Genomic DNA, 56,109 nt, shown 5'->3' with positions numbered 1-56,109 from the left:
GGGCGTGGCGTCGCCGCTGACCATCGCGGCCGCGGGCATCGCGGTCGCGCTCCTCGGCAACACGCTGGCGGAGTTCTCCAGGGCGCACCCGTCGGCGGGCAGCTTCATCACGTTCGTCGGCAGGACGTTCGGTCCGGTCAGCGCGGTGACCACGGCGCTGTTGGCGGCGGTGGGCTACATCATCGCGATGGCCGGCGTCGTCTCGATCTCCGGCGGGTTCGTGCAGATCACCCTGCACCACTACACCGGCGTGGACCTGCCGTGGATCATCTGGACGCTGCTGCTCACCGGGCTGGCGGTGCTGCTGATGCTGCGCGGCGTGGTGGTCTCCACGAAGTGGGCCGGCTATTTCTTCGGCGCCGAGATGCTGGTGCTGGTCGTGGTCTCGGTGGCGGCGCTCGTGGAGCACCGGGGCGCGCTCTCCTTCGACCCGTTCCTGCCCAGCCACATCAGCGACGGTTTCAAGGGGCTGGCGGCGGGCTTCCCCCTGGCGGTGTACCTGTTCATCGGCTGGGAGAACTCGGCGGCGCTCGCCGAGGAGACGGAGAACCCGCGGCGCAACGTCGGCCGTGCGGTGTTCTCCTCCGTCGCCATCATGACGGTGAGCTACATCCTCTTCGCCTACGCCACGGTGACCGGCTTCGGCTACGACGTGACCGCGCTCGGCGACTCCCGGATCCCCTTCATCGAGGTGGCCCACGACACCCTCGGCGCGCTGGCGTTCCTCGCCTACCTCGGCGGTCTGACCTCCACCCTCGGCGTGCTGATCGCGGGCATCAACTCCCAGGCCCGCCTCGTCTTCAACGCCGGACGGGAGGGGCTGCTGCCGTCCTTCTTCGGCTATGTGCACCCCACCAGGCGCACCCCGAACAACGCGATCGTCACCTTCACCGCCATCGCACTGCTGATCATCGGCGGCTGGGGCCTCGGCCATCTGCTGGGCCCGGGCGGCGGCCCCATGAACCCGGTGGTCTTCTTCACCGAGTCCTCGACGCTCGGCGCCATCCTGATCCTGCTGGTGTACCTGGCGTCCAACATCGCGCTGCCGCTGTACTACCGCAGATACCGCCCGCAGGAGTTCCGGGTGGTACGGCACCTCCTCCTGCCCGCGGTCGGCACGGTGGCCATCCTGGTCCCGCTGTACTACCTCGCCAAGCCCGGCCAGCCCGCGCCGTACAACTGGTTCCCGTACGCGGCGATCGCCACGCTGCTCGCCGCCGTCGGCTACGCGACCCTCCTGGTCCGCCGCGACCCGACCCTCGCGGAACGCGTCGGCTCGATCGTCGCCGACGCGGACTGAAAGGCCCTCGTTTCGAACCAGATCGAATGGTGTCGCCCTTGGCGTCGAGTCGAGCGCACGCTGAACCGCATCAAGCCCGCATGAGACCAGGGGGAACATATGCGCGTCTTCCAGCGTGCGCTGGCGGTGTCGGCCGCCGCGGCGGCACTGATCACCGGATCGCTCACCTCGGCGACGGCGGCACCGGTCCGGTCCGGCACCGCCGATGCGGCGTTGCTCGGCGATGTCTACCATCTCGTCAATCGCGGCACCGGGCGCTGTCTCGACGCCTTCTACTCCGGCGGCGGTGAGAACGGCAACGCCGTCGGGCTGTGGGACTGCAACGGCGGCATCAGCGAGCAGTGGCGGCTCATCTCCTCGCACGACCTCCTCTACCCGTACGCCCTCGTGAACGAGCGCAAGGGACGCTGCCTGGACTATCCCGCCGAGTCGGACGGCCGCATCGGCTGGCAGTTCAAGCTGTGGGACTGCAACCAGTCGGCGTCGCAGAACCTCAAGCTGGTGCCCTTCGGCAACTACTACAAGATCTACATGCAGCGCAACGGGACCGCGCCGATGGACGCCTACGCCAGCAGCGGTGGCCTCAACGGCAACCCTGTCGGCATCTGGAGCGAGACGGGCAGTCCCCTTCAGCACTGGACGTTGCAGCCGTACTGAGCTTCGAGAAGCCTCGGTCTCACACCACCCCCACCGGTGTGCGCAGGAGTGCGCGGGTCGCCTCGTGGGTGGGGGCGGTGAAGACCGTCGCCGTGGGGCCGGATTCCACGCTGCGGCCCGCGTCGAGGACGGTGACCGTGTCGGTGCGGTCGGCGATCAGCGGGAGATCGTGGCTGATGAGGACGAGGGCCGTGCCGCGCTCCTCCCGCAGCCGGACCAGCAGGTCCATGATCGACTCGGCGGTTGCGGTGTCCAGGGCCGAGGTCACCTCGTCGCAGATCAGCACGTCCGGGTCGGCCGCCAGGGCCCGTGCGATGGCCACGCGCTGACGCTGTCCGCCGGAGAGTTCGTGCGGGTAGCGGGAGGCGGACTCGGCGGGCAGGCCGACCTGTTCGAGCAGTTCCGCCACCCGGGCCGGCGCCACGCCGGACGCGCACCGCCGGTGCAGCCGCAGCGGTCTGCCGAGCGCGGCGCCGACCGTACGGCTGGGGTTCAGCGCACCGAGCGGGTTCTGCGTGACCAACTGGACGCGGCGCCGCTGTTCGCGGCTGCGCCCGCGCAGGCCCGTGCTCAGCGGCGCCCCGTCGAGACGGATCGTGCCGGCGGTGATCGGCTGGAGCCCGACCACGGCGCGGACGAGTGTGGTCTTGCCGGAGCCCGAGGCGCCGACGATGCCGGTCGCCGCCCCGGGAGCGACGGCCAGCGAGACACCGTCCAGCGCGGGGACGTCCGAACGCCGGCCGAACGCCACGCACAGACCCCGCACGTCCAGCACGGGGACGCCCACCGATCCGGTCCCGGCCCCCCGGTGCCGTATCCGGCCCTCGACCGGGCCCTGCTCCACGTCCCCGGCCCGGACCTCCCTCCGGTCCGTCGGCGAACGCCCGGCCGAGGACCCGGTCGAGCCCCCCGCCCGGCCCTTCGCCAGGTCCCCTGCGCGGTTCCCCGCCCGGTCCTCGCCCCGCCCCTCCGGCGGTCCCCCCGACACGCCGGACCGACCGGGCGCGGGCGCCCCCGCCCGTAGTTCCACCACCTCGTCCGCGATGCGCGCGACGAGTTCGGGGTCGTGGCAGGAGAGCGCCACCGCCAGGTCGTGCTCGCGGGCGAGGTGGCGCAGCAGGTCGCCGATGTCGTCGCGGAGTTCCGGGTGGAGGCCGGCCGTCGGCTCGTCGAGGAGGAGGAGCCGGGGGCGGCGGGCCAGGGCGCGGGCGAGGGCCACCCGGCGTTGCTGTCCGCCGGACAGGGCTGCCGGGCGCCGGGTGACGAGGGTGCCGTCGTCGGGGAGCCGTACCTCTTCGAGGAGGGCCCGCACCGCCTGCGGGGTCCGGTCGTGCTTGAGTTCGCGCAGGAGGGAGCCGACCCGCATCCGGGGGTTGAGGCCCGAGCCGGGGTCCTGGCCGACGAAGGCGAGCCGTTCACGGCGCAGGGTGCGCAGGTCCCGTTCGGAGAGGGCGAACACGTCGTGGCCGAGGACCTCGACGTGTCCGGAGGTGCGCTCGGTGCCGGGGGGCAGGAGCCCGGTGAGGGCGCGCAGGAGCGTGGTCTTGCCCGAGCCCGAGGGGCCGGTCAGCGCCGTCAGCCGGCCCGGGTGCAGGGTGAGCCGGGCGTCCCGGAGGAGGATCCGCCCGTCGTGGGCGGCGACGGTGAGGTCGGTGATCCGGGCCGCGGGGGTCGCGTCGGGGGCGGCGGGCGCGGGAGGGCCGTCCTCCCGGTACCGGTCGGGTGCGTGGCTCACAGGACGGTCACCGCCTTCCGGCCGGACTGGGGTGCGAGCGCCGCCGCGGCGAGGTTGACGCAGAGGGCGAGCAGGCCGATGGCGAGGCTGGGGGCGACCACGGACCAGGGATTGAGGAGGATGCCGGAGGAGTTCTCCCGGATCATCAACGCCCAGTCGGCGGCGGGTGGTTGGGGCCCGACCTGAAGGAACCCGGCGGTGGCGACCAGGTAGACGGCGGCGACGAAGCGCAGGCCGAAGAGGGCGAGCAGGGTGGCGCGCAGGTTGGGCAGGACCTCGCGCAGTACGAGGTGCCACAGCCGTTCACCGCCCGCCGCGGCGGCCTCGACGTAGCCGGAGGCGGCCACCGGGGCGGCGGCTCCGGCGGCGAGCCGTACCGCGTACGGCACGCCGAGGACGACGGCGGCGGCGATCACGGCGAACCGTCCGCCGTCGGGCCAGGAGAGGGTGACGAGGAGGATGCCGAGCACCGCCGGCAGCAGCATCAGCACGTCGGCGATCCGTTCCACCAGGCGTCCGACGCGCGGGCGCAGCGCGCCGATCGCGCCGAGGACCGCGGCGCCGCCGGTGACCAGCGCGGCGACGAGCAGGGAGGAGAGCACCAGGTCGCGGCCGCCGGCGAGCAGTCGGCTCAGCACGTCCCGGCCCAGCTGGTCGCCGCCGAGCAGGGCGTCGCCGCCGGGTTCCGCGTACGGGGCGGCGACGGGGGCGTCGATGGGATGGGGGGCGAGCCAGGGCCCGGCGAGGGCGAGGACGAGCAGCAGCAGGGCGGGCAGCACGCGCAGGGCGACGGCGCGGGTACGGGGGCTCATCGGCGGCCTCCCGCCGTCATGTCCCGGACGAGGTCGGCGAGCAGCAGGACGCCGGTGATGACCGCGCCCGACAGGGCCGTCACACCGGCGATGACGGGGCTGTCGCGGTCGGTCACGGCGGAGGCCAGGACCGACCCGATACCGGGGTAGTTGAAGATGGTCTCGACCACGACCGCGCCGCCGAGGAGCATGCCGGTGGAGGTGGCGAGGCCGGCGGTGATGGTGGGCAGGGCGCCGGGCAGGACGTGGTGGGTGAGGACGCGGTGCGGGGGCAGGCCGTCGAGGACGGCGGTCTCCACGTGGGGGGCGCGGGCCTCGTCGGCGAGGGCGGCGCGCACGATGCGGATGTTCCAGCCGGCCTGCGGGACGGTCAGGGCGAGCACGGGCAGGATCAGCATGGTCCAGTCGGCGGGGGTTCCGTCGGCGTCGGTGAGGGTGACGGCGGGCAGCCAGCCCGTCCACAGCGAGAGCAGCAGGACGAGGGCGACGGCGACCACGAACTCGGGCAGGGCGAGGACGGCGGTGGCGGTGCCGCAGACGGCGCGGTCGACGCGTCCGCCTGGTCGGAGCGCTGCCCAGCAGCCGAGGGCGAGGGAGAGGACGGCGGTCAGCAGCAGGGCGAGGCCGCCGAGGAGCAGGGTGTTGGGGAACGCCGAGGACAGCAGGTCGCTCACCTTCTCGCCGCGTGCCGACACCCCGAGGTCGCCGGTGGGCAGGCCGCTCATCCAGTCCCAGAAGCGTTCGAGGACGGGCCGGTCGAGGCCGAGGAGTCTGCGTCGGGCCTCGGTGTCGGTGGCGCTCTCCCCGCGCTCGGAGGTGGCGTCGGCGGCGTCGCCCGGCAGCAGTTCGACGGTGACGAAGACCAGCGCGAGGAGCACCGCGAGGAGCGTCGCCCGTTTCAGGACGACGAGACCGACCCGGGTGGCGAGCAGGGCGAGGGGAGCACGCGGTCGCCGGGCCCTCTCCCCTTGGGGAGAGGGCCCGGCGGGTGCGGCCGTGTCAGCGGTCAACGGGCCAGCCATGCCCGCTCGAGCTGGACCCGGCCGTAACCGGGCAGTGTGGGCAGCCCGTTGACCTTGGATCCGGCGAGGTCGATGCCGTCGGCCATGCCCCACAGGAGGTAGCCGGAGCTGTCGTGCTCGATCTGCTGGAGCTGCTTCAGCAGTGCGGTGCGCTCGCTCGCGTCGGCGGTGCCGATGGCCTTCTGGTAGGCCGTGTCGAACTCCTTGTCCTTCCAGCCGGCCTCGTTCTGGCCGCTGTCGGAGACCATGGTCTTGCTGGCGAAGAAGACCACCGAGTCGTTGGTGCCCCAGTAGGTGGTGTAGAGGTCGGCCTTGAGCCAGGTCTTGTCCCAGAAGGTGGCGGACTCCTGCTTGACGACCTTCACCTTCACACCGGCCTCGCGGACCTGGGTGGCGAAGAGGGTGGCCGACTCGGCGAGGCCGGCGATGTCCTCGGTGGTGTACAGCTCGTACGTCTTCGACGTGTCGAACTTGGCCTCCTTCAGCAGCTGCTTGGCCTTGGCGAGGTCGCGGGTGCGCTGCGGGATGCTCTTGTCGTAGGCGGGGTCGCCGGTGCCGAGGATGTCGTTGGCGACGGTGCCGTAGCCGGACAGGACCTGCTTGACCATGGCCTCGCGGTCGACGGCCAGGCGCAGCGCCTCGCGGACCTTCGCGTCGGCGAAGGGGCCGTCGGCGGTGCGCAGGACGATGGGCATCGCCATGTCGTTGGGGCGCCGGACGGTCTTGATGTCCCCCCGGCTCTCGGCCGTGCGGGCGGCGACGGCGCCGACGTTGGAGGCGAGGTCGATCTGGCCGGCGAGCAGGGCGCTCGCCATCGCCTGGGGGCTCTCGAAGATCTTGACCTCGATGGCGTCGAGGTGCACGTCACCGCCGTACCAGTCGTCGTTGCGGACGAGGCGGGCGTTGCCGCCGCGGAACCAGTCGAGCTTGAAGGGGCCGGTGCCGGGGGCCTTGGCGATGTTCTTGTCGGTGGTGCCCTTGGGGACGACGAAGGTGGTGAGGCGCACCAGCAGGGGCAGTTCGGCGTTGGCGTAGTCGGAGACGATCACGACGGTGTCGGTGCCGTCGGCGGAGATGTTCTTCGCCTGGATGCCGGGCAGCCGGGAGGCGCCGGCGGGGGTGGCGCGCAGTCGCTTGAGCGAGAAGGCGACGTCGTCGGCGGTGACGGGGGACCCGTCGTGGAACTTCGCGCCCTTGGCGATCGTGAACCGCCAGGTCTTCAGGTCGTCCGAGGCCTTCCAGCTCGCGGCGAGGCGGGGCTCGGTGTTGGGCTTGGCGCCGGGGACGGTCAGGGTGTCGTAGATCAGGCTGAGGATGAGGTAGTCGCTCTCGTTGGCCTGGCTGCCGTGCGGGTCCCGGGTGATGGCGCCGGCCCTGCCCAGGGCGCCGACCCGCAGGGTGCCGCCCTTGACGGGTTCGGCAGAGCCGCCGCCGGCGGCCGCGTTCGGCTCCTCGTCGCCGCCCCCACCGCAAGCGGTGAGCAGGGCGCCCGCGCCGATGGCGCCGCCGAGCCAGAGCATGTGACGTCGCGTCAGCTCCACGTGTTCCTCATTTTCCCGCAGTGACCGAGATTTGCTTAGCCTTACCTACCTTGTGCAACTCCTGTGTGACAAGACCGACTTCACGTGACCTAGATCCTACTTAGGTAAGCCTTGCCTGTCACCGCGGGCCTGGCTATGTTTCAGCAGGGCTTCCCGGCGCCGCACCGACCACGCGGCCCGCTCCGGAGGGCCTTCTTCTCCGTGCCCGTAGACCAGCAACGCGCTGCCCCGTACCCCCCGCACTGGAACGGACAGTCACCCATGCCCACGGGAACCGCACCCGTACGCCTGCTCGACCCCGACTCGGTGGCCGAACTGACCGCCGCCGCCCACACCCTCCTGGCCAGGTACGACGGGTCCTCGGCCCACCCCGGCCTGTTGGCCGAAGTCCCCGCCGTAGCCGTCTCGTTGAGCGACGCGATACGCCACGCCTGCCGCCCCGTCGACACCGCCGACGGCCTGTTCGTACTGCGCGGCCTGCCCGTCGACGACACCGAGATCGGCCCCACACCCGACCACTGGTCGACCGCCGGTGACGCCGGAGCCGTATACGACGTGGCCCTGCTGCTGCTCTCGACGGTGATGGGCACCCCCATCGCCTGGGAGGGCCAGCAGGAAGGCCGTTTCGTCCACAACATCGTGCCGTCCTCCGGACACGAGGAGGAACAGACCGGCGCCAGCAGCAGTGTGCTGCTCAGCCCGCACACCGAGGACGCGTTCCACCCCGGCCGGGCCCATCTGCTGGTCCTCGGCTGCATGCGCAACCACGACTCCGTCGCCACCACCGCCGCCAGCATCCGCCAGGTCGAACTCGACGACCACGAGGTCGAGTTGCTCAGCCGTCCGGTGCTGCCGATCCTGCCCGACGACGCCTACGAGGAGGCCCAGGGCTACGCCGGCGAGCCACCGGCCGTGCCCACGCTCTGGGCGTCCGAGGACGGCCTGACCCTGCGCTTCGACCCCGCCTACACCCCGCTGGACCAGGCACCCGAGGATCACCGCGCGGCCTACGCCCGGCTGGAGGACGAACTCGCCCGCGTGAGCGTCGCGGTGAGCCTGAACCCCGGCGAGGTCCTGGTCGTCGACAACGACCTCGTCGTCCACGGCCGGGTCCCCTTCCAGGCCCGCTACGACGGCACGGACCGCTGGCTGAAACGTTCCTCTGTGCGGGTCGGGGGCCGGAGCACCAGGCCGCCGGCCGAGAAGTCGGAGCACGGCTACGGCCAGGCCGCCGTGGAGGCCTACGCATGACCCGCATCGACACCCCGGAAGGGACCGCCGTGGCGCCCGACGACAAGACCCTGCGGATTCTCAGCACCAGCGACGTGGCCGGCATCGACATCTCGCTGACCGATGTGGTCTCCGTGGTGGAGCAGGCGTACCGCACCCTGGCGGACGGCCGCTCCGACAACCCGCGCAAGCTCACCGTCAAGCCCGAGGACGGCCACTCCGTCGCCTACGCGATGCTCGGCCGGGACGGGGTGCGCGGAGTCGTCGCGATCAAGACCTCCTACAAGTACGGCCTCCACGAGGACCGCGACAAGCAGCACTACTACACGACGCTCACCCTCTACGACGACGAGACCGGCCTGCCGGTCGCCATGCTGGACTGCGGCCGCGTCGGCGCCCTGCGCACCCCGGCGGTCTCCGCCCTGCTGGCCCGGGAGCTCGCCGCGCCGGACAGCCGCAGCGCCCTGGTCATCGGCACCGGTACCCAGGGCCGGCTGGCGCTGCCGTTCCTGCTGACCACCCTGCCGGACCTGGAGCGGCTGATGCTCTTCGGCACCCACCCGGACGGCATCCGGGCCGTGCGCGAGCAGCTCCACGCGTACTTCCCCGACCGGGAGCTGGAGATCGTGACGGATCTGCGGGCCGCCGCCGCGGACGCGGACGTCGTCCTCGCCACCGCCGGACCGGGCACCCCCGCGGCCGTGGAGGCCGAGTGGCTGGGGCCGTCCGCCCTGTCGGTGCTGATCGGGTACGGCATCGCGCCCTCCACCCTGCACACCGCCGACCGCGTCATCGCCACCAGCGAGGCCCAGATGCGGGTCACCGGCACCGACATGGCCGACGCCGACGGCGAACTCCGGGCCGTCCACGCCGAGTTCCCCGAGGTGCTCGCGGGCCGCGCCGAGGGCCGCACGGACCCGGGGCAGCGGATCTTCGCGTACAACAGCGGGCTGGTCGTCACCGACATCGCCCTCGGCCACCGGTTCGCCCAGCTCGCGCTCGCCCAGGGCCTGGGCACGGCGGTGCCGCTGTGGACGTGACGACCGCCCTCCCCTCCCACACCACCGACGAGGTGCGCGCCCTCCTCGAACCGCCCGGCCGCTCCCTCCTGCACGAGCTGGGCCACGGCCTCGGCGGCCCCTACCACGCGCTGTTCCCGCGGCGGTTCGACGCGAACGCCGCCGCGTTCCGGGAGGCGTTCGCGTCGGCGGGCGTGGACGGCCGCGTGTACTACGCCAAGAAGGCCAACAAGGCGTCCGTGTTCGTGGAGCGGGCCGCCGTGGCGGGCCTGGGCGTGGACGTGGCGAGCCACGGGGAGCTGCGCGAGGCGCTCGCGGCCGGGGTGCGCGGCACCGACCTGGTGATCACCGGCCCGGCCAAGGACGCCCATCTGCTGCGGGTCTCCGTGCTGCACGGGGCGCTGATCGCCGTGGACGCCCTCGACGAACTCGACCACGTCCTCGCCCTGGCCCGCGAACTGGACCGGACCGCCCAGGTGTTGCTGCGCCTGCTCCCGCCGGGGCAACCGCACAGCCGCTTCGGCCTGGACGACACCGAGACGGCGACGGCCCTCGGCCGCTGCCGCACCGGGCACGTGGACCTGGCGGGGTTCAGCTTCCATCTCTCCGGCTACGACATCCAGGAACGGGCCGACCTGGCCGCCCGGGCGGTACGGCTGTGCGCGCACGCCCGCACCCTGGGGCTGCGCGCCGACCGGGTCAGCGTGGGCGGCGGCTTCGCGGTGGACTACGTGGGCGCGGACGACTGGCGCCGCTTCCACGAGAGCACCCGGCCCGAGCACTTCCACCGGAACAAGACCTTCTCCGGCTACTACCCGTACCACTCCCCCGTCGCCGGCGCGGACGCCCTCGCCGCCCTGCTCGCCTCGACCCCGGCGGACGAGACGTCGAGCCTGGCCGACCTGGTGCGTCAGGCGGGGGTGACGCTGCTCGTCGAGCCGGGCAGGGCGCTGCTGGACCAGGCGGGGTGCAGCGTCTTCCGGGTCCAGGGCGTCAAGGAACGCGACGGCTACGACATCCTCACCGTGGACGGCAGCAGCCTCAGCCTGTCCGAGCAGTGGTTCGAGAGCGAGTTCCTGCCCGACCCGGTCGTCGTCCCCGCCGACCGGGCGGACCTCGCCGACGCGGGCCCGTACCCGGCCTGTGTGGGCGCCGCCACCTGCCTGGAGTCGGACCTGCTGACCTGGCGGAAGATCCCCTTCCCCGTCCGCCCGGCCACCGGCGACCTGCTGGTGTACCTGAACACGGCGGGCTACCAGATGGACTCCAACGAGTCCCCGTTCCACGAGCTGCCGCTGCCGCCCAAGGTCGTCGTCGAACCGCCGGCCCACGACTCCCCCTCCGTCCGCCCCCGCTGGCGTCTCGACCGCCACCCGTAGGGAGTTCCCCGCCATGAGCCACCCCCACCCCCTGCACCGTCCGCCCGTCGTCCGCCAGGTCTCCGAACTCATCGGCGCCACGCCGCTGTTCGAGCTGTGCCGCACGGAGAGCGACGCCCGGCTGCTGCTGAAGCTGGAGCAGTTCAACCCGACCGGGACGGCGAAGATACGCATGGCCCGGCAGATGGTCGTCGACGCCGAGGAGCGCGGGCTGCTGCGTCCCGGCGGGCGGATCATCGAGTCCACCTCGGGCAACACCGGGCTCGGGCTCGCCGTGGTCGCCGCCGAGCGCGGCTACACCTTCACCGCGGTCGTCGACCACCACGCGTCCAAGGACAAGCTGCGCGCCATGAAAGCCATGGGCGCCGAACTGGTCTACGTGGCCGCCGAGGGCGACGAGGACCTCGCCACGGCCGCGCGCGAGGAGCTGGCGGAGCGGATGGCCGCCGAGTCGGACAACGCGTACTTCACCGAGCAGCACAACAACATGGCCAACGGTGTCGGCTACCACCCGGTGGCCCGGGAGCTGGACGCCGCGCTGGACGGCCGTGTCGACATCCTGATCGGCGCGGTCGGCACCGGCGGCGGACTGTTCGGCACCGGGGGCGCGCTGCGCGCGACCGTGCCGGACGTGCGGATCGTGGGGGTCGAGCCCAAGGGGTCCATCGCCTTCGGGCCGCCCGCGCACGACTACCACCAGTCGGGCACCGGCACACCGGAGGGCGCGACGATCGGCGCCATGGTCGACTACAGCCTGCTCGACGAGGGCGCGAAGGTCGGTGACGTCGAGGCGTTCGCCACCGCCCGCGCCGTGGCCCGCCGCACCGGGCTCATGCTCGGCGGCTCGGCCGGCGGAGTGGTGTACGAGGCGCTGACCCGGATGACGTCCCTCGCGCCGGGGACGACTATGGTCGCCCTGATCAACGACGGCGGGGAGAAGTACCTGGACACGGTCTTCGACGACGACTGGATGGGCGCCCGGGACCTGCTCTCCCCCGACACCGAACGCGAGGTGGACGAGCTGCTCGCCAAGCTCCGCAGTGTCGCGCCGGACGTCCAGGGGTAGTTCGTCCCGTCGTCAGCGTCCCCCCACCTCAGGAACGGAAGTCGATGCCGCCCGCCCTCGCCCGCCTCCTCGGCGACAGCCGCGCCCTCGCCACACTGGCCGTGCCGCTGGCGCTCACCCAGCTCGCGCAGGTCGCCCTCACCACCACCGACACCATCATGATGGGCCTGCTCGGCACCGAGGCCCTCGCGGCGGGCGGCCTCGCCATGGTGATCTTCAACCAGTTGCGCACCATGGGCGTCGGCATGGTCACCGCCGTCGGCAACCAGGTCGCGGCGGCCGACGCGCGGGCGGAGTCGGCCGACGCGCCGGGCGCCGCCGAGGACGAGGTCCGCGACCTGGTCCGGGCGAGCCTGCTCCTCTCGACCCTCGTGGGGGTCGTCGGCGCCGTGCTGATGGTGCTCATCGGGCTCGCGGTGATCTGGCTGGGCCAGGACCCGGAGGTCGTCGACGCCGCGAAGCCCATCCTGTACACGATGGCGCCCGGTCTGGTCCCCTGTCTGTGGTTCCAGGCGATACGCCAGTTCACCGTCGGCATGCGCCGCCCGCAGGCCCTGCTGCGCATCACCCTCGTCTCGATCGCCGTCAACGCCGGCCTCAACTGGGTCCTCATCCACGGCACCTGGATCTTCCCGGAGCTGGGCCTGCCCGGCATCGGCCTGGCCACCAGCCTGGTGTACGCGTTGTCCTGCCTGGCCCTGTACCTGTCCGCCCGGCGCGACCCCCGGCTGGCGCCCGTCCTGTCGCTCAGCGTCTGGAAGACCCGCCCCGCGACCCTGCGCCGGCTGACCGGGCTCGGTACGCCGATCGCCGCCACCTACGGCTCCGAGGCGGGCTTCTTCTTCGTCGTCGCCCTGTTCGCGGGCAGCTTCGGCACGGCGGCGCTGGCCGCGCACACCGCCGTCAACCAGCTCGTCTACATCGTCTTCCAGATCGCCGTCGGCCTCTCCCACGCCGCGTCCATCGGCGTCAGCCGGGAGCTGGCCCTGCACAACCTGGCCGCGGCCCAGCGGCTGAAGGCCACCGCCGTGGCCTGCGCGGCGGCGGTGATGGCGGTGGTCGGCCTGGTGTACGTGACCGCGCCCGACCTGGTGCTCGCGCCGTTCTTCGACACCGGTGACGCCAGGGCGGTCGACATCGCCACCCAACTGCTGCTGGTCGCGGCGGTGCTGCAGTTCTTCGACTGCGCGCAGAACATCGGCGTCGGCCTGCTGCGTGGCCTCGACGACACCAAGGGCGGCTTCCGCGTCACCCTCGTCGGCTACTGGCTGGTGGGCCTGCCCGCCGCCGCTCTCCTCGGCCTCGCCCTGGGCCTGGACACCCTCGGCATCTGGCTCGGCCTCCTCACCGGTCTCGCCACCACCGCCGTGCTCCTCCTGCGCCGCTTCGACCGCGGCCTCGACCGGCTGCCCCGGCCCACGCAGGCGGAGCCCTCCCAGGCCTGACCGCCGCCGGCACGGCGCACCGCCCGTTTCTCACGAACTCCGGCGCACGCGGAGGACAGGAGCGACCGGGGCACGTCAGGACCGACCGCGGAATCGGTGGTGTGAGCGTGGCCCGAGTAGTCGTGGTGGACGACGAGCCCATGGTGTGTGTCTTCCTGCGCACCATTCTCGGCTCGGCCGAGGACCTGGAGGTCGTCGACGTGGCCCATGACGGCGCGGCCGGCATCGAGGCCGTCCGGCGCAGCCGCCCGGACGTCGTGCTGATGGACCTGCGTATGCCGGGCATGGACGGCCTGACCGCGATCGAACGCATCAACGAGGGGTGCCGTGGTCCGTGGGCCCCGGTCAGCCTGTGGTCGTGCCCCGTTCGGCGACGAACACCGGCTTGAGGTGCCGCTCGGGCAGGGCCTCGGGGAGCTGTTCCCAGTCGAGGACGTGGGAGACGACTCGGGCCGGGTCGACCGTGCCGGAGGCGGCGAGCGCGAGGGCGTCGGGCAGGTGGGCGCGGACGTTGTCGCGGGCGATCCGCAGGGTGACCCCGGTGAGGTACATGTCGAGCAGCGGCAGCCCACCGGGGCGGAAGTGGTTGCCCGCCGACTCGCATACGCCCTCGGGGGCGAGGGAGTTGACGGCCAGTGCGAGCTGGTCGACGCGGCCGGTCGCCTCCACGGCGAGGTCGAAGCCGTGGCGCACCGGTTCCATCGTCTCGACGGTGCGGGCGCCGAAGCCCGCGGCGAGCCGGCGGTGCTCGGCGTCGGGGTCGACGTAGAGGACGTCGGAGGCGCCGAGGGCGCGGGCGATGTCGCACACGTAGAGGCCGATGCTGCCCCGGGCGACGACCAGCACCCGCGCGCCGGGGCGGGCCGTGAGGTGGGGCGCGACCAGGCGCCACGACAACGACCAGTTGTCGCTCGCCGAGGCCATGGCGATCGGGTCGAGGCCCGCCGGCAGCGGGACGAGCATGGCGTCCGCGTACGGCACCCGGACCAGGTCGGAGAAGAGGCCGCCCCAACTGCCGCCGATCGGTGCGCCGTACATCGCCATGTGCGGTACGGAGGCGCAGTGGGCGGTGAGCCCGTCGCGGCAGTGGCCGCAGGTGCCGCAGCTGATGGACCAGGGCACGACGACCAGGTCGCCGGGGGCGACGGCGGTCACGGCGTCACCGATGTCGACGACACGGGCGACGCACTCGTGGCCGAGGGCGAACGGCGGTTCGATGAAGCCGTGGCCCGCCAGGATCGCCGAGTCCACGTCGCAGGAGGTCGCGGCGACCGGCGCCACGACGGCCTCACCGGCCGACCCGACCCGGGGGTCGGGGGCCTCGCGCCACTCGACGGTGCGGCGGGCGACGTACGTCAGCTCACGCACCGGCCTGCTCCGCGTTCCCCGCGCCAGGGTGAGGGTAACTCCACGCCTGGGCGCGGAAGAACGCGGTGTCGGGCGCTCCCTCCCAGCGCGGCAGGACGGCCCCGAGGTCGCGCCGGACGGTGGCGCGGCCCTCCTTGGTGAGGGCTCCCGTGGGCACGGTCAACCGGATCATGGGCATGACGGCTCCTATGACGATCGTTATGGACCTGGGTCACGCTAGACTATGACGGACGTTATAACCAGGGGCGGCCGCGACCGTGACGGACGCCAGGGGACCGGAGGGAGTGGCGCGGTGACCAGGAGCGGCAAGCCGTCGCGTGAGCGGATCGTGGCCGGGGCCGCGGACATGATCAGCCGGCGCGGACTGAGCGCCACGAGCATCCGGGAGATGGCCAAGCACGCCGAGGCGCCGCTCGGCTCGACGTACCACTACTTCCCCGAGGGCAAGCAGCAACTGGCCACGGAGGCGGTCCGGTTCACCGGCGAGTGGGTCGCGCGGAGCCTGCGCAAGGAGTTGGAGGCGGGGCCGGCGGCGGGTCTGAGCGCCTTCCTGGACCTGTGGCGCGGGATCGTGGTCGGGAGCGACTTCCACGCGGGCTGCCCGGTCCTGGCGGTGGCCATCGAGGAACCCCCGGCGGACGGGGTGCCGCCCGCGCTGGTCGCGGCGGCCGAGGTCTTCGAGCAGTGGCAGGCCCTGCTCGCCGCCTCCCTGCGGGAGCACGGCGCCGAGAGCGAGCAGGCCGCGCAGTTGGCGACACTCGTGGTGGCGGCCGTCGAGGGCACGGTGGCCATGTGCCGCGCCAAGCGCAGCACCCAGCCGCTGGATCACACCGCCGCACAGCTCCAGGCCCTCATCGCCGCCGCCACGCGGAGGTGACGCGGGGTCACGCGCCGAGCGCGGCGCGGACGGCCTTGGCCTTCTCCTCGGTGAACACACCGCTGTCGAGGAGGGAGAGGATGGACAGCACGCCGCCGCCGGAGCCCCAGCTGCCCTCGTCGACGACCCGGAAGTTCACCCACCAGGTCGGCGAGGGCCGCGCGAGCCCGCAGGCGTCGGCCAGTGCGGCGAGGACGCGTTCGATGACGGCGGCTCTGACCTCCTGCCGCCAGTCCCCGTCCATCACGGCCACGTCGACCACCATGACATCGGCGTCCGGACCGAGGTCGGACAGCAACCGCCCGCCGATCGCCACCATGTCCGCCTGACGCTCCACGAAGTGCACCTGGAACCCGCTCCGCGCGAGCGGGGCGAACTGCCCCACCTCCGGCACGAGGACCGCGTCCGTCAGCGTCTCGGCGAGCGTGCGACGCCGCTCCGGGCTCAGCCGTCCGGCCGGGGTGGTGACGGTGATGATCGTCATGCCCTGCTCCTATGACAGTCGTTATGGACGAGGGTCAGCGTACACGCTTCTATAACGACCGTCATAGCCGCTCGGCGGCGGGTGATCGGCGCCGTCCACCTCAGTTCGTGGGGGTCAGGAGTTGGGTGGCCGCCAGGTGTGCGTACAGCTCGTCCTCGGCCACCAGTTCCTCGTGGGTGCCGACGGCACGGACCCGTCCGGCGTCCATCACGACGATCCGCTCGGCGCCCGTCACCGTCGACAGACGGTGGGCCACCACCAGCACGGTGGTCTGCCGCGCCACCTCGGTGAGGACGTCCCGCAGTGCCAGCTCGTTGACGGCGTCGAGTTGCGAGGTCGCCTCGTCCAGCAGGAGCAGGCGGGGCTTGCGCAGCAGGGCGCGGGCGATGGCGACGCGCTGCCGCTCGCCGCCGGACAGCTTGGAGCCGCGGTGTCCGACCGGGGTGTCGAGGCCATGGGGCAGGCGCTCGACGAGGGTGTCGAGCTTGGTCCGGGCCAGGACGTCGCGGATGTCGTCGTCGCTCGCGCCGGGCGCCGCGAAGACCAGGTTCTCGCGGAGCGTGCCGGCCAGCACCGGGGCGTCCTGTTCGACGTAGCCGATCGCGGCCCGCAGCCGGGGCAGCGACCAGTGCCGTACGTCCTGTCCGTCGACGAGGACCCTGCCGCCGGTGACCTCGTGGAACCGCTCGATGAGCGCGAACACCGTCGACTTGCCCGCACCGGAGGGCCCCACGAAGGCCGTCGTCCCGCCGCCCGGAACCTCGAAGCTCACCTGGTGGTGGACGTGGGGCAGACCGGCGCGGTAGCGGAAGGACACGTCCTCGAAGCGGACCGACGCCGGGCCCGGCACCGCCGCCACCTGCCGGGGCGGGGTGTCCTGCCGCCCGATGACCGGCTCCGTCGCCAGACGTTCCACGGCCGCGATCCGGGAGATGGCCGCCGACCCCTCCTGGTAGGAGGACGCGGCGTCGACCAGCCGGGACACCGGCTCCATCAGATAGAAGAGGTACAGCAGGAAGGCGATGAGGGTGGAGACGGGGATCGCCCCGGACGCCACGCGCGCGCCACCGACGGCGAGCACCGCGAGGAAGGCCAGCTGGACGGCGAGTTCGTCGGCCGAGCCCGCCGCGGCCTCCCACCTCGCGCCCTTCACGCCGTGCCGCCAGGCCCGCCGTGCCGCCGCCTCCACGCGGGCGGTCTCCCGGCCCTCGGCGCCGGACGCCTTCACCGTACGGAACGCCCCGAAGGCCCGCTCCAGCGCGACGGAGATCTCCCCGACGGCCTGCTGCGACCGTTCGGTGGCCCGGGCGATCCGCGGCATCACCAGCGCGACGGCCCCGCCGACCAGCACGACCACGCCGAGCGTCACCCCCAGCAGCACGGCGTCGAGGAACGCCATCATCACGATCGCCGCGACGAACGCGACCGCGCCGGTGGCCGCGGAGACGACCGCCTGTGTGCTGACCGCCCGCAGCAGCGTCGTGTCCGAGGTGACACGGGACATCAGATCGCCCGGCGGGATCCGCTCGAACTCCGCGATCCGCAGCCGCAACAGCCTCCCCACCACGGTGCGTCGAGCGGCCAGCACCACCGACTCCGCCGTCCGCTCCAGCACATACGCGCCGTACGCCTCGACCGCCGTGCCCACCACCACCAGCGCGGTGAGCCCGATCAGGATCCCCGTGATCGTCCCGCCGGAGGCCATCCGGTCCACCAGCGCCTTCGTGGCCAGCGGCTGCGACAGCGCCCCTGCGGCCCCCACCAGGGCACACAACAGACCGAGCGCCACGGCCCACCGGTGGGGCCGGACATACGCGTACAGCGCCCTGACCGTCTCCCGGGCGGACAGGGACGTCTCGGGGGACTCCTCCGTCGTCGGAGCGGATGCGGTGTTCACCGGGTTCCCTTCCTCGGCGGTCCATGGCGGACCGGGCGTGCTCATGTGCCGGCTCAGCGGACGAGTCCGGCCGTTCCCGTGGCGAGGGCGCGTACCAGCGCTCCGGGGACCTCGGGGTGGACGACGACCAGGACGAGGGCGCCGGCCGCCAGCATCAGGCCGAGGAACTCCAGGAAGTCGCCCCGGCGGGGGACGACATCACGGCCGGGTACGTCGGCCGCTGACGCGAGGGCGGTGTCGGGCGCCTCGTGCCGCGCACGGTGTGTCATGCCTCCAGCCTGGAAGCCCCGCACCCGCACGCCCATCCGGCACCCGTCGGGTCCACCCCCGCCGAGTGGCGGAAGGAGGTCATCATCGGGTCGCACACAAGGCCGGGGCCGACGGAAAACGCGGCTGCCGGGGTCCGCTCGGGTCGGGTAGCGTGCGGGGCATGGCGAGTCCTGAGTCGGATGACGCGGGGGCTTTCGGTCACGCCGTCAGCCCCCTGAACCACTGAACGCGTAGCGCTGTCGTCGTACCGCCCTGAGCGGTGGGACAAGGCTGCGCGCGGGGCCGGCCGCGGTGACGAGACGACCTTCTCGTGCTTCTCCTCACCTCGGAGCCACTCGATGCCTCTCCCCCTGTATCTGCTCGCCGTGGCGGTCTTCGCCATGGGCACCTCGGAGTTCATGCTCGCCGGCCTCCTGCCGGGCATCGCCTCGGATCTCGGCGTCACGGTCGGGGCGGCGGGCACGCTCACGTCGGCGTTCGCGGTCGGCATGGTCGTCGGCGCTCCCCTGGTGGCCGCGCTCGCCCGCGAACGGCCCCCGCGCTCCGGCCTCCTCGGGTTCGTCCTCACCTTCGCGGCGGCTCATGTCGTGGGCGCCCTCACCACGAGCTTCGCCGTCCTGTTCGCCACGCGGGTCGTCGCCGCGGTCGCGAACGCCGGGTTCCTCGCCGTCGCCCTGACGGCCGCCGCTGCGCTGGTCCCGCCCGACCGGAAGGGACGCGCGCTGGCCGTGCTGCTGTCGGGCACGACGGTGGCCACGGTCGCCGGTGTCCCCGGCGGGTCGGTGCTGGGCACCTCGCTCGGCTGGCGGTTCACGTTCTGGGCCGTCGCCGCGCTCTGCCTGCCCGCCGCGCTCGGCATCCTGAAGGGGATCCCGGCAGGACACGGGAACGACGAGGCGACCGACCGGCCGTCCCTCACCGTCGAACTCGCCCAACTCGCCCGGCCACGGCTGCTCCTGGTGATGCTGCTGGGCGCACTGGTGAACGCGGCGACGTTCGGCGGCCTCACCTTCCTCGCCCCCGTGGTGACCGGCACCGCCGGGCTGGGCGAGTGGTGGGTCTCCGTCGCCCTGATGCTCTTCGGCGCCGGCGGCTTCGTGGGCGTGAGCGTCGCCGGCCGGCTCTCGGACCGGCGCCCGGCCGAAGTCCTCGCGGTCGGCGGACCGTTGCTGCTCCTCGGCTGGCCGGCCCTGGCACTGCTGGCGGACCAGCCGGTCGCGCTGTTGGTCCTCGTGTGCGTGCAGGGCGCCCTGTCGTTCGCGCTGGGCGGCACCCTGATCACACGCGTCCTCCACGAGGCGGCAGGGGCCCCCACCATGGCCGGCTCGTACGCGACGGCAGCGCTCAACATCGGCGCCGCCGTCGGCCCCGTCCTTGCCGCGACCACCCTCGGCACCCGGGCCGGGGTCCTCGGGCCGCTGTGGGCGAGCGGGCTCCTGGTCGCGGTCGCGCTGCTCGTCGCGCTCCCCCTCCGTACCGCCGTCGCGGCCCGCCGGGGCACGGAGGAGCGGGCGTGATCCCTCCCGGACGGGGGTGGTGGCTTCCCTAAGGGAGCGTGATGCCGAGGCGCTCCGCCAGTTCTCCGGCGGGGACGCCGTACGTCTGCCGGATCCGTACGCCGGCGGGGCCGACGTCGAAGACGCCGCAGTCCGTGTAGACGCGGCTGACGCAGCCGACGCCGGTGAGCGGATAGGTGCAGCGGGGCACGAGCTTCGGCTCACCGGAGCGGGTGAAGAGCGTCATCATCACGTAGACGTCCTTGGCTCCGATGGCGAGGTCCATGGCACCGCCGACGGCGGGGATGGCGTCGGGCTCACCGGTGTGCCAGTTGGCGAGGTCGCCGTCGAACGCCACCTGGTACGCCCCGAGGACGCACACGTCGAGGTGGCCGCCGCGCATCATCGCGAAGGAGTCGGCGTGGTGGAAGTACGCCGCGCCCGGCAGCTCGGTCACCGGGACCTTGCCGGCGTTGGTCAGGTCGGGGTCGACCGCGTCGCCCTCGGCCTTCGGCCCCATGTTGAGCATGCCGTTCTCGGTGTGCAGCACCACCCCGGAGTCGTCCGGCAGATGGTCGGCGATCTTGGTGGGCTGGCCGATGCCGAGGTTGACGAAGGCGCCCGCCGGGATGTCGCGTGCGATGACGGCGGCCAGCTCGTCCATCGAGAGCCGGTGGTCGGCGGTCATCGGCGGCACGGCATCCGCCCGACCGCTCGCCGGGGTCGCCCCCGCGGTCGTCGGTGTGGTGGTCATCGCGCCCCCTGCACGGTGTAGTGACGGGCCTCGACCTGGACGATCCGGTCGACGTAGATGGACGGGGTGGCCACGGCCTCGGGGTCGAGCTGCCCCGTCTCGACGACCTGGTCGACCTGGACGATGGTCGTCGTCGCGGCCGTGGCCATGACCGGTCCGAAGTTGCGGGCGGTCTTCCGGTAGACGAGGTTGCCCATCGTGTCCGCGCGGTGGGCGCTGATCAGCGCGTAGTCGCCCTTGATCGGGTACTCCAGCAGATACTTCCGGCCGTCGATCTCCCGCTCCTCCTTGCCCTCGGCGAGCGGGGTGCCGACCGCGGTCGGGCAGTAGAACGCGCCGATGCCGGCACCGGCCGCGCGCATCCGCTCGGCGAGATTGCCCTGCGGCACGACCTCCAGTTCGACCTTCCCGGCACGGTAGAGGTCGTCGAAGACCCAGGAGTCGACCTGGCGCGGGAAGGAGCAGAGCACCTTGCGCACCCGGCCGGCGGCGAGCAGCGCGGCGAGCCCGACATCGCCGTTGCCTGCGTTGTTGGACACGATGGTGAGGTCCTTCGCCCCCTGCCGGATGAGCGCGTCGATCAGGTCGAACGGCATGCCCGCCAGGCCGAAGCCGCCCACGAGCACGGTGGACCCGTCCTCGATGCCGGCGACCGCCTCGTCGGCGCTCCGCAGGATCTCCGCCCTGCTCATGCGTCCACCCCCGTCACATCGCAGTTCTCCAGGACGACGGCCAGACCCTGGCCGACCCCGATGCAGATCGCGGCGACGCCGTAGCGCTGCCTCGTCTCCCGCAGCACCTTGGCCAGCGTGCCGAGGATCCGGCCGCCCGAGGCGCCCAGGGGGTGGCCGATCGCGATGGCGCCGCCCTTCTGGTTGACGAGGGCGGGGTCGACCTTCCACGCGTCGAGGCAGGCGAGGGACTGCACGGCGAACGCCTCGTTGATCTCGACCGCGCCCACCTGGTCCCAGCCGATCCCGGCCCGGGCCAGCGCGCGGTTCGCCGCCTCGACCGGCGCGTAGCCGAAGTCCTGCGGCTCCAGCGCCATCACCCCGCGCCCGGCGATCCGGGCGACCGGGTCGGCCCCGATCGCCGCCGCGGCCCCCTCGCTGCCCAACAGCACCGCGGAGGCGCCGTCGTTGAGGGGGCTCGCGTTGCCCGCGGTGATGGTGCCGCCCTGCTCCGGGGTGCGGAACACCGGCTTGAGCCCGGCGAGCACCTCCGGTGTGGAGCCCGCGCGGATGCCCTCGTCACGGGTGAGGTCGACGCCCTCGACCGGCGCCACCAGATCGTCGTAGAAGCCCGACTCCCAGGCCGCGTGGGCGAGTCGGTGGGAGCGGGCGGCGAACTCGTCCTGCCGTTCACGGGTGATGCCGAAGCGCTCCCGGAGCCGCTCGTTGGACTCGCCGAGGCTGACCGTCCACTCCTTCGGCATACGCGGGTTGACCAGCCGCCAGCCGAGCGTCGTGGAGACCGCGGTGACGTCGCCGGCCGGGAACCCCTTCGCCGGCTTGGGCAGCACCCACGGGGCACGCGTCATCGACTCCACGCCGCCGGTCAGCACCACCTCGGCGTCGCCGGACTCGATCTGCCGGCTGGCCGTCATCGCCGCGTCGAGGCTGGACCCGCACAGCCGGTTGACCGTGCTGCCGGGCACGCTCACCGGGAGCCCGGCGAGCAGCGCGGCCATCCGGCCGACGTTGCGGTTCTCCTCGCCGGCGCCGTTGGCGTTGCCCCACACCACGTCGTCGATCGCGGCCGGGTCGAGCCCGGGCACCGTCGCGAGCGTCGAGGTGATCGCGGCGGCGGCGAGGTCGTCGGGGCGGACACCGGCCAGCGCGCCGTTGAAGCGGCCGAACGGCGTCCGCGTCGCGGCGTAGATGAAAGCACTCATGGAAGGGACGCTAATCCAGGGCCGCGATATTCTGAAGTACGCATATTCGACCCGATTGATATGGACGACATATGGATGGCGTATGGATCTGCGGCACCTGAGGTACTTCGTGGCGGTGGCCGAGGAGCGGCACTTCGGGCGGGCCGCCGAGCGGCTCCACATGGCCCAGCCGCCGCTGTCCCAGCAGATCCGGCAGCTGGAGGCCGAACTCGGTGTGCAGCTGCTCCGCCGCACCACGCGCCGTGTCGACCTCACCGAGGCCGGCCGCGCCTATCTCGCGCGGGCCCGCGCGATCCTCGCCGACGTCGACGAGGCCGGCCATCACGCCCGGCGCGTCGCCGCCGGCACGGTGGGGCACCTCGCGATCGGGTGCGTGGGCTCGGCGACGTACAGCCTTCTGCCCGCGCTCTCGCGGCGGCTGTCGGAGGCGCTGCCCGGTGTCGACTTCTCCTTCCGCGGCGAGATGCTCGCACCCGACCAGGTGGAGGCGCTGCGCACCGGCGCGATCGATGTCGCGCTGCTGCGCCCGCCGTCGGCCGATCCCTCGCTCACCGTGCACGCCCTGCGCCGGGACCGGCTCGTCGTCGCCGTCCCGGTCGACCATCCGCTCGCCCGCCGGAAGCGGCTGCGGGTGGCGGACCTGGCCGGGACCGACCTGATCGTGCACTCCGCCGACCGCCGGTCGGTGATGTACGACGTCGTGATGGCCCTCCTGCGCGGCGCCGGGGTCGAGCCGCGTGTCCGGCACGAGGTCGGCGAGACGTCGACGCTGGTCACGCTGGTGGCCGGGGGCCTCGGCGTGGCGGTGGTGCCCGAGCCGGTGACCGCGCTGGCGCTCGACGGTGTCGCGTACCTTCCGCTGGCGGGGGCCGACGCGCGCGTGGAGCTGGCCGTCGCCCACCGCGCCGACCGCGCGGAGCCGCACCTGGAACGCACGGTGGGGATCATCCGGGCGGCGTTCTGAGGGGACCTTCGCGGGGCGCGGCGCCCGTGCCGCACCGGCGGCGAGCGGCGGCGGCCCGGTCGGAGCTGCGGCGTGGACGAGATGCCCGCACGCTGGAGTCGGGGGCGCGCTGTCCACTGGGGCGGGGGAAGGAGGCCGACATGGCGAATGACCGGGGCAAGGGCAAGAGGCTGAAGAAGGGCGACAAGGTCGCCTGGAGCAGTCACGGCGGCCGGGCCGAGGGCGAGGTGGAGAAGGAGATCACCGAGCGGACGGAAGCCGCGGGCAGGACGGTGGACGCGTCGCCCGAGGACCCGCAGTACCAGGTCCGCAGCGAGAAGTCCGGCCGCTCCGCGGTGCACAAGCCGTCCGCGCTGAAGAAGAAGTGACGCCGCGTGGAGGGCACCGAGCGGAAAGAGACCTGGGACGAGTTCCGCGAGCTGGTCAACATGAGGCCGGCCGAGCTGGAGGAGTGGCTGGCTTCGGAGGAGTCGCGCGGCGCCGGGCAGCACAAGGACGGCGGCGAGTCCACGGGCCACGCCTCGGGGCGCCGGATCGTCGGCATCCTGCGCACGGCGAGGGGCGACCTCTCGGACGACGACTACCGGCACATGCGGAAGGTCGTCGGCTACATCCGGCGGCACCTCGCCCAACGACCCTCGGGAGACCCGAGGGACACCCGGTGGAGGTACTCGCTCATGAACTGGGGCCACGACCCACTGGCCTGACGGCCCCCGCGCGGCCGGGGCGGGACGCCAACCGGTGGCAGCCGACGCGGGGCGCTATCCGGCGCCCGGCGGCGGGGCGGGATCCTCGCCGCGCCCCCGGACCCCGTTGCGGAACTCGATCGGGGACTGGCCCGTGCGGTGTGTGAAGTACTTGCTGAACTGGGAGGGGTTGACGAAGCCGAGCTGCTCCGAGATCTGGGCCGCGGTCCGGTCCCCGTGCGCCAGCAGGCGTTTGGCCTCCAGTACGACCCTGCGGTCGACGAACTCCTTGGCGCTGGTTCCCGCGTTGGCCAGCGTCGCCCGGGAGAGGGTGCGCCCGGAGTAGCCGAGCGCGCGGGCGTAGTCCTCCACGCGCCGGGTGCGGGTGAAGTCCCGTTCGACCGCGTCACGGAACCGCAGGTACGTCTCGTCGGGGTCCGGTGCGGGAACGCCGACCGGGACCGTGAGGTGGGCGAGCCGCAGCAGGAGGACCGCCAGCAGATGCCGCAGGGCCGCCCTGTGCACCTCCAGCGGGAGATGGCCGAGCGCCTGGAACTCCTGGCTCAGGTGCTCCGCGGCCATGGCCACCGCCTGGACGTCGTCGGCGACGGGCGTGACGACGGCGGGGGTGTGCGGGTCGTCGACCCGGGCGGCGGTCGCGGTGGCCGCGTCGAGCACGTCCTGCTGGAACAGGACCAGCGTGCCCTCGACCCGGCCGAGGTCTCCCCACTGGTGCACCTGCCCGGGGCGCACCCACAGCCAGGAGCCGGGCCGCAGCACGTACTCGTCGAAGTCGACGGTGTTCCGCAGGTCGCCCGTCGTGAGCGTGAGCAGGTGGTGGAACTCCGGGCGCTGCGGGCGCGCCAGGGACCGCGCGGAGACCCGTCCGCGCAGCGCGGCCAGTGACATGACCTCGATCCCGGTGGGTGTGCCGGCGGGAGCGACGAAGGGGATCTTGACGATCTCCTGAGAGGAACCGTGTCGGTTTTTGGCCATCATCAGTCGGAAGTTTATCCGGGTTTTCTCGGGTTTCCTCATACGTTGGTCGTGCCGCCCGAGAAACCGGGGCTTCCCCGTGGCGGAAACCGGAAAGGACGTACGCGTCGTCACACCGAGGAGCACATCCGGGCGAGCGACATGGCGTACACGTTCCTGCGGGACAACCTCTACGCCGGGTTCGTCCCCGACCTCGTCGGCGAGGACGGCGTGATCCGGGGGCCGGCCGGCCGGGGGCGCGCCGCGTTCGTCGGCCAGGACGACATCGCCGAGGCGGCCGCCGCGGCGCTGAGCGACTCTGACGACCACGCGGGCCTCCTACGGCGCCCCGCCGTGGCAGCTCGACGCCTGGGTGTCCACGTACACGGCCATCGCGGCCGGCGAACTCGACGGTGTCAGCGATGCCGTGCCCCGCCTCACCGGCCACCCTGCCACGCCCCTCGCGGAGATCGTCCGCGGCCTCGTGGGCTGACCCCGGGGCAGACGCCCGCAGCCCTGTTCATTGCGCGCCTCCACCTGAGCCGACTGTCAGATTTTGAACACAAGAAGTCGCGATCTGAGCCGGTCGAGCCGCTGCTCGCGGCCTAATTTGAACACATCATCGTTCAACCGGCGTGGGTGGCCCGCCAGGCCCGTCCCGCGCAGGTCCGCACCCGAGGAAACAGTCATGAGCAACGCGAAGAACACCGTTCTCCAGGCCGCCGCAGAACTGTTCGGCGACAAGGATCCCTCCGCCGTGGACCGCTGGGTCGCCGCGAACTACACGCAGCACAGCGCGCTCGCCGCCGACGGCCCCGAGGCCCTGCGCGGGCTCGTCGCCTCCCTCGGCGAGGACTTCCGCTACGAAGGCGCCCGCGTCATCGCCGACGGTGACCTGGTCGCCCTGCACGGCACGTATCACGGCTTCGGGCCCGACCCGCTCGTCGCCTTCGACATCTTCCGCGTCGACGCCGACGGCAAGCTCGCCGAGCACTGGGACGCCCTGACGCCGCTGGTCGAGAAGACCGTCTCGGGCCGCTCCCAGACCGACGGCCCCGCCGAGGTCACGCGGGCCGACCTGACAGAGGCCAGCCGCGCCCTGGTCACCGAGTTCGCGAGGAAGGTCCTCGTGGGCGCCGACTACTCGGTGCTCACCGACTACATCTCCACCGAGACCTACCACCAGCACAACACCGAGGCGGCCGACGGCCTCGACGGTTTCGGCGCGGCCGCGGCCGCGTGGGCCGAGCAGGGCAAGAACCTCGTCTACAAGAAGGTCCACCGCGTCATCGCCGAGGGCGAGTTCGTGCTGACGCAGTCCGAGGGCGAGTTCGGTCCGGCGGTCGCCTACTACGACCTGTTCCGCGTGGCGGACGGCAGGATCGTCGAGCACTGGGACGTCATCGTCCCCGTACCGGCCGAACTCCCGCACGGCAACGGCCTGTTCTGACCGGTCGCTGGACGACCTCCCGGACGCCACGACGTTCCCGGCGGACCGGCCGGCCCCGTCGCCGTGCCGGGCGAGGCTCTAGCCTAGGCGTATGTCGCCGATCCCCGCTGACGCCGGCCGTGCCGCCCCCGTCGGAGCCCGTCGTGCCCTGATGACGGGATTCAGCGGTGGTGGGGCCGGCGAGGTGAGGCGGTCGGGCGCGCGGTTGCGGGTGACGGTGGACGCTCTGCGCGCGGCCAAGGCCCAGAGCCCGGAACTCTTCTCGTATCTGCTCGGCGGGACCGTCGACGAGGAGACGGCGCGGGCCGCGGCGGCGGACGGGGTGCCCGCGGCGTTCCTGGACTTCTGTCGGGTGCTGGACGGGGCGAGCTGCAGCCCGTCGGTGCAGCTCTTCGGCCTGGAGGAGGCCCTCGGGCACCAGTTCTACTGCGATCCGGTCGTCGACTGCGTCCTGCCGCTCTCCCCGGAGAGGCTGTTCTGCGTCGGCCTGATCCATGAGACGCCGGTCTACGTCGACCGGGCGGACGGCGGTGTCCTCGGCATCCCCGACGAGCACCGCGAATGGCCGGACGCCGAGCGCTTCGAGCATCTGGCGGCCAGCCTGGAGGAGTTCTTCGTGGAGCGGCTGGCGACCGCCGCGTACATACGGATCGGGCTGGTCGACGACGAGTCGGCGGAGCACGACGAGTGGTTGACCCTGCTACGGCGGGCGGGGCTCGCGACCTGACCCCGCGTCGGCGCGCCTCACAGGGCGATCAGCCCCGCCGCCGTCTCCCTGAAGCCGCACGCGTCGAAGTAGAACGGCCGCAGACGCTCCTCGAAGTCGACGTGCAGCCAGGCGCAGCCCGCGTCGCGGCTCCCTTCCGCCGCCGCCCTGATCAGCTCCGCCCCCACCCCGTTCGAGCGGGCGGCGCGGGCCACGACCGTGTCCAGGACGAACGCGTGGGCGCCCCCGTCCCAGGCGACGTTGACGAAGCCGACCAGCCGGCCCCGCTCGTCCCGGGCGCAGACCCAGCCGAGGCTGTGGCGCCGCAGCCTCGCCGCCCAGTCCGTCCGGCCGACGGGGTGGCCGAACCCCTCCGCGTGCAGCTCGTTGAGAGCGGGGTTGTCGACGTCGCCCCGCCACTCGTACGTGATCGTCATGGCGCAACCGTAGTGAACGGTGATCGTCCGGGGCGGGGGCCGGAGCGTTCGAGGATCGTCGCGCAGGCGGGGGTGGCGGTGCAGGTCGGGGCGGGGTGGGTGCGGGGCAGGAGGGTGTTGGCCCGGAACTCCAGGTCGTGGGGGTCGCCGCAGTCGGGGGCGGGCGGCCAGCCGCCGGGGTAGGGCCGGCGGGGCAGCCAGTCGGGGACGGCGTCGTCCCAGAAGTTGCCGTGGTAACGGACGTGCCGCACCGGGCGGTTGCCCCACTCCTCGCTGCACCCGCCGATGGAGGCCCGGTAGTGGTAGACGGCGTTGTGGCGCACGGTCATCCAGTTGCTGCTGTCGTCGGTGTAGATGCCGACGTTCCACACGCCGTACCGGCTGTCGGTGACCGCGTTGTCGCTGACCACGAGGCCGTCGGCGTACGAGGTGCCCTGTTCGCCGCGGAGGTAGATGCCGCCGCCGTCGGCCAGCAGCCGGTTCGTGGCGAAGACCCGGTTGCCGACGATGCGGCCGCCCCGCATCAGGCCCCGCAGGTCCTCGCTGGGGCCGGAGAGGATGCCCGTGTACGGCACATGGTCGACCTGGTTGTGCGCGATGGTCGTCTCCCGGCCGCCGGTGTCCCAGATACCGGACGCGGCGTGGTACTCGGCCGCGATGTGGTGGATCCAGTTGTCGGTGATCCGGTTGCCGCGGTTCGTCCCCTTGGTGTCGGGCGGCAGGACTCCCAGGACGACACCGCCGTCCGAGATGTCGGTGAAGACGTTGCCGACGACGCTGTTGTGGGAGCTGTTCGTGGACAACTCCAGCCCTTGCGCGCCGAGTCGGACGAACCGGTTGCCCTGGAAGGTGATGCGCTCGGCGGTCCTGAAGGCGATGTTCCCCGGCACCGTACGGGCCTCCATCGCGCCACCCGCCCCACGGCCGGGCCTCATGTACATGCTCCACGCGGCGACGAAGCCGGCCCGCTCGTTCGGCGCCAGCCAGGTCGCGTCGGCGAACGTCAGTCCCCGGAAGGTCATGTCGTGCACCGGGCGTCCGGGGCGTCCGGTGCCGCTGAGCAGGGTCTCCAGAACGGGCGCCACCACCGGTGTGCGGCGCATGTCCTGGCCGGGCGCCGGCCGGTAGAGGAGCCGGTGGCGGCCGGGCCGGGAGCGGTCGAGGTACCAACTGCCGGGCCGGTGCAGGAAGTCGGGCGCGTTCTCGACGAAGGACGGCTCGCCGAGGGACTCCTTTCCGTACAGGTCGCGGGCCAGTTTCCAGCAGGTCCGCTCCATGGTGACCGTGGTCCGCCTCCCCGGCCCCCGGGAGATGTCCGCGACGCCGCAGCGGCCCTCCACGTAGTCGAAGCGGTACACCAGTTCCAGGTCCTCCGGGTGGCGCCAGGACCGGGGGATCGCGCTGGTGGTGGTGTAGCCGGTGTCGGTGGTCCGCAGCTCGCCCGGCAGACCCGAGCCGAGACCCGCCCGGGTCGCCCGCCGGCCGTCGACGTACAGCTGGCGGGTCTCCAGGCCGCCGACGTCCGCCCGCCACACCCCCTCCCGCTCCGGGTCCGGCCGCCATCCCGTGACGGGCCGGCCCCCGCTGAGCGTCACCTTCTCCTGGCCCGGCGTCCCGAAGCCGTACGCCTGGTAGACCACACGGTGCCCGCCCCGGCCGGAGTCGTCGCCGGTCATCCGCAGCGGGGCGGGGAGGCGGTACGTGCCGCCCCGCAGGTTCACCACGATGTCCGAGGTCATCCCTTCCGCGCGGGCCCTCACCGCCCGCTGGGCGCGGGCCGGGGTGGCGAACGGGCGGTCGATCGTGCCGGGCCAGTCGTCGTCGCCCCAGGTCGCCACGTACAGCTGGACCGCGGGGCGGTCGCCGCCGGTCGCGGCGGCCGTGGGGGCCGCCGTCCACGGGACGCAGACCGCCGCCACCCCCGCCCACACGGTGACGCCGAGGCGGTGACGCCGTCGTCGCCCCCGTTCCGCGTGTGCCCGTACATCCGTCATGGGCCTGCTCCTCCGCTCGTCGGGGCCTCCATCGTCGAGGCGGAGCGGCGGCGGGCGGATCGGCCGATCGTCGCTGCCGGGCCGACTTCGGTAGCCGTTCCCGCCCGCACCGGCCAACCCTCGTCGCGCCCGGCGCGCCCTACGCCGGGGACGGGCCCATGCGAAGGTGACCGGCGGAGACGCGCGGGACCTGTCGGACGGGTGGGACGGGTGGGACGTGTTGGCCGGGCCGGACCGGTGGGATGGGTGGGAAAAGTCGGAGGGGTGAAGGGGTCACAGGGCGAGGCTCATCAGGATGGCGTCCCGGTCGTCGCCGGGCGCGATGCGGAGCGCGCCCGGCCAGCGGCCGACCTCCTCCCAGCCCACCTTGCGGTAGAAGTCCTCCAGCCCCACCCCGCCGCGGGTCGAGAGTTGCAGGCGCTCCAGGCCCATCTCGTCCCGTGCGATGTCATGGACGCGGTGCATCAGCCCGGCGCCGATGCCGAGGCCCCGGAAGCGCGGATGGGTCTGGACGTGGTTGACCGTGCCGCAGTGCGCGCCGAGCGGGTGCGGTTCGCGGCGGAGGACCAGCCAGCCGGCGAGCGAGCCACCGACGGTGGCCACGAGGAGCCTGCCGCGCCCCGGATGCAGGGTGCCGACGAGTCCGTCGACGACGGGCGCGACGTCGTGCGTGCTCACCGGCAGCGGCGGGAACTCCGTGGCGAGCACCGCGCCGCCCGCGTTGGCCACGTCCTCCCAGCAGTCGGTGAGTTCCTTCCGCAGGTCCGGGGTGACGTCGCCGGGCCGGGTGAACTGCGCGAACCGAGGGGATCTCTGCACCGTCATGTCCGTCAGCGTGGCAGAACCACCGGCGACGCGCGGGTGAAGGGCGCGGGAGGGGAGCGCCTGAGGGTCACCGCCCGAGTGCGGGACGTGGCGCCGGCCGTGGATATGCTCGCCGTCCGGCGCCCCGGCCCGGCCGTAAGCGCACGCGGCCCGAACCCTGGCGCCGAGGCCCGCAGGACGACCGAAGACAGCGAGAACAACACCGTGACCACGTACGACTACGAGAAGGACGGCGCGGAGATCTACCGCCAGTCCTTCGCCACCATCCGCGCGGAGGCCGACCTCGCGGCCCTGCCCGCCGACGTGAGCCAGGTGGCCGTCCGGATGATCCACGCCTGCGGCATGGTCGACCTCGTACGGGACCTGGCGTACTCGCCGGGGGTCGTGGCCCGCGCCCGCGAGGCGCTGCGCGCGGGGGCACCCGTGTTCACGGATGTCCGGATGGTGGCCAGCGGAGTGACCCGCAAGCGGCTGCCCGCCGACAACGACGTGGTGTGCGCGCTCGCCGACCCCGCCGTCCCCGAGTTGGCGGCGAAGCTCGGCACCACGCGCAGTGCCGCCGCGCTCGAACTGTGGCGGGACCGGCTGGAGGGCTCGGTCGTCGCCGTGGGCAACGCGCCGACCGCCCTGTTCCGCCTCCTGGAGATGATCGAGGAGGGCGCGCCCCGGCCCGCCGCCGTCATCGGAGTCCCGGTCGGCTTCGTCGGCGCCGCCGAGTCCAAGGACGCGCTGGCCGCGAACCCCCTGGGGCTGGAGTACCTCGTCGTACGCGGCCGGCGCGGCGGCAGCGCCATCGCCGCCGCCGCGCTCAACGCCCTCGCGAGCGAGGAGGAGTGAGGGCGCCCGGGTCCGGCGAGGCCCCACGGCGAACGTGACCGGGGGTCAGCGGCCCGTGAGGTGCTCGCCGATCCAGCGAACCGCCGTCTCGGGGTCCGCCGCCACGGGGACGCCGTCGAGCACCGGGGGCCTGCGGACCACGACCACGGGCAGGCCGGCCTCGCGCGCGGCGGTGAGCTTCGGTGCGGTGGCCGCTCCCCCGCTGTCCTTCGTCACGAGCACGTCGACGCGGTGGTGGCGCAGCAGCGCGCGCTCCCCGTCGAGGGTGAAGGGACCCCGGTCGAGGAGGACCTCCATGCGGGCCGGTTGCGGGGCCTCGGGCGGTTCCACGGACCGTACGAGGAACCACAGCTCGTCGAGGCCGGCGAAGGCGCCCAGGCCCAGACGTCCGGTGGTGAGGAACACCCGCCGGCCGAGTGCGGGCAGCAGGGTCGCGGCGTCCGCCAGGGACGCGGCCTCGTGCCAGTCGTCACCGTCCGCCGGGACCCAGCCGGGGCGGCGCAGGGCGAGCAGGGGAACATGGGCGTCGGCGGCGGCCCGCGCCGCGTGGAAACTCATGGTCCCGGCGAAAGGGTGGGTGGCGTCGATGAGCGCGTCCACCCGGTGCTCCCGCAGCCACGCGGTGAGGCCCCCGGCTCCGCCGAAGCCGCCGACGCGGACCTCGCCCGGGGGCAGCCGCGGGCCGGTGACCCGTCCGGCGAGAGAGCTGGTCAGGGTCAGGCCGGGCATGCCGTGGAGGAGTTCGGCCAGGCGGCGGGCCTCCGCGGTTCCGCCGAGTATCAGTACGTGCATGGGGGTCCGGGTCCGTTCATGAACAGCAGTGACGAGCAGCGCGGCGGTGGGCCGGCCGGTACGGCGAAGGGCGGTCGCGCGGCCCAACTCAAGCACACCGGGCTGCGGCCCGGCTGGACCACCGGCGCCTGCGCGACGGCGGCGACGACGGCCGCGTACACCGCCCTGCTCACCGGGGAGTTCCCCGACCCGGTGACGATCACCCTGCCGAAGGGGCAGACCCCGTCGTTCGCACTCGCCGCCGAGGAGCTGACGGACGCGTACGCCATGGCGGGCGTCGTGAAGGACGCGGGCGACGACCCGGACGTCACGCACGGCGCGCTGGTCCGGGCCACGGTACGGCGGCTGCCCGCCGGGGCCGGGGTCGTCTTCAGGGCCGGTCCCGGCGTCGGCACGGTCACCCGCCCCGGTCTGCCCCTGCCCGTCGGCGAACCCGCCGTGAACCCCGTGCCCCGCCGGATGATGCGCGAGCACGTCGCCGAGGTCGCGGAGCGGTGCGGCGGCAGCGGCGACGTCGAGATCACCGTCTCCGTCGACCACGGCGAGGAGATCGCCCGCTCCACCTGGAACCCCCGGCTCGGCATCCTCGGCGGTCTGTCGATCCTCGGCACCACCGGAATCGTGGTGCCGTACTCCTGCTCCGCGTGGATCGACTCCATCCGGCGGGGCGTGGACGTGGCGCGGGCGGCGGGCCGTACGCATGTCGCCGGGTGCACGGGGTCCACGTCGGAGCGGACGGTCGTCGCCGAGTACGGGCTCCCCGAGGACGCGCTGCTGGACATGGGTGACTTCGCGGGCGCGGTCCTCAAGTACATCCGCCGCCACCCGGTCGACCGACTGACGATCTGCGGCGGCTTCGCCAAGCTCTCGAAGCTCGCCGCCGGCCACCTCGACCTGCACTCCGGCCGCTCCCAGGTCGACAAGGGCCTCCTCGCCGAGCTGGCCCGGCGGGGCGGCGCCGACGGGACGCTGGCCGCGGAGGTGGCCGCCGCCAACACCGGGCTCGCCGCCCTCCAGCTGTGCGCCGCGGTCGGCGTACCGCTGGGTGACCTGGTGGCGACGGCGGCCCGCGACGAGGCCCTGACGGTCCTGCGCGGGGCACCGGTCGCCGTCGACGTCATCTGTGTCGACCGGGCGGGCACGGTGGTGGGCCGCAGCACCGTCGCCTGACGACGACGGGGAGCACGGTCGCCCGGCGACGGGGCGCCGCGGTCACAGGAAGGCCATGTCCGGGAGCGCGGCGGACGCGTTCAGCTCGGCCCAGACCGTCTTGCCGTGACGGGCGTGGCGGGTGCCCCAGCGCTCCGCGAGCTGGGCGACGAGGAGGAGACCGCGCCCTCCCTCGTCGAAGACCCTGGCCCGGCGCAGGTGGGGGGTGGTGCTGCCGGCGTCGGAGACCTCGCACAGGAGCGTGCGGTCGTGGATCAGCCGCAGTCCGATCGGGGGCCGGCCGTAGCGAATGGCGTTGGTGACCAGTTCGCTCACCACCAGCTCCGCCAGGAAGTCCAGCTCCTCCAGTCCCCACAGGGCGAGTTGACGCGCGACGTTCGCCCGGGCCAGCCCCACGGCCGCCGGGTCCGCCTCCAGGTCCCAGTGGGCGACCTGCTCGGCGCCGAGGGCGCGGGTACGGGCCAGCAGCAGGGCCACGTCGTCCGGCGGACGCGGGGGAAGCAGTGATCCCAGTACGGCGTCGCAGGTGGCCTCCAGGGACGCGGCCGGCCGGACGAGGGCATCGCGCAGTCGGGCGAGCCCCTCGTCGATGTCGTGGCCCCGCGCCTCCAGGAGACCGTCGGTGTACAGGGCGAGCACCGTGCCCTCCGGCCACTCGACCTCCACCGACTCGAACGGCAGACCGCCCAGCCCGAGCGGCGGCCCGGGGGGCAGATCGAGAACGTCCACGACACCGTCCGGGGCGACCACGACGGGCAGCACGTGTCCCGCCCTCGCGAGCGTGCAGGACCGCGACACCGGGTCGTAGACGGCGTAGACGCACGTGGCCCCGACGACTCCGACGGACTCGGCGCCGACGGGGGCCAGGGTGGGGGATGGCGACGGGCGCGGGGAGGGGGCTCCGAAGGGGTGCGGAAGGGGTGCGGCGGGCCCGGGGGGAACAGCTCCCGAGGTCACCGGGGGCGTTGATCCGGTGGCCCCGCCGCCGGCGGAGGCGGAGATCCCGCTCCCGAGGTCCCCAGCCCGAGGGCTCCCCGAGGGCAGCCCACGGCCCGCCGCCGCCCGCGCACCGGCACCCTCCGACCGCCCGCCCCCTCCCGGCGACCGCGCGTCGGCCCTGTCCCCGGACCCGGCGTCGGCCCTGGCGTCGCCCGCCTCCCCCTGCCGCGCCCCTCGCCCCCTCCGCTCCTGCCCCTGCCCCTGCCCCTGCTCCTCTTCGTCCTCCTCCCCTTCCCCCTCCGCCTCGGCGGACAGGCGGATGACGACGTCGTCGAGGTGGGTGAGGAGTTCGTCGGGGGGCAGGTCGATGTCGGCGAGGGTGCGTACGGCGGTGCGGAGGCGGCCCATGGTGGCGGCGGCGTGGATCCCGTGGCCGACGACATCGCCGACGACGAGGGCGACGCGGGCCCCGGAGAGCGGGATGACGTCGTACCAGTCGCCGCCGACGCCGGCCCTGTCACCGGCCGGCCGGTAGCGGCAGGCGACCTCGACGGCGGACTGCGGTGGCGTACGGGACGGGAGAAGGCTGCGCTGGAGGCTGATCGCGGTGGCGCGGGCGTGCGTGTACCGGCGGGCGTTGTCGACGGCGACCGCCGCCCTCGCCGCGATCTCCTGGGCGAGGAGCAGGTCCTCGTCGTCGAACGCGTCGGACGCGGGGGCGCGGAAGAACTGCGCCACCCCCAATATGGCGCCCCGGGCGCGCAGCGGCACGACCAGCGTGGAGTGCGCCGACGGGGGCGACGGGGCGGACGGGACGGGAGGGACCGACGCTCCCCGGGGGGCCGGTCGGGCCGGATGGACCAGGTCGGGGGGCCCACCGTCGAGGCGGTGCCGGAAGGGGTGCCCCGTGGCGAGGGCGCGCGCCGGGAGCGAACCGGCGGGGAAGGTGTGCGGCTCGGGGAGCGCGACCTTCGTCGCCGAGCCGACGGCGGCCCCCTGTTCGAGGGCGGCCCCGCGACGGAGCTCGGACCCGGCGGACCCGGACCCGGCACCGGCCCCGCCCCCCGAGGCCCCGGCCTCGGAGTGCTCCTCCGGCGCCGCCGACGTCCTGCGGGCGAGACGGCGCAGGACGAGCGGGTCCTCCGGTGGGGTGTCGTGGCCGTGCAGCGCGGAGTCGATGAGGTCGACGGTGACCAGGTCGGCGAAGGAACGGTCGGCCAGGCCGGCCAGCGGCTCCGTGGCGAATTCCGCGAGTTCCTGGGTGGTCTGGGCGATGTCCAGGGTCGTACCGATGCGGACGCTCGCCTCGTTCACCAAGGACAGCCGCCCCCGCAGCCGGTGCTCGCGTTCCTCCTCGTACGCCACCACACCCTGCTCCGACGAGCGGTCCACGTAACCGGTGGCCGTGACGATCAGTCGCCGGGCGGCCTCGCTGATCAGCGTGGCGTCGTCCGTGAGCCGGGCCATCCCTTCGAGCAGCCGGTCGAGCATGACGCCCTGCCCCAGCCGGAAGGCCCGCAGCACCACGCTGACGGGTACGCCGTGCCGGGCCAGCCGCCGTACCCGGGTCAGCTCCGCGATCGGCTGCTCCACGGCACGGGGATCGACACCGTGTTCGAGTGCGGAGAGGACGACGACCACGTGCCGCGCGACGTTCTGCGACGTCATGGCGTCCGAGTACGTCCAGAGGTCGGGCAGCTCACTGCGCAGGCACCGCTCCACCTCGGCGATCAGCTCGTCCGCCTTCGAACCGAGCTCGCGCGCGACACGGGACACAAGACCGTCAGCCGTGAGGTCCACCTTCTCGACGTTACGCCGGGACGCCCGGAGGGTGCGCGTCCTGGGGCTCCCCCTGGCTCACCGGGGGCGGGGGGAGACGGACCCGGACCGGAGACGGGCCCGGACCGGACACGGGCCCGGATCGGAACCGGCCACCGGGCCCCCGCACTCGGCCGGATAGGGTGACGACGCGAATCGAACGTACGCAGGGCTGGCGGAGGCACGTGGTGTCGGACGTAGGGCGGCTCGTCGCCGGGCGCTATCGGCTCACGGAGCAGATCGGCCGCGGCGGCATGGGCACGGTGTGGCGGGGCGAGGACGAGGTCCTCGGCCGTCAGGTCGCCCTCAAGCAACTCCATGTGCAGCCGCACCTGGCCCCCGAGGACCTGGCCCGGCTGTACGAGCGCACCCGCCGCGAGGCCCGCAGTGCCGCCCGCGTCGCGCACCCGAATGTGATCGTCGTCCATGACGTCGTCGACGACGAGGTGGACGGCGACGGCCGGCCCTGCATCGTCATGGAGTACGTCCCGGCGCCCACCCTCGCCGACCTCCTCACCGACGGCCGGACGGTGTCGCCGGAGGAGGCGGCCCGGATCGGCCTCGGCATGATCGCCGCGCTGCGCGCCGCGCACGCCGCCGGCGTACTGCACCGGGACGTCAAGCCCGGGAACGTCCTGCTCGGCGCGGAGGGCCGGGTCGTCCTCACCGACTTCGGCATCGCGATGACGGCCGACGCCTCGACGCTCACCAGGACCGGCGAGATGGTCGGCTCCATCCACTACATGGCCCCGGAACGCATTCGAGGCCAGAAGCCCGGCCCCGCCTCGGACCTGTGGGCGCTGGGCGCGACGCTGTACCAGGCGGTGGAGGGCCGCCCGCCGTTCCGCCGCCTGACCGCGATGGAGGCCGCGTACGCCATCGCCGTCGACCCGCTGGAGCCCCTGAAGCAGGGCGGCGCCCTGGAACCCCTCATCGAGGCCCTGCTGGTCAAGGACCCCGAGGAACGGCCCACCGCGGAGCAGACGGAGCAGGCGCTGCGAGCCGTGCTGTCCGGCACGACGACCACACTGCCCAGGCCGTCCGCCACGGGCACCGCGGGACCCCACGGGCCGCACGGTGACACGGGCCGGCACACCACCACGGCGGGAGGCCCCACCCTCACGCGACCGGGAACGGGAACGGGACCGGGAACGGAACCGGAACCGGGAACCGGGTCGGTGCCGCGCCGTGGCCGTCGCACGCGGCGTCGCGTCCTCGTCACGCTCGCCGTCGCCGTGACCGTGGCCGCGACGGTGATCGGGGCCACCCTCTACGCGGCGTCGAACCCCGATTCGAACGCCACTCCGGACGCCACCGGTGGCTCCCCCACCCCGTCCTCCTCGCCCCCTCCCCTGCCCGACGGCTACCACCTGGTCAAGGACAAGAGCCTCGACGCGTCCTTCCCCGTCCCGGACGGCTGGAAGGTCGCTCAGCGGACCTCGGAAACGGTCGTCTACGTCGACGGGAGGGGCCTCGTCCGCCTCGAGATCGGAGTGGTCGACCCAGCCGGTTCGCACCCCATGACCCACTTCAAGGACATCGAGGCGAACACCAAGCTCAACTACCCCGGTTCGTACCGCAAGCTGCGCATGCAGAAGACGACGCTGCGGGGGCAGCCGGCCGCCGTCTGGGACTTCACCTTCCGGGGGCGTGCCCGGACCTTCCGCGCCATCGACCTCGGCTTCGGGCGCGAGGGCGAGCGGGAGTACGACATCCTCCTCTCGGCACCGGACCTGGAGTGGGACACGTACCGTCCCGTCTTCGACAAGGTGAGGGACGGCTTCATCACCTCCGCGTCCTGAGGCCGGTCGCCCGCGGCACCGACGGCCGGGCGTCGCCCTCGGACGGACGAATGCGGGCCGGGAGCCCGGTCCGCCCGTACCTCTGGGCGCATGACGCTCGCTCTCTCCCTGTCACGCATCGCCCTGGCCGTCCTGTCGGCCGTGGCCCTGGGCTTCGCGGGCCACGACGCCGCGACGTCGGCGACCGGCCTCGTGGACTTCTTCAGCCACTTCACGATCCTGAGCGCCATGGCGGCGTGCGTCGTCCTGCTGGCCTCGGGTGCCGCGGGGTTGCGCGACACGCGGGGAGGGCGCGGGGTGCCGGACATGGCGCGGGGTGCGGTGGTGCTGTACATGGCGGTCAGCGGGTTCGTGTACGGGCTGGTCGACACCGGGTTCCACGACACGCTGATGCCGTCGTGGGCGGACCATGTGCTGCACCAGGCGCTGCCGCTGGTCATGATCGCCGACTGGCTGGTGGACCCGCCGCGCCGCCGCGTCCGCTACCCGAGCGCCGCGTCCTGGCTGCTCCTCCCCCTCCTCTACGTCGGCTACAGCCTGGTCCGGGGCGCGGTGACCGACTGGTACGCGTACCCGTTCCTGGACCCGGACCGGGGTGTCGGCGGCTACGGCCGGGTCACCGTGGCCTGTCTGCTGCTGGCGGTGCTGTTCGTGGCGCTCGGCGCGCTGGTGGTCAAGGCGGGCAACACCGCCGGGGCACGCCGCCGCCCACGGGAGTTCCGGGGCGGATCCCACCGCCGGACGGGGCCCCGGTGAGATCGCCCCACGGCGAGGCGGGACCCTCGCCCCGGGGGGACCCGCGACCGGGGGGAGGTACCCCCCTAGCGCTCCCTCGGCGCCACGTGGAGCCGGAACCCGGCGACCTCGTGGGCGGGCCAGGAGCGGGCGTACGCGGGCGGGGTGCCGTCCGTGGGCACGAGGGTGGCGACCGGGACTCGTTCGGCGGTGCGCAGGATGCCATCACGGGTGATGTTGGCGTTGTTGCCGCGGACGGCGGCGGAGGCGCAGCCGGCGTAGAACGCGATGGGGATGGCGTGGTCGCCGGTGAGCAGGCACGGCGGCCGTACGCCCAGCCGTCGCAGGTCGGCGGCGACCCGGTCCCAGTCGCGGTGCGAGGCGCTGGTGCGGTCGACGGTCCGCTTCAGCACCGTGTACTGCACCCCCAGGTGCGCGACGAGCACCAGCGCCACGAGCGTCCCCGCCACCGGCCGCCACGCACCGCCCGGCCCGGTGACCAGGCTCAGGAGGCCGTCGGCGAGGGGGATCGCGAGCAGGGCGTACGCGGGGAGCAGGAACCGGGGCGCGGCGTAACCGATGAAGAAGAGGTAGGGCAGGGCGGCGGTCGTGGCACAGGCCAGCAGGAGCAGCGTGGGCGTCCGACGGCGTGCCCGGACGGCCACGGCCACCCCGACCGCGGCGAGCACCGGCAGGGCGAACCACCAGGCGTAGACCGCCACGTGCGGCAGTTCCCCGGAGCAGGGGCGGCACAGCGTGCGCCCGGCCAGGCCGCGCAGCTGATCGTCGACGGCGATGTGCCAGCCCAGTCCGCCCTGGACGCGGGACGCGTCGTCCAGCCGCCGGACGAGTCCCCCGTACCGGACGTACGCCTCGATCACCCAGGCCCCGGCGCCGGTGCCGAGTCCGGCCGCCATCGCCGCCGCCGGCCGGGGCTGCCGCCACCCGCGCGCCCGGACCGACATGAGCAGCAGCGGCACGCAGACCCACACGGCGTCCGTGGGCCGCATCCAGGCCATCAGCGCGGTACCGGCGGCGGCGCCCCAGAGGGGCGTAGGGCGGTGCGCGTAGGGCGGGGTGGTTGCCTGGGCCTTGGCCTGGAGGAAGCATCCGGCGGTGACGAGGGCGCCGATCGCGACCCAGTAGTTGGGCATGGCCTGGGGCCCGTAGAAGAGGGTCACCCACAGCGTGGCGAACAGGGCGCCCGCGAGCGCCAGCACCCGCGGGGGGAACAGCCCGTGCCACACCCGCAGCCCGAGGTAGAGCCCCGCCCCGGACAGCACGGCCAGATAGACCCGCAGCAACTCGGTGGACGACGACCACACGGCGACCGGTGCGACGAGCAGCGGGACACCACGGGCGCGTGGCGCGCTGAAGAACGCGGCCGGGGCGTGCGGGCTGACCTGACTGACGTACACCGACTCGTCCCAGCCCAGCCCCATCCCCGGTGCGACGAGGACGAGTTGGGCGAGCGTGAACGCGCCGGCCACGGCGGCCAGCGGAGCGAGGACCGGCGAGGCGGCGGGCGGCGCCGTGACGGGTGCGAGGAGCGGCGGGGCGTTGGAGGTGATGTGCATGACCCATCCCGATGGCACAAGACGACAGAAAGCCGAAGATCCTCTTGACCGACAGAAGGATCAGCCACCGCCCGGGACCACCCGGGCACGCCGCACCGACCGCCGGAGGCGATCACCCGGCTGCCCCGGACGCCATCACCCGGCTGACGGCCCTCCAGGCCCTCGCGACCGGCCTGGCGCCTGGCCCGCGGGTGCCTGGATCGACGCGTGGGACGGAGACGCTGGGCCGGTCCGACCAACTCGACTATCGGCCACGGGGAGTACACCGTCCGGAGGCATCTGACGGGTAGTGATACGCATCACTCACGAGCCGTCACCCTCCGTACTACCCCGAACGGGTGATCATGCCGCCACCCTGCCGTCAGGCATGACAGAAGGACGGCAGCAGCACAGCATGGACACCATCGCGTTACACCCTGACCCTCACCTCCGCACCATGTTTTCCTCGCTCCACAGGCGCCCCAAAGCCTGGTGCACTACCTTGGGGCCTGACCAGCCGAGCGGCCCACATAGACCCATTACTCGCCACACCTAGCCAGAACGGCTGAGCAACTACTAGGAGCGGGGCCTGCCTTGCGCGATGCTGGGATGTCCCGCACTCCAGTCCACAGTCGCTGGCAACGGGAGGGCATCGGGTGGTTGGGACAGTGAGAACAAAGCCCGGTGGGCGTGTGATCACTTACGAGGCATGGGGTGATCCCGGCGCCCATCCGGTATTCCTGCTGCACGGAACACCCGGAAGTCGACTGGGCCCCCGGCCCCGCACGTTCGATCTCCACAAACTGGGTGTCCGACTCATCGCCTACGACCGCCCGGGGTACGGCGGCTCGGACCGCCACCCGCACCGGAGGATCCTCGATGCCGCCGAGGACGTGGCCGTCATCGCGGGACACCTGAAACTGGACCGCTACTCGGTCGTGGGCAGATCGGGCGGCGCGCCGCACGCCCTGGCCTGCGCCGCGCAGAACATCGACAGCAAGGTGGCGAGCGTCGCCGCGTTGGTCTCATTGGCGCCACCGGATGTCGACGACCCGGAATTCGACTGGTTCAGCGGCATGTCGGAGTCCAATGTATCCACCTATCGCCTGCTCGACCCCTTCTCGCTGGACCCCACCGCTCTGGGCGAGCTTCTTGCCCGCAACGCCGAGATGATCCGGCAGGATCCTCGGCTCTTCCTCCAGTCCCTCCACGTGGAGATGCCGGACGTGGACAGAGTGATCGTCGAGGATGCGGGGATCCGCAAGCTTCTCCTCATCAACTACTACTCGGCAGTGGACCGGACCGAGCAGGGCGAGGGCGGGGCGGTGGATCAACTGCCCCCGATGGGCTGGGTGGACGACCTGGTCGCCTTCCGTTCCTCCTGGGGATTCAAGCTGGACGAGATAGAGGGCGACATCCCGGTACTGCTCTGGCACGGGGAACACGACGTCTTCGCGCCCATGGCGCACTTCGAGTGGCTGGCCAGGAAGATGCCCAAGGCCCAAGCCGTGGTCCAGCCCTCCGCCGCCCACTTCGCGGCACTGAACGCCCTGCCCCGCGTGCTCGCCTGGGTTCGCGACAAGGCCCGTTGACCGCTCCGGCACCCGCCGCTCCGGTACCCGCCGCGCGGGTACCGGTCGGCCGGTCTGCCGCCTAGATCGGGTGCGGCTCCAGGTCCAGACAGCTCAGCCGCCACTCGTCGAGGGCCTGCACCCGGGGATGGTTCTTGCCGATGCGCTGGCTGAGGGCGGCCAGCGCATCCTTGTGCTTGGTGTCCGCCTCCTGCGCCCCACCGAGTTCCCTGAGGATGATGGCGAGATTGCCGACGCAGGTCAGCGTCGACGGGTGCGAGCGCCCCAGCGCCTCCTTGAGCAGGTCATAGGCCTCGATGCACTCCTTGCGGGCCTCCTCCCAGCGACCCAACGCCCCTTCGGCCGCCGCCAGATTCGCCCGGCAGATCAGCACATAAGGGTGGTGCTCACCGTTGAGCTCGCTGAACCTCTTCCTGGCCTCGTCCAAGAACTGCCACGCATCGGCCGCCTCCGAGGGGCCGGCCGCCCTGTCGCCCAGCAGCAGAACCGCGTAGTTCACGGCGCAAGCCAACGTCAGGGAGTGGCCGTCACCCAGGGTTGTCCGCAGGTCGTCGAGGACCCTGCGGATCAGGTTCAGCGCTTCCGCACCCCGCCCCAGAGCAGCCATGTCGCCTGCCAGGCTCATCTCCAGAAGCAGGCGTTCCGAGGACGGTCCTTTCTCGCCGTCCGGTGTCCGTCTCAGGACGAGTTGCACGAGTTCCTCGGCCTCGGCGGGCCGGCCCGCGCGCCGCAGCGAGCCCGCCAGGCCCTTGGCCGTGTTGAGCACGGTCGGCGAGCCCTCGGTGAGGCGGGGATTGCGCAGGCAGCGTTCATAGGCCCGCTTCAGCAGCGTGACCGACTCTTCGTACTCGCCGCAGTCACGGAGGTCGCGTCCGAGGTTGACCGCGGTCTCGATGGTGAGGGGGTGGTCCTGCCCCTGGATCTCCTCCCGCAGTTCGAACGTCTTGCGGTCGAGCTCCAGGGCCTTCTGGTAGTCGCCGGACAGCCTCTGCGCGACAGCGAGGTTGTTGGCCGCGCTGAGAGTGCGCGGATGGTCTTCACCGAAGATGAGTTCGTACTTCTCGTACGTCTTCTCGTCGTAGCTCAGAGCCGCCGAGAGGCGCCCCAGCCCTCTCAGGTCCGCGGCGATGCTGCTCGTCGTCATCAGGATGTGCTGGTCGTCCTTGTCCGCCAGCACAGCCAGCTGTCGCTCCAGCACCTCCTGGTCCAGGGACAGCGACTCCTCGTACCGGCCCTGGGTCCGCAGGACGTTGGCGATCTGGAAGCGCATGTGCAGGGTCCAGCGGTCGTCCGGGGAGCCATGGGCCGTCCAGTCCGCCACGCGCTTCTCGCAGTAGTCCAGAGCCTGGGCCAACTCGCCCCGGCGGCGCAGTTGCCGCACGCGGTCCACGAAGAGTTCCCTGATGCCCTCGTCGGTCGCGGCCTCGGCCCAGGGCGTGCCGAGGTGCGGCCAGATGATCCGATAGCTCTCCCAGGTGTTGGGGTCCTCCGGGTCGTCCTTGCCCGGACGCGCCGCGATCAGCGAGCGGTACACCACGTCGCGGGCCGCTTGGCGCTCCTCCTCCGTCATCCGGTCACGCATGGCCTGCTGCATCATCCGGTGCACGGTAAGGGCACGGGCCTTACGGTCCACGGTGACCAGTGAGAACCGACTCAGCTCCCGATAGGCGCGCGACACTGTCCGGGCTCCGCCCAGGGTCCCCGAGACCGCGAAGCCCTCCAGCAGATCCATCGAGATGGGCTCGGGGCTGTAGTACGAACAGATCTCCAGCAGCTTCACGGCCGGCGGGAACTTCTCCCTCAGCTGGCCGAGGGCGAACTCCCACGTACTGCCGCTGACCTTGGTGACCTCGCCCGCCTTGCCCGCGCCGAGACCACCCGCCTGTGCGCCGGTGGCCTGGGGCTGGAGCTGCTTGATGTAGGTACGGGCGTCGACGTCGCTCTGGGCGATACCCGCGGCGGCTCGCTCGATCGCGATCGGCAGGTCCCCCAGGATCTCCGCGATCTGGTTGGCCTCCGTCCGACCCAGGTCCGGCAGTCGACTGCTCAGGTGGGTGATGCTCTCCTCCCGCGCGAACACCGGCACATCGACGGTGTCCACGAAATGCCCCCAGCCCTCGGAGCGCTGGCTGGTGATCAGGATGTGACCGCTGCGGCGGCCCGCCAGCATGTACTCCGGGAGTCTGCTCGCCTCGGTGACGTTGTCCAGGATGATCAGCCAGCTGTCGTGGGGTTCACCTCGTTCGAGCGCGTCGTGCACCACCCTGGCCGTGTCGGTCGGATTCGTGCGCTCCGGCAGCTTCAGCTCGCCGGCCATGGCGGCGTACTGCTCCGGGACCAGCATGTGCTGCTCGGCCTGGATGTACCAGACGACGTCGTAGTCACTCTTGTAGCGGTGGGCGAACTCCTGAGCGAGCAGGGTTTTTCCCACCCCGCCCATGCCCTTCAGTACGAGCGCCCGGTTGCCTTCCTGCCAGAGCCGCTCACGGATGTTCTCCAGCAACTCGGTGCGGCCGGTGAAGGAGGTCGTACGCAAGGAGAGGTTCCACACCGGGGGCTCGGAACCCGGGTAGCGGGGCAACTTCGGCTCGTCCCCGTCGAAGGTGCTGTCCGACAACGACTCAGGAGTGCGGCCGAAACCATGCAGCAGTGCCTGTCGGCCGGCCTCGCCGGTGCCGCAGCGGGTCAGGTCCACGAGTTGGTCGGTGAAGGGTCGGCCCCTTTCCACGCGTTCGACCTTCATCGTGATCGACTGGTGCACGTCGCGCAGGTCGCCTGACGCGTAGACCGCCTCCGAGGTCGTACGGAAGCGGGCGGACCTGATGTAGGCCTCGGAGTAGACGATCAAGGTGTGCGAGGCTGCCTCGACGCCGCGTTCGATCTCCTCCCTGAGGGGTGCGCCCTCGACCGTGCCCTCCTGCGCCATGTGGACCTTGTACCCCTCCTTCCCCAGTACGGCGCCGGCCCAGTTGGCCCAGGCGCTGTCCTGGGGGACGAAGCTGATGTACACGTCCGAGATACGGGGCGGGCGGTGCCTGGTGTAGCGGTCAAGGGTCTCGCGGCGCAGGTTGTCCTCGATGCGCGGCATGGAGGACACCTGGCCCTCCGTGACGACCTCGGTGAGTCTCTCGTACGCGGCGAGCAGGCTCGTGGGGTTGCCGGACGGTTCACGGAAGGGTGCCAGCGTCTCCTCGTACGAGTAGATGGGGCGGTAGGGGATCTCCACCCTGCCCCAGTACTCGTCCGGGTCCCGGTCGCCGATGTGTTTGCGGAGGATGCGATCGAAGCGGTACTGGAACTGCCCGCGGGCCGCTTCCAGCCGATCCGCCTCGGCGTTCTCCACCCGCATCGGCACGGGCAGGATCCGGATGCCCCGATTGCCGTACATCTCCTCGATGCGCTCCGCCACCCCGACCGCGCCCTCGATGCTCTGGGTGCTCGGGGTGAAACACGTGACCAGGATGTGCGGCAGGCTCACCGTACAGATGTCGGAGATGTCGTTGAGGCCGGTACGGCTGTCGATGAGGATGTAGTCGTAGTTCTCGACGAACTCGAGCTTGAGAGCCTCCAGGAACCTGGTGGCCAGCGGCCCTTCCATGAAGGGTTTCCAGTCGAACTGGGAGAACGCCGACAGATACCCCTTGTGCCCCTTGCTCTTCTTCGTGGCCGGAAGGTAGTCGAGCGAACCGCCGGCGGGGAAACGCCAGGCCACCGGGATGATGCAGCTGTTGAGCGGAATCGCATCGAACCAGAGCTCACCGACGGTCCCTGGGGAGCCGGTGTCGTGTTCCTGACCACGTGCCAGCTCCGCCTCGTCCTGCTCACGCATCAGCTGGGTCGAGCGACTGACGAGATCGAGGACGCCGGGCGTCTTGCGCAGCTTGCCCTCGTCCAGGAAAGGGTGCAGGAAGCGGTCCAGACCCGGTGCGTCGAGGTCCCAGTCGACGACGAGGACGCGCTGCCCGGAAGAGGCCAGGATCCAGGCCGTGTTGGCCAGGGCCATCGTCCGTCCCGTACCGCCCTTGTACGAGTAGAACGTGATGATCCTGCCCGCGTCCTCGCCGGTCATGACGTGCCCTCCACGCGACTTCCGTTGCCTGCTTCCCCGTTGCCCGGTCCGGTGCCGGACCGTCGAGGCAGATCCGCACCGGAGTCCGGGAGATCCCGAACGCCACCGCCACTCTGGGACAATTGCGAATGAATGTACCGCAAGTATCCGATCTTGGTTGACTCGGCCAGCTCACTGAACCAGCGGGTGAAGGCATCCGCACTGTCCAATCCCTGGACCGCCGCACGCTCACCCTCCCGCCCCTCGTTCAAGAAGCGGGGGAAACAGCTCGTGAGCAGTCCTCGCAGCCGATCGGACTGCTCCTTGGTCTGCGGATCGTCCGCGGCAAGGGTACTGATCACCGCCGTCCACGGACGACGCGCGGTGTCGAACTTCCGTGCCTGCATTGCCATTTCACGATTCTCGAGCGCCCACGGGTCCACAACGAGTACCCAGGGGGCGTCCGGCACCGCCGCGCTCTTCAGCTCCTCCTGCGCCTTGTGGAAGGGCTCTACCGTCGGATGGAACCCGAGATTGCGGGCGAGCGCCTCCAGCTGTTCGACCAGGGGGTCCGCCACCGGCCCGTACGGCCGCCAATCCTCGACCCGCAAGCCGTACCGCAGGCTGTCCCGCCCCACCGGCAACTGATCCTCGGTCGGGGCCAGCACGGTGATGCGCAGCGGAGAGGCGAAAGGAACGGCGAACGCGTCGTCCAACTCCGCCAGCAGACGCGGATCGCGTTGCGGATGAGGCGGCTGCGACACAGGGGGTGGGGCGCTGACCGTGGACCGCACGATGCGCCGGGCGAGCCAGTCGACCACTTCGGAGACCTGGGATCCCACCAGATCGGCCGCCGACCGCTCCTCCGCGGACCGGGGTGCGGACCGCAGGTCGTTCCACTGGTCGAGTAACTGGTGCAGCCCCATGTCGCCATAGTCCTCCATGGCCGCGCCATGCCCTTCGGGGACCTCGGGCAGCGACCCGTGCACCGCCCGAGGCAGAGACGTGGGCGGGTAGGGCGTCCACAACACCGGGACGATCTTCGCCGGGGAGCTCCTCAGGGCCCCTTGGGTGACGGCGGTCCACTGTCGTCCGCACCGGGAGTTGCTGAAGTATCTCCGCGAGTACAGCGGAACGAAGACCTCGCAGTCCATCAGCGCTTCGATCGTCTTCTCCTCGGAAGTCCCCGGACGCTCGATGAAACCCACCGACCTGCGCCCGCGACCGTCATGGCGTTCCACTTCCGCGAGGAGGCGGTCGAAGAACTGAAAGACAAGCCGGTTGGGGTCCTGCGCGGTTTCCCGGCGTCGGGGAAACGGAACCCGCGCGTAGCTCACGAAGAACTTGGGCATCCTACCGTTCCCCCTCGAGATCGAAGACGTTCCGGAGGTCTTTGAAAAGCTCCACGTCACATGGCTCGAGGTTGGTCTGCTGAGCCACTTTGACAATCATCTGGGCGAGCGCCCACACCGATTTGCGGTAGGTGGCGTACTTGCTCGACAGTTTCAGTCCGTACAGGCCGGACCGGAGATAGTCGTCACCGAGGTCGGGGTGGGTGTACTGCACCTTCGCCACCACAGGGTGCAGTCTGAAGTGCTCGGGACCGACCCACAGGACCGGGACGATCGCGTTTCCGGTGAAGGGCCGGGTGCGGAGTTGTTCCTCCTGCCGCCGCGCGAAGGCGTCCCATTCCTTTCCGCACCATTCCCTGGTGAAGTAGCGCTGATTGTAGATCGGAACGAAGACCCGGCACGTGGCCAGAGCATGCATGAGCCGTTTTTCCCAGTCGGCGCCCACCCCCATGCGCCGGTCGAGGAATCCCGGCTGTTCCAGCCCATCGTGGTCCGTCAACTGCATGATGTGGCTGCATAACTGGGCATGGAATTCTTCGAGCGCTTTGTCCGACGGATCTTCCTTCTTCCGTTTCGCCCCCGTCAGTGGCGTCCGCGCATAGCTCATGAAGAACACATACGGATCTGTCGAGACCGCCGACTGGGTCGGCGCCTGAGAATCCGGCTGAATCATGGGCTCGCCTTTCCTCTCCCCCGCCGTCGCCCACTTCGGACCGAGTGGCCCTGAGCATCGCAGTTGGACCTCCTCCAGGACCCATTGGAACGCGACATCCACTGCCGGTGCCAGGGGTCGACCGGCGCCAGTTGCGCCGGAAGCCGGTACGGGGAACGGGAGTTGATGGTCCATTACACCGTGACCGGACCCGTTTCGGCCACTCCCCCCAGTGCTTCCGCCTTTGCCCGCAGGACACGGGCGAAGCGGTGCCCGAGCGCGGTCAGGGAGCCGGTTCCAGCCATGATGTCCAGTGCGTCGAGGACGGCCCGGCGCCATTTCTCGGCCTCGGCGGGTGGTCGCCCGGCGGCCGCGGGCCGCGCCGCGGTGGCGCCTCGCCGGGACCGGGCGCGCCAGATGTCGGCGACGGCCAGATGGGCGTAGGCACCCTGGATGACCGCGTCGAGCGGCCGGGGATCGGGGCGCCACCCGACCTCGTGGCGGCGTACGTCGGTTCCGTCGACGAGGTCGAACATGTCGAGCATCGCGCCCAGTTTGACGTGCTGGTACTCGTGGACGAGGAGGAGCGCGAGGTCGTCGGCGGAGCGGGGCAGGGCGATGCCGACCGCGCCGAACGCGTGACGGGAGGTGGCGCTCACGTCGGCGCCGGACGAGGAGGCGGCGAGCGGGGTCACGGTGACCAGTCCGGCCGCGATGGCGTCCGCGTAGCCGGGGTACTCACTCCGGATCAGCCGCCAGGCCTCCCTGAACATGTCCTGCCAGGATCGGAATTCGGACTCCGGGAGCCGGGGCCGGGGCCGGTATCCGTAGCAGCCGCGGGACGGGTCGATGTCGTCGAACGCCACTTCCAGGCCATCGGCGGACAGGCGCCGCAGGCTCTGCCAGATCATGCCGTCGGGCGGTTGTTCCCGGTCCAGCCGCCGCCCCTCGACCGTGATCGCCTCGCCGGAGACAGTGAGGGTCACCTCGGGCAGCACCTGGCAGGGGCTGCCCGCGCGCAGCAGCAGTCGTCCCAGCCCCGGCAGGTGGATCCCCGTTCCCTCGGGGCCGCGCCGGAACGGTACCGGCAGTGACAGTTGCCCGCCGGTCCGGGCGACCGCCGACAGGGCAGCCTCGGCCGGGTGGCCCTCGGCCCGCTGCACCGACTGCCCGCACGCCAGTGCCCACACGCGTAGATACGGGTCGGCGAGCAGCACCTCCAGGGCGGCCGGGGGCAGGGACCGGATCGCCTCCCACCCGCGGGCCGACGTGGCGGCGCCCGCCCCCGCACCGTCCGCCCGGTGGGCAGCGGCCAGCAGTGCGCGCCGCTGGCTGCTCTGAGCCGAGGCCAGGGAACGGATGGCCGCCGAACTGCCGTAGCCGGCGGACAGTTCGTCGAAGTGGGTCCAGGACAGTCCGTGCCAACCGTGGCGGACGCCGGTGGAGCTCCTTTCCGCAGCCTGGACGTACTCGATGAGTTTCAGCAGGTCGGCGCAGTACACGGACGGGTTGTCGAAGCCGTTCGACGTGCGGTGACGGTGTCCGTACAGCCCGCCACCGCAGACCGCGACCACGGGGCAGGCCCGGCACTGCGCGCTGAGGCCGGGCAGCCCTGTGCGGCGGGCTTGGATGCCCTCGTGCTGGGCGGCCTCTTCCAGACGGTTGGCGGTGATGTGCAGGTCGGTGTCGGGGGCGCCGGGATAGGCGGTCTTCAGCCAGTCGGCCTGTTCGATGGCGCCATCGGTCTCGACCACCAGCAGGTCCGAACTACCGAGGCCGAGTGCCTCCGTGAGGCTGCCCCGGCCGTGGGTCAGTCTGCTGATCGACTCGAAGATGCGGATGCGCATCGGCATGCCGTCCGCGGTCCACTGCTTGTGCACGGCGATCAGCCAGTCCGCGTAGTCGGTCTCGCCCCTGGGGCGGGGCGGCGGGTACTCCCAGGTGGCGTGCGGCAGCAGGAAGTCGACGCCGGGCGGGGACAGCTCGGCGAGCGCCCGGTACACCTCCACCGGGTCGTTCTCCACGTCGACCGTGCACAGCAGGCCGCCGAAGGCTCGGCGATGGGCGGGGAGGTTCATCAGGCGCACCGCCCGCACCGCCGCCCGGTAGGAGCCGGAGCCGTCAGGCCGGATCCGGTGCCGGTCGTTGGACGTCTCGTCCCCGTCGAGTGAGATGCTGGTGACGATGGATTCCTCGGCGAGCATCGCGCAGAACGCGTTGTCCAGCCGGAGCCCGTTGGTCTGCATGCGAAGGTCGAGTTCGGCCACACCGTGCAGCGCGGAGCGCAGCACGCGGGCGAAGCCACGCAGTCGGTCCCGCCCGGCGAGCAACGGCTCACCCCCGTGCAGGACCACGTGGACACGGGGGAGACGGTGTGCGGCGGCGTGCTCGGCGATCCGGGCGGCCGCGCGGGCGAAGGTCTCCTCCGACATGGTCACGGGACGCCCACGCCAGCTCTGGTCGGCATGCTTGTAGACATAACAGTGGTCACAGTCCAGGTCACAGCGACTGTGAACCTTGATCACGAACTGGCGGAAGGGCCGCGCCACCGCGGTCACCAGTGCGTCCCCTCGGGTACCGGTCGAGCCGGTCAGAGCGACGACTGGAACGCGGCCACCGGTTCCCCGTTCCCCGCGAGCATCCTTGCCAGAGCCGACTGCTGGGCGGACTCAGGCACCTCGTCCAGCGAAGTGTCGTGCAAGTCCCTGACGACGCTCGCGGCGAAGGGCTGCTCGTAGCTGTCCATAGGCGTCTCCTCGGGCGTACGGCTCCGGGCGGCACACCTCATAGTGACGGCGTGGTAACCGAACAGCAAGGCGATCGCCAGCCAAGTCCGTGGCACAGAGCGCGAACGGCCGTGATCGTCAGGAAGCCTTTCCTGGCGGCTCCTCGACGCGGAGGAGCCGGCGGGGCAGGAAAGTCGTCCTGACGACACGGCCGTTGTCCGTCGTGGGGTTCCGCGGACGGGGCGGGTGTCGCGCCTACGCCGTCCCGTCCTTCGTCGAAGCCCCCGGCGCCGTCAGGTCCTTCTCCTCCGGGAGTTCGTCGACGTCGACTCCGCGGACCTGGGCCAGTTCGTGCTTGAGGGCCGCGAGTTCCGTGCCGCCCGCCATGTGGTTGGTGAGTTCCTCCAGGGTGACCTGGTCGCGGGCGGCGGAGAGTTCCATCGTGCCGAGGCGCAGGACGCTGAAGTGGTCGCCGACCATGTACGCGTGGTGGGGGTTGTGGGTGATGAAGATGACGCCGAGGCCGCGGTCGCGGGCGGCGGCGATGTACTTCAGGACCACACCGGACTGCTTGACGCCGAGGGCGGCGGTGGGTTCGTCGAGGATGAGGACGCGCGCTCCGAAGTACACGGCGCGGGCGATCGCCACGCACTGGCGCTGGCCGCCGGAGAGGGTGCCGATGGGCTGCTCCAGGTCGTCCAGGACGATGCCCATGTTGCGCAGTTCGGCGTCCGCGGTCTGCTTCATCTTCTCGATGTCGAGGCGGCGGATCGGCCAGGGGCCCTTCGTCATCTCCGAGCCGAGGAAGAAGTTCCGCCAGACCGGCATCAGGGGGACCGTGGCCAGGTCCTGGTAGACCGTGGCGATGCCGGCGTCCAGGGCCTCGCGCGGGGTGGTGAAGCGGACCGGGGTGCCGTCGACCAGGAACTCGCCCTCGGTGTGCTGGTGCAGACCCGAAATGATCTTGATCAGGGTGGACTTGCCTGCGCCGTTGTCGCCCAGGACGCAGGTGACCTTGCCGGGGTGCACGGTCAGGTCCACGCCGTGCAGGGCACGGACGTTGCCGTACGCCTTGCCCGCGCCGCGCAGTTCCACCACCGGCGTGTCGGTGGCGGGGGTCGCGGCGGACGGGGCCGCGGTCGTGTTCGTGGGTGTCATGGGGTGGTTCACCTCCGGGTCGCCTGGCGGCGGACCCACAAGTTGACGAGGGCGGCGATCAGGAGCATCACGCCGAGGAAGGCCTTGAACCAGTCGGGGTTCCAGTTGGCGTAGACGATGCCCTGGTTGACCATGCCGAAGATGAAGGCGCCGATGACCGGGCCGATCGCCGAGCCGTAGCCGCCGGTCAGCAGGCAGCCGCCGATCACCGCCGCGATGATGTACAGGAACTCGTTGCCCACGCCCTCGTTGGACTGCACCGTGTTGAACGAGAACAGCAGGTGCATGCCCACGAACCAGGCCCCGGCGCCCACGCCCATGAAGAGGGCCACCTTGGTGAAGTTCACGGGCACGCCGACGGCCCGCGCACTGTCCTGGCTGCCGCCGACCGCGAAGATCCAGTTGCCGAATTTGGTGCGCAGCAGCAGCCACGTCGCGATCGCCGCGAACGCCAGCCAGTAGAAGATCGTGATCTTGAAGTCGACGCCGCCGATGGTCACCTCGGAGGCGAAGATGCTCTTGGCCTGGTCGAAGCCGTCCATGTCGGCGATCGAGTCGGACGCCACATTGCCGGTGAAGATCTTCGTCACGGCCAGGTTGGAGCCCTGGAGGATCAGGAAGGAACCCAGCGTCACCAGGAAGCTCGGCAGGCCCGTCCTGATCAGCAGCCAGCCGTTGAACGCGCCCACCGCCACCGACACGACCAGCGCGACGATCACGCCCGTCCACACGTTCACCGTCAGCTGGAAGCTGAGGATCGCCGCGGTCAGGGCGGAGGTGGTGACCGCGACACCGGCGGACAGGTCGAACTCCCCGCCGATCATCAGCAACGCCACCGGCAGCGCCATGATGCCCATGACGGACGCCTGGTAGAGCACCGTCGCCAGCGAGCCGGCCTCACGGAAGGAGGGGGCCACGGCGAAGAAGAAGACGTACACACCGATCGCGGCGATCAGCGCGCCCACCTCGGGGCGGGCCAACAGGCGTCGGCCCAGGGAACGTTCGACGGTACGGCCGTCCTTCTGGGCGGCCGGCGGAGCCGGCGGCGAGGGGGAGCTCGCCGCCGGTGCCGTTGCTTGGGACATTCAGATCACCGGGTGCCCTTCGCGGCGAACTTGGCGATCGTGTCGACGTTGTCCTTGTCCACGAAGGCCGGGCCCGTCAGGACCGGCGCCTCGCCGCCGCCGCTGTAGTTGCCGTTGTTCTTGTAGAGCCACAGGGAGTCGACCGCCAGGTAGCCCTGGAGGTAGGGCTGCTGGTCGACGGCGAACTCGATGTCGCCCGCCTTGATGGCGTCCGTCAGCTCCTTGTTCAGGTCGAACGTGGCGACCTTGGCCTTGCTGCCCGCGTCGTCGACCGACTGCACGGAGGTCAGGGCGATGGGCGCGCCGAGCGTGACGACCTCGTCGATCGAGGAGTCCTGCTTGAGCTTGGCCGTGATGGTGGACTTCACCGAGGGCATGTCCGTGCCGTTGACGTAGAGGTTCTCGGTCTTGCCCTTGAAGGTCTTCTTCACACCGGCGCAGCGGGCCTCGAGGGAGACGTTGCCCTGCTCGTGGATCACGCAGACCGCGTGCTTGGCACCGGTCTCGTTGAGCTTCTTGCCGAAGGCCTCGCCGGAGACGGTCTCGTCCTGCCCGAAGAAGGAGAGCAGGCCCTGCTCCTTCCACACGTCCATGCCGGAGTTCAGGCCGACGACGGGGATGCCCGCCTTCTCCGCCTTGGCGATGACGTCCTTCATCGCGTCGGGCTTGGCGAGGGTGACGGCGATGCCGTCGACCTTCTGGTCGATCGCGTTCTGGACGAGGTTGGCCTGGTTCGCGGCGTTCGGGTCGTTCGAGTAGACCAGCTTGACGTTGTCCTTGTCGGCGGCCGTCTGGGCGCCCTTGCGGACGATGTCCCAGAAGGTGTCGCCCTGCCCGGCGTGGGTCACCAGCGCCACGGTCATCTGCGGCGTGTTGGCCTTGCCCGCGGAGGCGTTCGCCCCGCCCTCCTCGGCCTCCTTGCCGCCGGAGCTGCTGGAGCATCCGGCTATGAACATCGCGGAGGCCGCGGCCATGGCGAAAAAGGGAGCCACTCGGCGTGAGCGGGGCTGAAACGTGCGGTCCATCTTTCCTGCACCTCACTGTGCGACAGGGGGAAAGGGAACGGGACAGCGTCGGGCGGTGTGCCCGCGCGGGCCCGGACCTGAAGTCCGGATCATTGTGCCGGTAGGCCGGCTGCGCTGTTTCGTTGGGACGGGATCAAACCCCTGGTACACCCAGCTGTCAAGACTTTGTTAAGACATCATTTCACGAGCAGGTCCGAATGTCAGTACAAACTCTTGACAGCGGCTCTCTCGGGGCCCTACACCTGGGATACCTCCGGCCCCCGTGTGCGCGCTTCCCGGGCGCTCCCCGGGTCTCCGGTCGGCCCGCATCCCCCCACCCGAGGAGCGACGCGCATGCCCGAGTCCGCCGAGTCCTTCGATCTCATCACCATGGGGCGCATCGGAGTGGATCTGTATCCGCTGCAGACCGGTGTGCCGCTCGCCCGCGTCGAGACCTTCGGCAAGTTCCTCGGCGGGTCCGCCGCCAACGTCGCCGTGGCCGCGGCCCGGCTCGGCAACGCCTCCGCCGTGATCACGCGGACGGGAGACGACCCCTTCGGCGTGTTCCTGCACGAAGCCCTCACGGAGTTCGGAGTCGACGACCGGTTCGTCACGCCCGTCGCCGCCCACCCCACGCCGATCACGTTCTGCGAGATCTTCCCGCCGGACGACTTCCCGCTCTACTTCTACCGGCGCCCCAAGGCCCCCGACCTGGAGATCCACACCGACGAGCTGGACTTCTTCGCCGTCCGCGCGGCCCGCGTCTTCTGGATCACCGGCACCGGACTGAGCGAGGAGCCCAGCCGCTCCGCCACCATCGCCGCGCTCAAGGCCCGCGACAAGGCCGGCACCACCGTGTTCGACCTGGACTGGCGCCCCATGTTCTGGCAGGACCCCGAGACGGCCCGCCCGTACTACGCGGAGGCCCTGCGGCACTCCACGGTCGCCGTCGGCAACCTCGACGAGTGCGAGGTCGCCACCGGGGTCCGGGAACCCCGGGCCTGCGCGGAGGCGCTGCTGGAGGCGGGGGTGGAGCTGGCCGTCGTCAAGCAGGGCCCCAAGGGGGTGCTCGCCGTCCACCGCGACGGCACGGTCGCCGAGGTGCCGCCGGTGCCGGTCGAGGTCGTCAACGGGCTCGGCGCGGGCGACGCGTTCGGCGGTGCCCTCTGCCACGGGCTGCTGCGCGGCTGGGACCTGGAGCGGATCATGCGCTACGCCAACGCCGCGGGCGCCCTCGTCGCGTCCCGCCTCGCCTGCTCCTCGGCGATGCCGACGGTGGGGGAGGTGGAGGAGTTGCTGGGGACGGGGTGACGCCTCGGCCTCCGCCGGGTCGCTCCCGCTGGGGGGTTCGCCCCGCCGCGGGTGGGACAGCCGGTTCGTCGTCCGCCGGCGGGTGGGGGCTTGTCGCGCCCACGCGGCGGAGCCGCATGTGTCACCGCCCCGCGCCCCTGAAAAGCCACCGGGGCTGCGCCCCGTGCTTTTCAACGGCGCCTCGGGGATGAGGGCCGGGCCGCAGGCCCGTGCCTTCAGGGGCGCGGGGAACTGCGCGAGAAACCACAAGCCACCCGCACTCGCCGAACAAGCAGCGCCCCCCGAGCCATGAGGCGCCCGAGGGGGTCGAAGGGGCACCGCCCCTGGAACGGAGCCCGAGTTGACCCTCACCATCCCCGACCTGGTGTCCGTGCGCGCACGCCACCCCGAGGCCGTGGCCGAAGCCGCGGCGCGCCGTGTCCGCCGCCCGCTCATCGGCGACCGCGGCCGTCTGATGATCGTCGCCGCCGACCACCCCGCCCGCGGCGCCCTCGGTGTCGGCGGCCGCCCCCTCGCCATGGCCGACCGCGCCGATCTCCTCCAGCGACTCTGCACCGCGCTGTCGCGGCCCGGCGTGGACGGCGTGCTCGCCACCGCCGACATCCTGGAGGACCTGCTGCTCCTCGGCGTCCTGGAGAACAAGGTCGTCATGGGCTCCCTCAACCGCGGCGGGCTCGCCGGCGCGTCCTTCGAGATGGACGACCGCTTCACCGGCCACCGCCCGCAGGACATCGAGCGCCTCCGCTTCGACGCGGGCAAACTCCTGCTGCGCGTCGACTACGACGACCCCGGCTCCCTGCGGACCCTGCACTCGACCGCCCGCGCGGTCGACGACATGGCGGCGCGCCGACTGCCGCTGTTCGTCGAGCCGTTCATCTCGCGCCGCGTGGACGGCCGGGTCCGCAACGACCTGAGCGCCGAGGCCGTCACCCGCTCCATCGCCGTCGCGGCGGGCCTCGGCGGCACCTCCGCGTACACCTGGCTGAAGCTGCCCGTCACCGACGACGCCGACGCCATGGCCGAGGTCCTTGAGACCTCCACCCTGCCCGTCGTACTGCTCGGCGGCGAGGTGGGGAAGGATCAGGACGGCGCCTACGAGAAGTGGCGCAAGGCCCTGCGGCTGCCCACCGTGCAGGGCCTGGTCGTCGGTCGTTCCCTGCTCTACCCCGCCGAGGGCAGCGTGGAGACCGCGGTCGACACGGCGGTCGGGCTGCTCTGAGTCCCCCGCGGAAACACCGGACCGGCCCCC

The 56,109-nt window shown here is 72.0% G+C and carries 48 protein-coding genes and 1 pseudogene (1 of these 49 only partly in view); 22 read left to right on the top strand and 27 right to left on the bottom strand.

What is annotated here, in order from left to right:
* Positions 1 to 1,300, top strand: partial view of an APC family permease gene (locus tag SMA5143A_RS02575; RefSeq protein WP_107461183.1) — the 3' portion only. It extends 170 nt beyond the left edge of the window; only the last 1,300 of its 1,470 coding nucleotides appear in the window; the start codon falls outside the window, past its left edge; it ends in the stop codon at positions 1,298 to 1,300.
* A 99-nt stretch (positions 1,301 to 1,399) separates the two neighbouring features.
* Positions 1,400 to 1,957, top strand: a complete 558-nt coding sequence (locus SMA5143A_RS02570; RefSeq protein WP_107461182.1) for an RICIN domain-containing protein — start codon at positions 1,400 to 1,402, stop codon at positions 1,955 to 1,957.
* A gap of 19 nt (positions 1,958 to 1,976) precedes the next feature.
* Here SMA5143A_RS02570 and SMA5143A_RS43670 read toward each other — a convergent pair whose 3' ends face one another.
* From SMA5143A_RS43670 to SMA5143A_RS02545, 4 genes are read right to left on the bottom strand one after another with little or no spacing between them, the layout of a single operon-like run.
* Positions 1,977 to 3,692, bottom strand: coding sequence for an ABC transporter ATP-binding protein (locus SMA5143A_RS43670; RefSeq protein WP_258193242.1), 1,716 nt, complete (start codon positions 3,690 to 3,692; stop codon positions 1,977 to 1,979).
* Positions 3,689 to 4,504, bottom strand: a complete 816-nt coding sequence (locus SMA5143A_RS02555; protein WP_107461180.1) for an ABC transporter permease — start codon at positions 4,502 to 4,504, stop codon at positions 3,689 to 3,691. Before SMA5143A_RS02555 ends, SMA5143A_RS43670 begins: the two co-directional genes overlap by 4 nt.
* Positions 4,501 to 5,526 (bottom strand): ABC transporter permease, encoded by a 1,026-nt coding sequence (locus tag SMA5143A_RS02550; RefSeq protein WP_107461179.1) that lies wholly within the window; start codon positions 5,524 to 5,526, stop codon positions 4,501 to 4,503. Before SMA5143A_RS02550 ends, SMA5143A_RS02555 begins: the two co-directional genes overlap by 4 nt.
* Positions 5,511 to 7,046, bottom strand: coding sequence for an ABC transporter substrate-binding protein (locus tag SMA5143A_RS02545; RefSeq protein ID WP_107461178.1), 1,536 nt, complete (start codon positions 7,044 to 7,046; stop codon positions 5,511 to 5,513). The genes SMA5143A_RS02550 and SMA5143A_RS02545 overlap by 16 nt, the downstream gene beginning before the upstream one ends.
* A 282-nt stretch (positions 7,047 to 7,328) precedes the next feature.
* Between SMA5143A_RS02545 and SMA5143A_RS02540 the strand changes: the two genes are divergently transcribed.
* From SMA5143A_RS02540 to SMA5143A_RS02515, 6 genes are all read left to right on the top strand, one after another.
* Positions 7,329 to 8,318, top strand: a complete 990-nt coding sequence (locus tag SMA5143A_RS02540) for a TauD/TfdA family dioxygenase (protein WP_107461177.1) — start codon at positions 7,329 to 7,331, stop codon at positions 8,316 to 8,318.
* Complete coding sequence (locus SMA5143A_RS02535; RefSeq protein WP_181361687.1) at positions 8,315 to 9,337, top strand: ornithine cyclodeaminase family protein; 1,023 nt, start codon at positions 8,315 to 8,317, stop codon at positions 9,335 to 9,337. Before SMA5143A_RS02540 ends, SMA5143A_RS02535 begins: the two co-directional genes overlap by 4 nt.
* On the top strand, positions 9,334 to 10,695 hold the full coding sequence (locus tag SMA5143A_RS02530) for an alanine racemase (protein WP_107461200.1): 1,362 nt from the start codon (positions 9,334 to 9,336) through the stop codon (positions 10,693 to 10,695). Before SMA5143A_RS02535 ends, SMA5143A_RS02530 begins: the two co-directional genes overlap by 4 nt.
* Before the next feature lie 13 nt (positions 10,696 to 10,708).
* Complete coding sequence (locus tag SMA5143A_RS02525) at positions 10,709 to 11,761, top strand: cysteine synthase family protein (RefSeq protein ID WP_107461176.1); 1,053 nt, start codon at positions 10,709 to 10,711, stop codon at positions 11,759 to 11,761.
* 44 nt (positions 11,762 to 11,805) lie between these two features.
* Entirely contained in the window at positions 11,806 to 13,206 is a 1,401-nt protein-coding gene (locus SMA5143A_RS02520) for an MATE family efflux transporter (protein WP_107461175.1), read from the top strand.
* A gap of 107 nt (positions 13,207 to 13,313) precedes the next feature.
* Positions 13,314 to 13,595, top strand: coding sequence for a response regulator (locus tag SMA5143A_RS02515; RefSeq protein WP_258193240.1), 282 nt, complete (start codon positions 13,314 to 13,316; stop codon positions 13,593 to 13,595).
* On the opposite strand, the gene SMA5143A_RS02510 is transcribed toward SMA5143A_RS02515, so the two are convergent.
* A complete protein-coding gene (locus SMA5143A_RS02510; protein WP_107461174.1) occupies positions 13,552 to 14,574 on the bottom strand; it encodes a zinc-dependent alcohol dehydrogenase in 1,023 nt (340 codons plus the stop codon). The genes SMA5143A_RS02515 and SMA5143A_RS02510 overlap by 44 nt on opposite strands.
* 34 nt (positions 14,575 to 14,608) lie before the next feature.
* Positions 14,609 to 14,752: pseudogene (locus tag SMA5143A_RS02505) on the bottom strand (tautomerase family protein); the annotation flags it as partial.
* Between the two features lie 114 nt (positions 14,753 to 14,866).
* Between SMA5143A_RS02505 and SMA5143A_RS02500 the strand changes: the two are divergent.
* Positions 14,867 to 15,451: a TetR/AcrR family transcriptional regulator gene (locus tag SMA5143A_RS02500; protein WP_181361686.1), complete on the top strand. Its 585-nt coding sequence runs from the start codon at positions 14,867 to 14,869 to the stop codon at positions 15,449 to 15,451.
* Positions 15,452 to 15,458: 7 nt separating this feature from the next.
* On the opposite strand, the gene SMA5143A_RS02495 is transcribed toward SMA5143A_RS02500, so the two are convergent.
* The 3 genes from SMA5143A_RS02495 to SMA5143A_RS02485 form a co-directional block, all read right to left on the bottom strand.
* Positions 15,459 to 15,935, bottom strand: a complete 477-nt coding sequence (locus SMA5143A_RS02495) for a tautomerase family protein (protein ID WP_107461172.1) — start codon at positions 15,933 to 15,935, stop codon at positions 15,459 to 15,461.
* Positions 15,936 to 16,035: 100 nt separating this feature from the next.
* A complete protein-coding gene (locus SMA5143A_RS02490; RefSeq protein WP_107461171.1) occupies positions 16,036 to 17,832 on the bottom strand; it encodes an ABC transporter ATP-binding protein in 1,797 nt (598 codons plus the stop codon).
* A 53-nt stretch (positions 17,833 to 17,885) separates the two neighbouring features.
* Positions 17,886 to 18,101, bottom strand: a complete 216-nt coding sequence (locus SMA5143A_RS02485; RefSeq protein ID WP_107461170.1) for a hypothetical protein — start codon at positions 18,099 to 18,101, stop codon at positions 17,886 to 17,888.
* Positions 18,102 to 18,440: 339 nt separating this feature from the next.
* Between SMA5143A_RS02485 and SMA5143A_RS02480 the strand changes: the two genes are divergently transcribed.
* On the top strand, positions 18,441 to 19,619 hold the full coding sequence (locus SMA5143A_RS02480; protein WP_107461169.1) for a Cmx/CmrA family chloramphenicol efflux MFS transporter: 1,179 nt from the start codon (positions 18,441 to 18,443) through the stop codon (positions 19,617 to 19,619).
* Between the two features lie 28 nt (positions 19,620 to 19,647).
* Here SMA5143A_RS02480 and SMA5143A_RS02475 read toward each other — a convergent pair whose 3' ends face one another.
* Genes SMA5143A_RS02475 through SMA5143A_RS02465 form a run of 3 tightly spaced genes read right to left on the bottom strand, consistent with a single transcriptional unit; the run spans position 19,648 to position 22,246 of the window.
* On the bottom strand, positions 19,648 to 20,352 hold the full coding sequence (locus SMA5143A_RS02475) for a CoA-transferase (protein WP_107461168.1): 705 nt from the start codon (positions 20,350 to 20,352) through the stop codon (positions 19,648 to 19,650).
* Positions 20,349 to 21,044: a 3-oxoacid CoA-transferase subunit A gene (locus SMA5143A_RS02470; protein ID WP_107461167.1), complete on the bottom strand. Its 696-nt coding sequence runs from the start codon at positions 21,042 to 21,044 to the stop codon at positions 20,349 to 20,351. The genes SMA5143A_RS02475 and SMA5143A_RS02470 overlap by 4 nt, the downstream gene beginning before the upstream one ends.
* The gene (locus SMA5143A_RS02465) at positions 21,041 to 22,246 is read right to left on the bottom strand and encodes a thiolase family protein (protein ID WP_107461166.1); all 1,206 of its coding nucleotides are present in this window, start codon (positions 22,244 to 22,246) and stop codon (positions 21,041 to 21,043) included. Before SMA5143A_RS02465 ends, SMA5143A_RS02470 begins: the two co-directional genes overlap by 4 nt.
* An 82-nt stretch (positions 22,247 to 22,328) precedes the next feature.
* Between SMA5143A_RS02465 and SMA5143A_RS02460 the strand changes: the two genes are divergently transcribed.
* The 3 genes from SMA5143A_RS02460 (at position 22,329) to SMA5143A_RS02450 (ending at position 23,917) form a co-directional block, all read left to right on the top strand.
* Complete coding sequence (locus tag SMA5143A_RS02460) at positions 22,329 to 23,210, top strand: LysR substrate-binding domain-containing protein (protein ID WP_107461165.1); 882 nt, start codon at positions 22,329 to 22,331, stop codon at positions 23,208 to 23,210.
* A gap of 140 nt (positions 23,211 to 23,350) precedes the next feature.
* A complete protein-coding gene (locus SMA5143A_RS02455; protein ID WP_099967784.1) occupies positions 23,351 to 23,578 on the top strand; it encodes a DUF2945 domain-containing protein in 228 nt (75 codons plus the stop codon).
* A gap of 6 nt (positions 23,579 to 23,584) precedes the next feature.
* Positions 23,585 to 23,917 (top strand): DUF3140 domain-containing protein, encoded by a 333-nt coding sequence (locus SMA5143A_RS02450; RefSeq protein WP_107461164.1) that lies wholly within the window; start codon positions 23,585 to 23,587, stop codon positions 23,915 to 23,917.
* Positions 23,918 to 23,971: 54 nt separating this feature from the next.
* Here the strand turns inward: SMA5143A_RS02450 and SMA5143A_RS02445 are convergent, their stop codons facing one another.
* Positions 23,972 to 24,895 (bottom strand): helix-turn-helix domain-containing protein, encoded by a 924-nt coding sequence (locus SMA5143A_RS02445; protein ID WP_181361685.1) that lies wholly within the window; start codon positions 24,893 to 24,895, stop codon positions 23,972 to 23,974.
* Positions 24,896 to 25,559: 664 nt separating this feature from the next.
* Here SMA5143A_RS02445 and SMA5143A_RS02435 point away from each other — a divergent pair.
* Together SMA5143A_RS02435 and SMA5143A_RS02430 are read left to right on the top strand one after the other, a co-directional pair.
* The gene (locus tag SMA5143A_RS02435; RefSeq protein WP_107461163.1) at positions 25,560 to 26,321 is read left to right on the top strand and encodes a nuclear transport factor 2 family protein; all 762 of its coding nucleotides are present in this window, start codon (positions 25,560 to 25,562) and stop codon (positions 26,319 to 26,321) included.
* A 91-nt stretch (positions 26,322 to 26,412) separates the two neighbouring features.
* The gene (locus SMA5143A_RS02430) at positions 26,413 to 27,048 is read left to right on the top strand and encodes a hypothetical protein (protein ID WP_258193238.1); all 636 of its coding nucleotides are present in this window, start codon (positions 26,413 to 26,415) and stop codon (positions 27,046 to 27,048) included.
* 17 nt (positions 27,049 to 27,065) lie between these two features.
* Here SMA5143A_RS02430 and SMA5143A_RS02425 read toward each other — a convergent pair whose 3' ends face one another.
* The 3 genes from SMA5143A_RS02425 to SMA5143A_RS02415 form a co-directional block, all read right to left on the bottom strand.
* Positions 27,066 to 27,464, bottom strand: a complete 399-nt coding sequence (locus SMA5143A_RS02425) for a GNAT family N-acetyltransferase (protein WP_107461162.1) — start codon at positions 27,462 to 27,464, stop codon at positions 27,066 to 27,068.
* Complete coding sequence (locus tag SMA5143A_RS02420) at positions 27,461 to 29,458, bottom strand: right-handed parallel beta-helix repeat-containing protein (RefSeq protein WP_107461161.1); 1,998 nt, start codon at positions 29,456 to 29,458, stop codon at positions 27,461 to 27,463. The genes SMA5143A_RS02425 and SMA5143A_RS02420 overlap by 4 nt, the downstream gene beginning before the upstream one ends.
* Positions 29,459 to 29,731: 273 nt before the next feature.
* The gene (locus tag SMA5143A_RS02415) at positions 29,732 to 30,283 is read right to left on the bottom strand and encodes a GNAT family N-acetyltransferase (RefSeq protein ID WP_107461160.1); all 552 of its coding nucleotides are present in this window, start codon (positions 30,281 to 30,283) and stop codon (positions 29,732 to 29,734) included.
* Between the two features lie 204 nt (positions 30,284 to 30,487).
* Between SMA5143A_RS02415 and SMA5143A_RS02410 the strand changes: the two genes are divergently transcribed.
* Positions 30,488 to 31,120 (top strand): precorrin-8X methylmutase, encoded by a 633-nt coding sequence (locus SMA5143A_RS02410; protein WP_107461197.1) that lies wholly within the window; start codon positions 30,488 to 30,490, stop codon positions 31,118 to 31,120.
* Between the two features lie 45 nt (positions 31,121 to 31,165).
* Here SMA5143A_RS02410 and SMA5143A_RS02405 read toward each other — a convergent pair whose 3' ends face one another.
* Positions 31,166 to 31,912 (bottom strand): cobalt-precorrin-6A reductase, encoded by a 747-nt coding sequence (locus SMA5143A_RS02405; RefSeq protein WP_107461159.1) that lies wholly within the window; start codon positions 31,910 to 31,912, stop codon positions 31,166 to 31,168.
* Positions 31,913 to 31,930: 18 nt separating this feature from the next.
* Here SMA5143A_RS02405 and SMA5143A_RS02400 point away from each other — a divergent pair, with 18 nt between their 5' ends.
* A complete protein-coding gene (locus tag SMA5143A_RS02400) occupies positions 31,931 to 33,082 on the top strand; it encodes a cobalt-precorrin-5B (C(1))-methyltransferase (protein WP_107461158.1) in 1,152 nt (383 codons plus the stop codon).
* Between the two features lie 42 nt (positions 33,083 to 33,124).
* On the opposite strand, the gene SMA5143A_RS43665 is transcribed toward SMA5143A_RS02400, so the two are convergent.
* Positions 33,125 to 35,821 carry an ATP-binding SpoIIE family protein phosphatase gene (locus tag SMA5143A_RS43665; RefSeq protein WP_258193236.1) on the bottom strand — a complete coding sequence of 899 codons (2,697 nt, stop codon included), beginning with the start codon at positions 35,819 to 35,821 and terminating at the stop codon, positions 33,125 to 33,127.
* Positions 35,822 to 36,024: 203 nt separating this feature from the next.
* On the opposite strand from SMA5143A_RS43665, the gene SMA5143A_RS02385 reads away from it, so the two are divergent.
* Both SMA5143A_RS02385 and SMA5143A_RS02380 read left to right on the top strand, forming a co-directional pair.
* The gene (locus SMA5143A_RS02385) at positions 36,025 to 37,641 is read left to right on the top strand and encodes a serine/threonine-protein kinase (protein ID WP_107461157.1); all 1,617 of its coding nucleotides are present in this window, start codon (positions 36,025 to 36,027) and stop codon (positions 37,639 to 37,641) included.
* 90 nt (positions 37,642 to 37,731) lie between these two features.
* A complete protein-coding gene (locus SMA5143A_RS02380; protein ID WP_107461156.1) occupies positions 37,732 to 38,397 on the top strand; it encodes a Pr6Pr family membrane protein in 666 nt (221 codons plus the stop codon).
* A 65-nt stretch (positions 38,398 to 38,462) separates the two neighbouring features.
* On the opposite strand, the gene SMA5143A_RS02375 is transcribed toward SMA5143A_RS02380, so the two are convergent.
* Complete coding sequence (locus SMA5143A_RS02375; RefSeq protein WP_107461155.1) at positions 38,463 to 39,953, bottom strand: hypothetical protein; 1,491 nt, start codon at positions 39,951 to 39,953, stop codon at positions 38,463 to 38,465.
* 635 nt (positions 39,954 to 40,588) lie between these two features.
* On the opposite strand from SMA5143A_RS02375, the gene SMA5143A_RS02370 reads away from it, so the two are divergent.
* Positions 40,589 to 41,524: an alpha/beta fold hydrolase gene (locus tag SMA5143A_RS02370; RefSeq protein ID WP_107461154.1), complete on the top strand. Its 936-nt coding sequence runs from the start codon at positions 40,589 to 40,591 to the stop codon at positions 41,522 to 41,524.
* Between the two features lie 61 nt (positions 41,525 to 41,585).
* Here SMA5143A_RS02370 and fxsT read toward each other — a convergent pair whose 3' ends face one another.
* From fxsT to SMA5143A_RS02330, 8 genes are all read right to left on the bottom strand, one after another.
* Positions 41,586 to 45,593, bottom strand: a complete 4,008-nt coding sequence (gene fxsT / locus SMA5143A_RS02365; RefSeq protein ID WP_107461153.1) for an FxSxx-COOH system tetratricopeptide repeat protein — start codon at positions 45,591 to 45,593, stop codon at positions 41,586 to 41,588.
* A complete protein-coding gene (gene fsxC / locus SMA5143A_RS02360) occupies positions 45,590 to 46,924 on the bottom strand; it encodes an FxsC protein (protein ID WP_107461152.1) in 1,335 nt (444 codons plus the stop codon). Before fsxC ends, fxsT begins: the two co-directional genes overlap by 4 nt.
* A 1-nt stretch (position 46,925) precedes the next feature.
* Entirely contained in the window at positions 46,926 to 47,597 is a 672-nt protein-coding gene (locus SMA5143A_RS02355) for a TIR-like protein FxsC (RefSeq protein WP_107461151.1), read from the bottom strand.
* Between the two features lie 173 nt (positions 47,598 to 47,770).
* Positions 47,771 to 50,134 carry an FxsB family cyclophane-forming radical SAM/SPASM peptide maturase gene (locus SMA5143A_RS02350; RefSeq protein WP_107461150.1) on the bottom strand — a complete coding sequence of 788 codons (2,364 nt, stop codon included), beginning with the start codon at positions 50,132 to 50,134 and terminating at the stop codon, positions 47,771 to 47,773.
* 32 nt (positions 50,135 to 50,166) lie between these two features.
* On the bottom strand, positions 50,167 to 50,322 hold the full coding sequence (fxsA, locus tag SMA5143A_RS02345) for an FxSxx-COOH cyclophane-containing RiPP peptide (RefSeq protein WP_107461195.1): 156 nt from the start codon (positions 50,320 to 50,322) through the stop codon (positions 50,167 to 50,169).
* A 235-nt stretch (positions 50,323 to 50,557) separates the two neighbouring features.
* Entirely contained in the window at positions 50,558 to 51,460 is a 903-nt protein-coding gene (locus SMA5143A_RS02340) for an ATP-binding cassette domain-containing protein (RefSeq protein WP_107461149.1), read from the bottom strand.
* 8 nt (positions 51,461 to 51,468) lie between these two features.
* Positions 51,469 to 52,545 carry an ABC transporter permease gene (locus SMA5143A_RS02335; RefSeq protein WP_107461148.1) on the bottom strand — a complete coding sequence of 359 codons (1,077 nt, stop codon included), beginning with the start codon at positions 52,543 to 52,545 and terminating at the stop codon, positions 51,469 to 51,471.
* A 5-nt stretch (positions 52,546 to 52,550) separates the two neighbouring features.
* Positions 52,551 to 53,570 (bottom strand): sugar ABC transporter substrate-binding protein, encoded by a 1,020-nt coding sequence (locus SMA5143A_RS02330; RefSeq protein WP_107461147.1) that lies wholly within the window; start codon positions 53,568 to 53,570, stop codon positions 52,551 to 52,553.
* A gap of 333 nt (positions 53,571 to 53,903) precedes the next feature.
* Between SMA5143A_RS02330 and iolC the strand changes: the two genes are divergently transcribed.
* A complete protein-coding gene (gene iolC, locus SMA5143A_RS02325) occupies positions 53,904 to 54,860 on the top strand; it encodes a 5-dehydro-2-deoxygluconokinase (RefSeq protein ID WP_107461146.1) in 957 nt (318 codons plus the stop codon).
* A gap of 340 nt (positions 54,861 to 55,200) precedes the next feature.
* Positions 55,201 to 56,079 carry a Cgl0159 family (beta/alpha)8-fold protein gene (locus tag SMA5143A_RS02320; protein WP_107461145.1) on the top strand — a complete coding sequence of 293 codons (879 nt, stop codon included), beginning with the start codon at positions 55,201 to 55,203 and terminating at the stop codon, positions 56,077 to 56,079.
* Positions 56,080 to 56,109: the final 30 nt, after the last annotated feature.

This window comes from Streptomyces sp. MA5143a, assembly GCF_900290235.1.
GTDB lineage: Bacteria > Actinomycetota > Actinomycetes > Streptomycetales > Streptomycetaceae > Streptomyces.
The sequence above is the reverse complement of the archived record's forward strand: the minus strand, read 5'-3'. Positions and strand labels throughout refer to the sequence as shown.

Bases quoted from the DNA above. Each gene is read 5' to 3' on its own strand.
- SMA5143A_RS02475 (WP_107461168.1), bottom strand. From the start codon at position 20,352: ATGACCACCACACCGACGACCGCGGGGGCGACCCCGGCGAGCGGTCGG.
- SMA5143A_RS02465 (WP_107461166.1), bottom strand. From the start codon at position 22,246: ATGAGTGCTTTCATCTACGCCGCGACGCGGACGCCGTTCGGCCGCTTC.
- fxsA (WP_107461195.1), bottom strand. From the start codon at position 50,322: ATGGACAGCTACGAGCAGCCCTTCGCCGCGAGCGTCGTCAGGGACTTG.
- SMA5143A_RS02525 (WP_107461176.1), top strand. From the start codon at position 10,709: ATGAGCCACCCCCACCCCCTGCACCGTCCGCCCGTCGTCCGCCAGGTC.
- SMA5143A_RS02520 (WP_107461175.1), top strand. From the start codon at position 11,806: ATGCCGCCCGCCCTCGCCCGCCTCCTCGGCGACAGCCGCGCCCTCGCC.
- SMA5143A_RS02330 (WP_107461147.1), bottom strand. From the start codon at position 53,570: ATGGACCGCACGTTTCAGCCCCGCTCACGCCGAGTGGCTCCCTTTTTC.
- SMA5143A_RS02430 (WP_258193238.1), top strand. From the start codon at position 26,413: ATGTCGCCGATCCCCGCTGACGCCGGCCGTGCCGCCCCCGTCGGAGCC.
- SMA5143A_RS02545 (WP_107461178.1), bottom strand. From the start codon at position 7,046: ATGCTCTGGCTCGGCGGCGCCATCGGCGCGGGCGCCCTGCTCACCGCT.
- SMA5143A_RS02340 (WP_107461149.1), bottom strand. From the start codon at position 51,460: ATGACACCCACGAACACGACCGCGGCCCCGTCCGCCGCGACCCCCGCC.
- SMA5143A_RS02495 (WP_107461172.1), bottom strand. From the start codon at position 15,935: ATGACGATCATCACCGTCACCACCCCGGCCGGACGGCTGAGCCCGGAG.
- SMA5143A_RS02555 (WP_107461180.1), bottom strand. From the start codon at position 4,504: ATGAGCCCCCGTACCCGCGCCGTCGCCCTGCGCGTGCTGCCCGCCCTG.
- SMA5143A_RS02455 (WP_099967784.1), top strand. From the start codon at position 23,351: ATGGCGAATGACCGGGGCAAGGGCAAGAGGCTGAAGAAGGGCGACAAG.
- SMA5143A_RS02335 (WP_107461148.1), bottom strand. From the start codon at position 52,545: ATGTCCCAAGCAACGGCACCGGCGGCGAGCTCCCCCTCGCCGCCGGCT.
- SMA5143A_RS02460 (WP_107461165.1), top strand. From the start codon at position 22,329: ATGGATCTGCGGCACCTGAGGTACTTCGTGGCGGTGGCCGAGGAGCGG.
- SMA5143A_RS02470 (WP_107461167.1), bottom strand. From the start codon at position 21,044: ATGAGCAGGGCGGAGATCCTGCGGAGCGCCGACGAGGCGGTCGCCGGC.
- SMA5143A_RS02420 (WP_107461161.1), bottom strand. From the start codon at position 29,458: ATGACGGATGTACGGGCACACGCGGAACGGGGGCGACGACGGCGTCAC.
- SMA5143A_RS02535 (WP_181361687.1), top strand. From the start codon at position 8,315: ATGACCCGCATCGACACCCCGGAAGGGACCGCCGTGGCGCCCGACGAC.
- fxsT (WP_107461153.1), bottom strand. From the start codon at position 45,593: ATGACCGGCGAGGACGCGGGCAGGATCATCACGTTCTACTCGTACAAG.
- iolC (WP_107461146.1), top strand. From the start codon at position 53,904: ATGCCCGAGTCCGCCGAGTCCTTCGATCTCATCACCATGGGGCGCATC.
- SMA5143A_RS02425 (WP_107461162.1), bottom strand. From the start codon at position 27,464: ATGACGATCACGTACGAGTGGCGGGGCGACGTCGACAACCCCGCTCTC.
- SMA5143A_RS02550 (WP_107461179.1), bottom strand. From the start codon at position 5,526: ATGGCTGGCCCGTTGACCGCTGACACGGCCGCACCCGCCGGGCCCTCT.
- SMA5143A_RS02415 (WP_107461160.1), bottom strand. From the start codon at position 30,283: ATGACGGTGCAGAGATCCCCTCGGTTCGCGCAGTTCACCCGGCCCGGC.
- SMA5143A_RS02445 (WP_181361685.1), bottom strand. From the start codon at position 24,895: ATGATGGCCAAAAACCGACACGGTTCCTCTCAGGAGATCGTCAAGATC.
- SMA5143A_RS02485 (WP_107461170.1), bottom strand. From the start codon at position 18,101: ATGACACACCGTGCGCGGCACGAGGCGCCCGACACCGCCCTCGCGTCA.
- SMA5143A_RS02405 (WP_107461159.1), bottom strand. From the start codon at position 31,912: ATGCACGTACTGATACTCGGCGGAACCGCGGAGGCCCGCCGCCTGGCC.
- fsxC (WP_107461152.1), bottom strand. From the start codon at position 46,924: ATGCCCAAGTTCTTCGTGAGCTACGCGCGGGTTCCGTTTCCCCGACGC.
- SMA5143A_RS02480 (WP_107461169.1), top strand. From the start codon at position 18,441: ATGCCTCTCCCCCTGTATCTGCTCGCCGTGGCGGTCTTCGCCATGGGC.
- SMA5143A_RS02570 (WP_107461182.1), top strand. From the start codon at position 1,400: ATGCGCGTCTTCCAGCGTGCGCTGGCGGTGTCGGCCGCCGCGGCGGCA.
- SMA5143A_RS02540 (WP_107461177.1), top strand. From the start codon at position 7,329: ATGCCCACGGGAACCGCACCCGTACGCCTGCTCGACCCCGACTCGGTG.
- SMA5143A_RS02375 (WP_107461155.1), bottom strand. From the start codon at position 39,953: ATGCACATCACCTCCAACGCCCCGCCGCTCCTCGCACCCGTCACGGCG.
- SMA5143A_RS02400 (WP_107461158.1), top strand. From the start codon at position 31,931: ATGAACAGCAGTGACGAGCAGCGCGGCGGTGGGCCGGCCGGTACGGCG.
- SMA5143A_RS02380 (WP_107461156.1), top strand. From the start codon at position 37,732: ATGACGCTCGCTCTCTCCCTGTCACGCATCGCCCTGGCCGTCCTGTCG.
- SMA5143A_RS02355 (WP_107461151.1), bottom strand. From the start codon at position 47,597: ATGATTCAGCCGGATTCTCAGGCGCCGACCCAGTCGGCGGTCTCGACA.
- SMA5143A_RS02435 (WP_107461163.1), top strand. From the start codon at position 25,560: ATGAGCAACGCGAAGAACACCGTTCTCCAGGCCGCCGCAGAACTGTTC.